Raw genomic sequence first — 55,091 nt, forward strand, 5'->3', positions numbered from 1 at the left:
GCGAAGACGGCACCCTCGGCGGCCCGGTGGCCAAGAACATCTCCGAAGAGGAGAAGGCCGGCCTGGCCGAGAAGGTCGGCGCCAAGCCCGGCGACGCGATCTTCTTCGCTGCCGACAAGCCGGCAGTCGCTCGCGCACTGCTCGGTGCCGCCCGCAACGAGATCGCCGAGCGCACCGGCCTCATCAAGGACGGCGACTGGTCGTTCGTGTGGATCGTCGACGCCCCGGTCTTCGAACCGGCCGAGGACGCCGTGGCTGCCGGTGACGTCGCTGTGGGCGAAGGCAAGTGGACGGCCGTCCACCACGCCTTCACCGCCCCGAAGCCCGAATACCTCGACACCTTCGACACTGATCCCGGCTCGGCTCTGGCCAGCGCCTACGACATCGTCTGCAACGGCAACGAGATCGGCGGCGGCTCGCTGCGCATCCACCGCCCCGAGGTCCAGCAGCGCGTCTTCGACGTCATGGGCATCACGCAGGAGGAAGCGCAGGAGAAGTTCGGCTTCCTGCTCGAAGCCCTGAGCTTCGGTGCGCCCCCGCACGGCGGCATCGCCTTCGGCTGGGACCGCATCGTCGCCCTGCTCGCCGGCACCGACTCGATCCGCGAAGTCATCGCCTTCCCCAAGACCGGCGGCGGCTACGACCCGCTCACCGACGCCCCGGCGCCGATCACCGCCGAACAGCGCGCCGAGGCCGGGGTCGACTACGACCCTGACGCCGAGGACGAATGAGCGACCTGTTCTCATCGGCCAACGAGGCGGCTGCAGGTGCCGACGAGGCACCGGCGGCCGCCTCTGGCACCGAGCCCGCAGAAACCGCCGCACCGCCGAACCCAGACGACCTGAGCGGTGTCAGCGCACTCGACCCGCTGGCGGTGCGGATGCGCCCGCGCAGCATCGACGAGATCGTCGGCCAGGAGCACCTCACCGCGCCCGGCTCACCGCTGCACCAGCTCGCCGAAGCCCGCACCGGCGCTCGCGCCGGGGCCACCTCGGTGATCCTGTGGGGCCCACCCGGAGTCGGCAAGACGACGATCGCCCACGTCATCTCGCACAGCCCCAACCGCAAGTTCGTCGAACTCTCAGCCATCACCGCAGGCGTCAAGGACGTCCGGCAGGTCATCGAGAACGCCCGCAACGACCGGGAGCTCTACCAGCGCACGACCGTGCTGTTCCTCGATGAGATCCATCGCTTCTCCAAAGCCCAGCAGGACGCCCTTCTGCCGGCCGTGGAGAACCGGCTCGTCGTGCTCATCGCCGCCACCACCGAGAACCCGTCGTTCTCCGTCATCGCCCCGCTCGTCTCCCGCTCGCTGGTCCTGACCCTCAAACCGCTGACCGACGAGGGGGTGGCCGCACTCATCGACCGGGCGCTGGAATCCCCGCGGGGGCTGGCCGGCACCTTCACCCTCGATGACGACGCCCGCGACTACATCGTCCAGGTCGCCTCCGGTGACGGCCGGCGGGCGCTGACCGTCCTCGAAGCCGCCGCCGCCAGCGCGCGGGCCACCTCCGGCAGCGACGAGACCACCGCCATCACCCGGGATCAGGCCGCGGAATCGGCCAACCAGGCCGTGGTCCGCTACGACCGGGCAGGCGACCAGCACTACGACGTCATCTCCGCGTTCATCAAGTCGATCCGCGGCTCAGACCCCGACGCCGCCCTGCACTACCTGGCCCGGATGATCGTCGCCGGTGAGGACCCCAGGTTCATCGCCCGGCGCATCGTCATCGCCGCCGCCGAGGACATCGGCATGGCCGACCCGCAGGCCCTGCCGCTGGCCGTGGCCGCCCAGACCGCCGTCGAGCGCATTGGCATGCCTGAGGGCCGCATCCCGCTGGCCGAAGCCGTCGTCTACCTCGCGTGCGCCCCGAAGTCGAACGCCTCCTACACCGCCATCGACGCCGCGATCGCCGACGTCAGAGCAGGCAAGGCAGGCGAGGTGCCCCTGCACCTGCGCGACGCCCACTACCCAGGTGCGAAAGCCCTCGGGCACGGCGCCGGCTATAAGTACGCCCACAGCTACCCGCACTCCGTCGCCGTCCAAGAGCACCTGCCCGAATCGCTGGCCGGCGCGCAATACTACACGCCGGCGGCCAACGGAGCGGAGAAGGGCATGGCCGAGCGTCTGGCAGCGATCGCCCGGCTGCGAGCTGGGAAGTGAGCCCGGCCCGCCGGCAGGCGGGCCGCCTCGGACACGGTGCATCCCATTTGCCCCGCCCGCCTGCCAGCCGGTAAGGTATTGCGGTGCTGTGCCTGGCCGAAATCGGCTGCAGGGCGGTCGATGGGCTCCGGTCTCGCGGAGCCGATCCTCTTTCCACACGCGGAAACAGCAGCCTCCCACGCTGACCGAGACACCCGCACGCGCGGGATCAGCCGAGGCAGAAGAAACACGAAAGGTTGGCATCCATGCCTGCACCCGCACGTTCGCGCCGCCAGGTCCGCCTCTCGCGGTCCCTGGGTCTGCCGCTGACTCCGAAGGCCGAGAAGTACTTCGAGCGCCGCCCGTACCCGCCCGGTGAGCACGGCCGCGCCCGCCGCCGCAACGACAGCGACTACTCGGTCCGCCTGAAGGAAAAGCAGCGTCTGCGCGCCCAGTACAACATCCGCGAAGCCCAGATGCTCAAGGTCTACAAGGAGGCCCGCCGCGAGCAGGGCCTGACCGGTGAGAACCTCGTCGAGCTCCTCGAGATGCGTCTCGACGCCCTCGTGCTGCGCGCCGGCTTCGCCCGCACCATCCAGCAGGCCCGCCAGTTCGTCGTCCACCGTCACATCATGGTCGACGGCCAGCGCGTCGATCGTCCGTCCTTCCGCGTCAAGGAAGGCCAGATGATCCACGTCCACCAGAAGTCCGCTGAGATGGAGCCCTTCCAGATCGCCGCTGCCGGTGGTCACCGCGACGTCCTGCCGGCCGTCCCGGGCTACCTCAAGGTCGACCTCGAAGCCCTGCAGGCGACGCTGCTGCGCCGCCCGAAGCGAGAAGAGGTTCCGATCACGTGTGACATCCAGCTCGTGGTCGAGTACTACTCACGCTGATCCACCGTCTGCGCAGACGCTGCGCAGCACCTCCTGCCCGGGTGTTCGCCACTGCGAATGCCCGGGCAGGTTTGTATGATGGCGCAGGAGGAACGCTCCGCGCCCGAGGCGCCGGCCACCGGCCGTCATCGCCTCCCGCCTGACCCCGCAACAGTTTCGAAAGGTTCGCATGAAGACTGCAGAGATCAAACGGCGCTGGCTCGAGTACTTCGCCGCCAACGGCCACACCGTCGTGCCGTCCGCGTCGGTGATCAGCAGCGACCCGACGATCCTGTTCAACATCGCCGGCATGGTGCAGTTCATTCCATACCTCTCCGGCCGCGAACCAGCCCCATACCCGCGGGCGACCAGCGTGCAGAAGTGCGTGCGCACCCAGGACATCGAAGAGGTCGGCAAGACCACCCGCCACGGCACGTTCTTCCAGATGAACGGCAACTTCTCCTTCGGCGACTACTTCAAGGACGACGCCATCCGCTTCGCCTGGGGACTGCTGACGAACTCAGAAGAGGACGGCGGCCTCGGCTTCGACCCCGACCGGCTGTGGGCGACCGTGCACGCCGATGACGCCGAGACCATCGACCTGTGGCTGGAGAACACCTCGATCCCGGCCGAGCGGATCCAGACCCGCGGCAACGAGGACAACTTCTGGCACACCGGCCAGCCCGGCCCCGGCGGCTACTGCTCGGAGATCTACTACGACCGCGGCCCGGCCTACGGCGTCGAAGGCGGACCGGTCGCCGACGAGGACCGCTACATCGAGATCTGGAACCTCGTGTTCATGGAGTTCGCACTCTCCGAGGTCCGTTCGAAGGTCGACTTCACCATCGAGAAGGAACTTCCGGCCAAGAACATCGACACCGGCATGGGCCTGGAGCGCGTGGCCTTCCTCAAGCAGGGCGTCGAGAACATGTACGAGATCGACGAGGTCTACCCTGTCATCGAGGCCGCCTCGAAGCTCTCGGGCCGAAAGTACGGTGACAGCGAAGAAGACGATGTCCGCATGCGCGTCGTCGCCGACCACGTCCGCTCCGCCCTCATCATCATCGGCGACGGCGTGCGCCCCTCGAACGAAGGCCGCGGCTACATCCTGCGCCGCCTGCTGCGCCGTGCGGTGCGTGCGATGCGCCTGCTCGGCGTCACCGAGCCGGTGCTGCCGACCCTGCTGCCGGTGTCGAAGGATGCGATGAAGGACTCCTACCCGGAGCTGGAGACCGACTTCGACCGGATCTCGCGCATCGCCTATGCCGAGGAGACCGCGTTCCTGCGCACCCTCGAATCCGGCACCCAGCTGCTCGGCCGCTCCGTCGACGCCGTCGGCGAAGGCGGCACCATCAGCGGCGACGTGGCCTTCGCCCTGCATGACACGCACGGCTTCCCGATCGACATGACCCTCGAGATGGCAGCCGAGCACGGCGTGTCCGTCGACGAGGAGGGCTTCGCCGCGCTCATGGCCGAACAGCGCCAGCGCGCCAAGGCCGATGCCAAGGCCCGCAAGGGCGGCATGCACACCGATCTGTCGGCGTACTCCGCGCTGCTCGAAGAGGGCTCGACCGAATTCATCGGCTACGACAACCTCACCGCTGACTCCCGCATCCGCGGCGTGGTGGCAGCAGGGGAGAGCGTCGAGGCCGCTGAGTCCGGAGACGAAGTCGACCTCGTCCTCGACGTCACCCCCTTCTACGCCGAATCGGGTGGTCAGAAGGCCGATATCGGCATCATCCGCGGTGACGGCTTCGTCGCCGAGGTCCTCGATGTCCAGAACCCGCTCAAGGGTCTGCCGGCCCACCGGGTGCGCATCGTCGAAGGCGCCCTGCACCCGGGATCTGAAGTGCACGCCGAAGTCGATGCCGGCCACCGCTTCCAGGCCGCCCAGGCCCACTCGGCCACCCACCTCATCCACGCCGCGCTGCGCGAGGTGCTCGGCTCGAACGCCGTGCAGGCCGGCTCGCTCAACCAGCCCGGCTACATGCGCTTCGACTACTCCTTCCCAGAAGCACCTTCTGCTGCCGCCCGCGCAGAGATTGAGGATGCGGCCAATATCGCGGTGCGCGACAACCTTGACGTGGCGTATGAGTACATGCCCTTCGAAGACGCCAAACGCTCCGGCGCTCTGGCCCTGTTCGGTGAGAAGTATCCGGACATCGTGCGCGTCGTCGACATCGGCGGCCCGTTCTCCCGTGAGCTGTGCGGCGGCACCCACGTGCTGCGCACCACCGAGGTCGGCCCGATCTCGGTCGTCTCCGAGGCATCCGTCGGCTCCGGCACCCGCCGCATCGAGGCGACTGTCGGCCTGAGCGCCTTCCGCGAACTGGCCAAGGAGCGCACGATCGTGCAGTCCCTGTCCGACATGCTCAAGGTGCCCGGCCCCGACGTCATCGACCGCGTCTCCGGACTGCTGGCCAAGATCAAGGAAGCTGAGCGGACCATCGCCAAGCTCAACCAGCAGCAGGTGCTCGCCGCTGCCGGCTCGGCTGTGCAGTCCGCCGAGCGGATCGGTGAGATCGTCTTCAGCGGCACCGAACTCGGCGAAGTCTCCTCCGGCGATGACGTGCGCTCCTTCGTCCAGGACGTGCGCAACCGCCTCGGCTCCGAAGCTGCCGTCGTCGCTGCGATCGGCAACGCCGGCGGCAAGCCCAGCGTCGTCGTCGGACTCAACGACGCCGCACGCGAGGCCGGATACAAGGCCGGCGACCTCGTCAAGACCGCCTGCCAGATCCTCGGCGGCGGAGGCGGCGGCCGGCCCGACCTCGCCCAGGGCGGAGGAACCGACATGAGCAAGGCGCCGGAGGCACTGGCCGCACTGCGCCGCGAACTCGGAGCCGCCTAGTGGCGTTCCGCCGCGGCCGCAGGCTCGCCCTCGACATCGGCTCGGTGCGCATCGGCGTGGCCCAGTGCGATCCCGACGGGATCCTCGCCACGCCGCTGACCACCGTGTACCGGCGCGACGGCGATGAGCGCGCGCTCACCGAGATGCATGCGCTCATCGCCGAGCACGAGCCGATCGAGATCATCACCGGACTGCCGACCTCACTCGACGGCCAGCAGCGCGCCTCAGCCGAGGCCGCCCGCTCCTTCGCACGGGTCCTTGCAGGTCAGACCGACATTCCGGTCCGCGAAGTCGATGAGCGATTCACCACAACCCAGGCACACGGCGTGTTACAGTCAGCTGGCAGAAGCTCGCGCCAGAGACGCGAGATCGTCGATTCTGTTGCAGCGGTGATGATCCTGCAGGCGGCGATCGATCAGGAGAAGCGTACCGGCCAGCCCGCCGGCAGCCCCATCGACACGACCGAGGAGCCCTGAGGTGAACCTGTCCGAGGAGTTCGACGCAACCGATGACGGTCTCTCCCGTCAGGAACTGCGCGCCAAACGCCGCCGGCAGATGATGCGCCGCAGGCGCACCGTCACTATCCTCACCGCCTGTGTCCTCGTTCTCGGCGTCGTCGGCGCCGTCGCCTTCTCCACCGCTACTGGAGTGGTCTCGGAGATCTTCGCCGAGAAAGGCGATTACGAAGGTGAGGGCACAGACGAGATCGTCATCACGGTCATGCCCGGCAGCTCCGCCCGCGAGGTCGCCAACCACCTCGTCGAACAGGACGTCATCATGTCCTCGAAGCCCTTCCTCGACGAGATCGAGAAGCGCGACGCCGTCATCCAGGCCGGGGACTTCACGATGCGCAAGCAGATGAGCTCCGCAGCCGCCGTCGAAGCGCTCATCAACCCGCTGGCCAACCAGCGCCTGGCCATCCCCGAGGGCTTCAGCATCAAGCAGATCAAGGGCCGGATGCTCGACTCCGGGATGGACGAGTCCTCGATCAACGAGGCGATCGACGACAAGAAGCCAGCCGACTACGGACTCGACATCGAGGCTCCCAACCTCGAAGGCTATCTGTACCCGGCGACCTATGAGATCAAGCCGAAGATGACCGCCGAGCAGATGGTCCAGGAAATGGTCGACAAGACCAAAGCGGAGATCGACGAGATCGGCATCCCTGCGGAGAAGGTCAATGAGGTCTTCACCCTGGCGAGCATCGTGCAGGTCGAAGCCCCCGGCAACCCCGAAGACCGGGCCAAGGTCGCCCGCGTGTTCCTCAACCGCATCGACAAAGACCAGGCGCTGCAGTCCGACGCGACCGTCAGCTACATCCACGGCGCGCGCTCCGACCTGACCACCACGCAGGAGGAGCGCGAATCCGACAACCCCTACAACACCTACAAGCACACCGGACTGCCGCCGGGACCGATCAACTCACCGAGTGCCGAAGCAGTCGAAGCCGCGCAGAACCCCGCCGACGGCAACTGGCTGTTCTTCGTCGCCGTCAACCCCGACACCGGTGAGACGAATTACGCCGAGACGTACGCCGACCACCAGAAGAACGTCGAAGAGTACCGCGTCTGGCTGCGCGAGCACCGCAAGAACAACCCCAGTGACGACGCCGAAGGCGAGGGCTGAGGTCGAACCCAGGCCAAGCACAGGCTGAGATGATGTTGTGAGGTGGGAGACCACCGCCAGGAGAGGAGAACCTGATGACCGGGATCACCGCCGCCGTGCTCGGCTCGCCGATCGCCCACAGCCTCTCACCGGTGCTCCACACCGCAGGCTACCGCGCACTCGGCATCGCCGAGGCGAGCAGCTACGGCCGCTTCGAAGTCACCGAAGACCAGCTCGCAGCCTTCCTCGCTGAACACCCGGAGCACACCGGATTCTCACTGACGATGCCGCTGAAGACCGAGCTCGTCGGCCTTGCCGCCGACCGCAGCTGGCACAGCGATGAGACCGCTGCCCAGACCGGTGCCGCCAACACCCTCATCCGGCATCCTGACGGGCAGCGGATCGCCAACACCGACGTCATCGGCATCGTCGAGGCGATCGCCGAATGCCAGCCCGCAGCCACCGACACCGCTGCGATCCTCGGCAGCGGGGCGACCGCCGCCTCGGCTGTGGCCGCACTCCACCGCCTCGGCGTCGCCGCACTCGACCTCTACGCGCGCAGGCCGGAACGAGCCAGGGGAGCAGCCGATCTCGCCTCCCGTCTCGGCATGCAGGCAGCCATCCACCCGCTGGCCGACTATCAGCCGGGTCAATGCCCGCTGACCGTCTCCACGCTGCCGGCCGGTGCGCTGAGTCCTGAGTCCTTCAGCTGGCCGGACAGCGTCGACGCGGCCACCGTGCTCCTCGACGTCGCCTATGCGGCAGGCGGCTACAGCGTCGGCGCCGACATCGCCGCCCACGGCGGACAGGCGATCGCCGGGGAGCGGATGCTCATCCACCAGGCCGTCGAACAGCAGCTGCTCTTCGCCGCAGCCGCCGGCTTCGACGCGCCACCCCAGACCTGGCGGCCGCGCCTGGCCGCTGCCATGACCGAAGCCCTGAGAACCGCGCATACCGCGAAAGGAGACCGCCGATGATCGAGCAGCTGTCGCTTGTCGCCAGCCTCACCATCACCGTGGGCGTTGCCCTGCTCACCAGCCTTCTCATCTGGCTGCGGTTCCCATGGATCATCAACGACGAGGCAGGCATCCGGCTGCTGCGCGGGGTCAACAGCATCAACCGGCCCGGCGGGCTCGTCACCTTCGTGCTCTCCAGCGTGGGCCTCGTCCTTTCCTGGCTGGCCGCTTTCATCGTGCCTGGAGCACTCTCACGCACCCTGGCAGACGTACCTCTCATGATCGCCTTCGCCATGGTCGCCGGCGCCACCGGCTGGCTGTTCTGGATCGACATCTCCATCCACCGGCTGCCCAACCGGATCGTCATGCCGATCACCGTGCTGTCCCTGGCGCTGTTCCTCATCTCGCTCATCATGGGCGTCGGGCAGGCCGACCGCAGCGACGACCACCTGTGGGCCGGTGCCGGCACCCCAGCGCTCAACGGCCTGATCGGGGCACTGGCCATGCTCATCTTCTTCGTCATCCTCAACGTCGCCGGCACCCTCATGCGCCGGTCGACGATGGGCATGGGCGACGTCAAGCTCTCAATCAGCGTCGGCCTGCTCACCACTGCCCTGAGCCCGAGCGGCCCCATCCTGGCGCTGCTGCTCATCAACGGCATCGCCGTCGTCCACGTGCTCATCCTGCTCGCCACCAAGCGCCGGCAGTGGGCATCGAAGATCGCCTTCGGACCCTACATGCTGATCGGAACGTGGACGACTGTCCTGGTCGGTGCGGCCTTTTTGTAGGATGGGTTGAATGTTGAGATGGCTGACAGCAGGCGAGTCACACGGAGAGGCACTTGTCGGGATCCTGGAGGGGATCCCGGCCCATGTCCCCGTCACTCGCGACGATATTTCCCAGGCATTGGCGCGGCGCCGGCTCGGCTACGGCCGCGGCGCCCGCATGAAGTTCGAAGCCGACGAGGTGCGCATCCTCGGTGGTGTCCGCCACGGCTCCACGCTGGGCTCACCGATCGCCATCGAAGTCGGCAACACCGAATGGCCCAAATGGGAAACCGTCATGAGCGCCGATCCGGTCGATCCCGAGGTGCTCGCCGACCAGGCACGCAACGCCCCGCTCTCACGCCCCCGCCCCGGTCACGCCGACCTGGTCGGCATGCAGAAGTACGGCTTCGACGAGGCGCGCCCGATCCTCGAACGCGCCTCTGCTCGCGAGACCGCCATGCGCGTCGCGCTCGGCGCCGTCGCTGCCCGCATGCTCGCCGAACTCGGCATCACCGTGCTCTCCCACACCGTGGCCATCGGCCCGGTCACCGGCTCCGGTGAGGAAGCTCTGCCGACCATCGACGACGTGCCGGCTCTCGATGCCGACCCGCTGCGCTGCTTCGATGCAGAGCTGTCCGCGCGCATGGTCGCCGAGGTCGAGGACGCCAAGAAGTCCGGCGACACCCTCGGCGGAGTCGTCGAAGTCATCGTCGACGGCGTGCCTCCAGGACTCGGCTCCCACGTCCACTGGGACCGCAGGCTCGACTCCCGGCTGGCCGGAGCCCTCATGGGCATCCAGGCGATCAAGGGTGTCGAAGTCGGCGACGGCTTCCGCACAGCTGCCCGTCGCGGCTCGGCGGCACATGATGAGATCGAGAGGGCGGAGAGCCGCATCACCCGCCGCAGCAACCGCGCCGGCGGCACTGAAGGAGGCATGTCGACCGGTGAGAGCCTGCGCGTGCGTGCGGCGATGAAGCCCATCGCCACCGTCCCACGCGCCCTGGACACCATCGACGTCACCACCGGTGAGGCCGCCCGGGCCCACCACCAGCGCTCTGACGTCTGCGCCGTGCCAGCTGCCGGTGTCGTCGCCGAGGCGATGGTCGCCCTGGTCGTGGCCGAGGCCGTCTGCGAGAAGTTCGGAGGGGACTCCCTGGCCGAGGTCAAGCGCAACCTCGACTCCTACCTCGCCGCAATCCCGGATACGCTGCGCTCACACTCGTGAACGCGCCGGACCTGCCCGTCCCGCGCCCGGCTCCGCCGCTCGACCCGGTGCCGGCGGCCACTGCCCGGATCGTGCTCATCGGACCGCCAGCGGCAGGCAAGTCGACGATCGGCCGGCTGCTCGGCGACCGCCTTGGGATCCCATTCACCGACACCGACGCGATGATCGTCTCCGCCCACGGGCCGATCGCTGAGATCTTCCGCACTCGCGGGGAAGCCCGCTTCCGGGAGATCGAACGCGAGGTCGTCCGCCGTGTCCTGCGCCGGCTGCTCGATCGGCCCGGCGTCGTCTCACTCGGCGGCGGCGCGATCCTCAACTCCGGAACCCGCGCCCAGCTGAAGCACCCAGTGATCAAGGTCATGAGCATCGAGATCGACGAGGAGACCGCCTCTGCCCGGCTGCACGGCTCCCACCGGCCGTTGCTGGCCGACGAGGACCCGGTCGAACGCTGGAAGGCCCTGGCCGAGGAGCGCCGGCCGCTCTACGAGTCCGTGGCCACCGCGACCGTCTCGGCGTCCAACGACCCGCCCTCGACGGTCGTCAACCGTGTCGTCGACGTGCTCACCGGCCTGCAGCGGGCAGAGAACTACGCGAAGTTCGCCGCCGAGGGCGAGGCCCAAGCAGCACACGCCGATGGCGGGTACGCTGAGGACGGCCAGCGCACAGACGCAGACGACACAGAAGGAAGTGATGAGGCGTGAGCTCCACGCGCATCGACGTCACCGGCGGCGGGAACTACAGCGTCCACGTCGGCTCAGGACTGCTCGGCACCCTGCCCGAGCTGCTCGGCTCACGCGTGAGCAAAGTGCTCGTCATCCATCCGCGGGCACTGCGCACCACCGGTGAACTCGTCCGCGAGGACCTCGGCGCTGCCGGGTTCGAAGCGATGTCAGCGGAGATCCCCGATGCCGAGGAGGCCAAGCACATCCAGGTCGCCAGCTTCTGCTGGCAGGTCCTCGGACAGGCCGACTTCACCCGCTCGGACGCGATCGTTGCCGTCGGCGGGGGAGCGGTGACCGACCTCGCCGGCTTCGTCGCCGCCACCTGGCTGCGCGGCATCCGCTTCGTGACCATCCCGACCACGGTGCTCGGCATGGTCGATGCCGCGATCGGCGGCAAGACCGGCATCAACACCGCCGAGGGCAAGAACCTCGTCGGCGCCTTCCACGCCCCAGCCGGTGTCCTCGCCGATACCGACACGCTGGCCACTCTGCCGGAGAACGAGCTGTTCACCGGCCTGGCTGAGGCGGTCAAATGCGGCTTCATCGCCGACCCGGCGATCCTTGAGATCATCGAATCGACACCTCGGGAGCAGCTGGCAGACCACACCTCGCCGCAGCTGCGTGAGATCATCGAACGCTCCATCCAGGTCAAAGCCGACGTCGTCTCCGATGACTTCAAGGAATCCGGCCGCCGCGAGTTCCTCAACTACGGTCACACCCTCGGGCACGCGATCGAACGCACCGAACGCTACCAGTGGCGCCACGGAGCGGCCGTAGCCGTCGGCATGATGTTCGCCGCCGAACTCTCGGCGATGACCCGCAACCTCGACGCTGCGATCGTCGACAGGCACCGCAGCGTGCTCGAGCACCTCGGCCTGCCGACCGGCTACCGCGGCGACAAATGGCCGCAGCTGCTGGAGACGATGCGCCGGGACAAGAAGGCCCGCGGAAGCCTCATGCGCTTCATCGTCCTCGACGACCTGGCCAGCCCCGGCGTCCTCGAAGCCGCCGACACCAGCCTGCTCTACACCGCCTACCAGGCGATCGGCACCGAATCGCCGGTCACCCGGCTGAGCTGACCTGACAGGCCGAAAGGCCTTGCTACACTTGACCCCTGGTGCGCCGCGAACGGCGCCGCCGTCATCGACTGCGAAGGATTTGCATTGGCAACGACCAACGACTTGAAGAACGGCATGGTCCTCAAGATCGAGAACCAGCTGTGGCAGGTGCTTGAGTTCCTCCACGTCAAGCCCGGCAAGGGGCCGGCTTTCGTGCGCACGAAGCTCAAGAACGTCACCTCCGGCAAGATCATCGACAAGACGTTCAACGCCGGCACCAAGGTCGAGACCGCCAACGTCGACCGCCGCGACATGGAATACCTCTACAACGACGGCACCGACTACGTCTTCATGGACCTGGAGGACTACGACCAGGTCTCCCTCGCCCCCGAACTCGTCGGCGACTCCGCGAACTTCATGCTCGAGAACCAGAAGGTCCAGGTGGCCTTCCACGATGGTGCAGCCCTATACATCGAGCTGCCGCCGAGCGTCGAGCTGGCCATCACCCACACCGAACCCGGACTGCAGGGCGACCGCTCGACCGGCGGTTCGAAGCCGGCAACCGTCGAGACCGGATACGAGATCCAGGTGCCGCTGTTCCTCGAAGAGGGCACCAAGGTCAAGGTCGACACCCGCTCGGGCGAATACCTCGGCCGCGTCAAGGAGTGAGCTCCCGGTCCCGCGCGCGCAAGCGCGCCCTCGAACTGCTCTTCGAGTCTGAGCAGCGCCGCCTGCCGGCACCCGAGCTCATCCGCATGCGCTCGGGCGATCCGGACTACCCGATGAAACCCTACGCCGTTGAGATCGTCACCGGCGTCGTCGATCACCGTGATGAGATCGACGGACTCATCGAGGAGTTCGTCACCGACTGGCCAGTCTCCCGCATGCCTGCTGTCGACCGGGCGCTGCTGCGCATGGGCATCTGGGAGATCATGCACAACGACGACATCGACGATCCCGTTGCGATCTCCGAAGCCGTCGCGCTCAGTCGTGTGTACTCCCGTGACGAATCCCCGGCCTTCATCAACGCCGTGCTCGACGCGGTCAGCCGCAAACGGCGGACCGGTGAGGCACAGCCGGCTGTGGCTGCCCCCAAGGCAACCGCTTCCAACGTGCCGAGCGGGTCGACGCTCACGCTTGTCGACGACGCATCCGCTGCTCAAGGCTCCAGCGACGACTCGCCCGAGGCAGACGACTCCGATCCGTCTGCCTGACAGCGCAAGCGCGATCTGCAACAACGACGAAGCCCCGGTCACCGACAGCTCGGTGACCGGGGCTTCACGTTGCGCTTCTGAGCGCTTCAGCCTTCCTGGCGGACGGAGCTGAGCCAGTCGGTGAGCACTTCGGTGGTGTGGATCGGTTTCTCCTGCACCACCCAGTGACCCGCCTCGATGATGCGCTCCGTCAGCTGCGGGATCGCCTCGCGCATCGGCTCTGCCATCGTCGAACCGAGAGTGTCGCAGACCTGGTCGTAGCGGGCGTGGACGAACAGTGCCGGCTGAGTGATCCGCCCACCGCCGGGCAGGCTCTCGGTGAACGCGGCATTCGCTTCGACGTTGCGGTACCACGCGTTGGGGTAGGCGAAACCGGTGCGTGAGAGCGAGGCGACAAGCGCGTCGTAGTCCTCGGCAGTCAGCACCCGGCCATCGCGCTCCCGGAACGGCACGCCATCAGGGAACCATCCGCCTCGGGACCGGACCGTGGCCTGCAGGGCAGGCTTCGACATCTGCTCCGGGTTCCCTCGGCGCATGATCGTGGCGATGAAGCCGGGCACATCGGCATCGAACTCCGCCGCGAGCTTCTCCGGCATCTGCTGGTGAGCGACCATGTAGTCCCACTGGCCGTAAGGGAAGGTGTCCTCCGGGTACATCGACCGGTTGACATGCGCGGTCATCGATGCACCGGCCGGCAGGTGCGGCACGCACATCCCAGCCACCGCCCTGCACATCTCCGGATACGCGGCAGCGAAGGACCAGGCGACCGGGGCACCGTAATCGTGGCCGACGACGATCGCCTCGGCGTGCTCACCGGGCTTGAGCGCGCTGATGAGTCCGCGCACATCGGCCACCGCATTCTCGATCGCATACGCCGCGGTTTCGGCATAGACCGTCGAGGCGCCGTAGCCGCGCATATCCGGGGCGACGGCGAAATAGCCCTCGGCGGCGATCATCGGCAGCAGTGCTGCGTAGGAGCGTCCGAGCTCCGGCCAGCCGTGCAGGAACACGATGAGCGGATCGGCCTGGCTGCCTGCGTGCAGATAGCCGCAGGTGTGCTCGCCATCGGCGGTGGGGTAGGTCGCGGTGGCGAACGACACCTCGGCAGGCAGGCCAGCGGTGTGTACGTCGAGGTCGAGGGCGGGCAGCTGTGCGTGTGATGATGCGGAACTCACGCGGTTCTCCTCACGAAGGGCGTATGCGCCCGGCGCAGTGGGGCCGGGCTCGGGGCGCTCGAGTGCATCGCGCATTGGTGAGAGTCTAATCACAGCTTGCCGGGCGCACCACCCAGGCGGTGTCCGGTGCCGGCCGAGGGGGTACACTCGTGTGCAGACGACACTCCTTTAACCACCGTCCCGTGAGGCGGAGAAGGGGGACCGCACATGCGTGTTCGCACTGTACTGAACGCCGACGAGATATCCCGCGCCAACACGCGGATTGCCCATGAGATCCTCGAGCGCAACAAAGGCGCCGGCGACCTCATCATCCTCGGCATTCCCACCCGCGGCGTCCCGCTGGCACAGCGGCTGACCGCCAAGATCGCCGACATCGAACGCGGCGTCGATCCCGCCCAGATCTGCGGCAGCCTCGACATCACGATGTACCGCGACGACCTGCGCCACGGCAAGCTGCGCGCACCCGAACCCACCCACATCCCGCCCGGCGGCATCGACGGGCGCACCGTCGTGCTCGTCGACGATGTGCTGTTCTCCGGGCGCACCATCCGCGCAGCTCTCGATGCGATCGCCGACATCGGACGCCCGGCGGCCGTCCGGCTGGCCGTGCTCGTCGACCGCGGCCACCGCTGCCTGCCGATCCGCGCCGACCACGTCGGCAAGAACCTCCCGACCGCCGTCGACGAGCGCGTCTTCGTCGGCCTCGAAGAGATCGACGGTGAGGACACCGTCACGATCTCCTGGCCCGAGACCGCCGAGGCGGAGGGAGACCCGGCATGAAGCACCTCCTGTCGACCGCAGACCTCAGCCGGGAGGACGCCATCGGCCTCCTCGACGTCGCCGAGGAGATGACCCAGGTCAGCACCCACTCGGTGAAGAAGCTGCCGGTGTTGCGCGGCCACACCGTCGTCAACCTCTTCTTCGAGGACTCCACCCGCACCCGCATCTCCTTCGAAGCCGCCGCCAAGCGACTCTCAGCCGACGTCATCAACTTCTCCGCCAAGGGCTCGAGCGTGTCAAAGGGCGAGAGTCTGCAGGACACCGCCCAGACGCTCGGCGCGATGGGCGCAGACGCCGTCGTCGTCCGCCACAACGGCTCCGGCACCCCCTACCGGCTGGCCACCACCGGCTGGATTGACGCCGGGGTCGTCAACGCCGGCGACGGCACGCACGAGCACCCCACCCAGGCGCTGCTCGACTCCTTCACCCTGCGGCGCACGCTCACCGGATCGCCGGCCTCGGGACCGGGAGGCAGCGCCCGCGGCACCGACCTGGCCGGCACCACCGTCGCCGTCGTCGGCGACATCCTCCACTCCCGGGTCGCGCGCTCGAACGTCCACCTGCTCACCACCCTCGGCGCCCGGGTCGTGCTCATCGCCCCGCCGACCCTGCTGCCGTGGGGTGTCGACACCTGGCCGGCCGAGGTGTTCTACGACTTCGACAACGCCCTCGACGCCTATGACTTCGACGCCGTCATGATGCTGCGCGTGCAGTTCGAGCGGATGCACCAGTCGTTCTTCCCCAACACCCGCGAGTACAGCCGGCTGTGGGGCCTGACCGCCACCCGCTACAACCGACTGCCCGAGCACACGGCGATCATGCATCCGGGCCCGATGAACCGCGGCTTCGAGATCTGCGCCCAGGCGGCCGACTCTCCGCGCGCGGTCATCCTCAACCAGGTGGAAAACGGCGTGGCCGTGCGCATGGCCGTGCTCTACAGTCTGCTCACCGGTAAGGAAGGTGCCCTATGACATCGCTGCTCATCCGCGATGCGAACATCCTCGGCCAGGAGGTCGGCGACATCGCGATCTCAGACGGCCGCTTCGTCGACCCGGCCTCGCTCACCAGCCCTGAGGAGGTCATCGAGGCCACCGGGCTCATCGCTCTGCCCGGGCTCGTCGACCTGCACACCCACCTGCGCGAACCCGGCCGCGAAGACGCCGAGACCGTGCTCACCGGCTCCCAGTCAGCCGCCCGCGGCGGCTTCACCGCCGTGCACGCGATGGCCAACACCGCACCGGTGGCCGACACCGCCGGCGTCGTCGAGCAGGTCTACCACCTCGGCCGCGAAGCCGGCTACACCGAGGTCGTTCCGATCGGCGCGGTCACCGTCGGGCAGAAGGGTACCCAGCTGGCCGAACTCGGAGCGATGGCACGCTCGGCTGCCGGGGTGACGATCTTCTCCGACGACGGGCTGTGCGTGTTCGATCCGCTCATCATGCGCCGCGCCCTGGAGTACGTCAAGACCTTCGGCGGAGTCATCGCCCAGCACTCCCAGGAGCCCCGGCTGACCGAAGACGCCCAGATGAACGAAGGCGTCGTGTCTGCCGAACTCGGCCTGCCCGGCTGGCCGGCGGTGGCCGAGGAGGCGATCATCGCCCGCGACATCCTGCTCGCCGAGCACGTCGGCTCCCGCCTGCACATCTGCCACCTGTCGACCAAGGGCGCGGTCGACCTCGTGCGCTGGGCGAAGTCCCGCGGCGTGCAGGTCACCGCCGAGGTCACCCCGCACCACCTCATGCTCACCGATGAGCTCGTCCGCAGCTTCGACCCCGTCTACAAGGTCAACCCGCCGCTGCGCACCCAGGCCGATGTCGACGCCGTGCGCGCCGGCCTGGCCGACGGCACCATCGACATCATCGGCACCGACCACGCCCCGCACCCGTCCGAGCACAAGTGCTGCGAATGGACCGCTGCGGCGATGGGCATGGTCGGCATGGAGTCAGCGCTGCCGATCGTCGTCGAGGCGATGGCCGACTACGACTTCGGATGGGCCGATATCGCCCGCGTCATGTCGACCACACCGGCACGGATCTCCGGCCTGCGCGAACAGGGCAGCCTGGAGATCGGCACCGGTGCCAACCTCGTGCTCGTCGACCCGGAGGCCGCAGACCGGATCACCCCAGATGCCCACGCGACGATGGGACGCAACAACCCATTCGCCGGGATCGAGGTGTCCTCCCGGATCGTCCACACGATTCTCTACGGCCACCGCGTCGTCACCGACTCCCAGCTGTCCGACCCGCACCCGATCACGAGAGGCGGCACATGGATCGCCTGATCCCGACCCTCATCGTCGCAGCCGTCATCGTCGTGCTCTTCGCTCTCATGTGGCTGGGCTGGCGGTCCCGGAAGCATCGGCAGTCCGGCATCCCTGCTCCTGAGGCGCCGGCAGCCGACCTTAAGCTCAGCTCACCTCCGGTCGCGGGCACCTATGTGGCGACCACCCTGGCCGCCGAACCGCTCGAACGCGTCGCCGTCCACCACCTCGGCGTGCGCACCACCGCCTCACTGGGCATCAGCGGCACCGGCATCGTCCTCGACCGCGACGGCGTGCCCGACATGCTCATCCCCACCGCCGACCTTGAAGCCGTGCGCACCGACTCGGGGATGATCGGCAAATTCGTCGAACGCGACGGGCTCATCATCATCACCTGGCGGCTCGGCGACACCCTCGTCGACACCGGCTTCCGCCCCCGGCACGCAGCCGACCGCACACCGACACTGAATTCCATCCGCCAGCTCCTCGGGGAGGACTCATGACCCTGCACCAGCGCCCACCTGCCGTTCTCGTCCTCGACGACGGCCGCACACTGACCGGCCGCGCCTACGGCGCTGAGGGCTCGACCACCGGCGAGGCCGTGTTCGTCACCTCGATGACCGGCTACCAGGAGACCCTGACCGACCCGTCGTACCGGCGCCAGATCGTCATCCAGACGATGCCGCACATCGGCAACACCGGCGTCAACGACGAAGACGACGAATCCCGCGACATCTGGGTCGCCGGCTACGTCGTCCGCGACGCCGCCCGCCGCCGGTCGAACTGGCGGGCCACCGGCGACCTCGAAGCCCGGCTGGCCGACCGCGGCATCGTCGGCATCACCGACATCGACACCCGCGCACTCACCCGCCACCTGCGGGACAAAGGCGCGATGCGCGCCGGGATCTTCTCCGGTCCCGAGGCGCAGCGCCCGAACGCAGAGCTGCTCGCCGAGGTGCGCGCTGCCGAACCGATGGCAGGGGCGAACCTGAGCGCAGAAGTCACCTGCGAGCAGCCGTACACGATCCCGGCTGAAGGGGAGAAGAAGCACAGCGTCGTCGCCTACGACCTCGGCATCAAGACGACAACTCTCGACCAGTTCGCCGCCCGCGGCATCGAGACGACCGTCGTGCCGGCCGACTTCACCTTCGAACAGCTCACCGAGCTGGACCCCGACGGCGTGTTCTTCTCCAACGGCCCCGGCGACCCGGCGAGCGTGACGAACGCCGTCGACGTGCTCGCCCGCGTGCTGGAGGCCAAGATCCCGTTCTTCGGCATCTGCTTCGGCAACCAGCTGCTCGGCCGGGCACTGGGTTTCGAGACCTACAAGTTGCCCTTCGGCCACCGCGGCTCGAACCAGCCGGTCCTCGACACCGCCAACGGACGGGTCCACATCACCACCCAGAATCACGGCTTCGCCGTCGACGCCCCGCTGCGCGAGGTCGTCACCGCGCCTGCCGGTGAGCACCTCGGCCGAGTGGAGGTCAGCTACCTCGGACTCAACGACGACGTCGTCGAAGGCCTGCGCTGCCTCGACCTGCCGGCGTTCTCCGTTCAGTTCCACCCCGAATCCGCTGCCGGGCCGCACGACGCCCGCGACCTGTTCGACCGGTTCATCGAACTGCTCGACGGCGCCGCCACCGTCACCCCGAGCATCGAGACCAGCGAAGGAGACAACGCACATGCCTAAGAGGGACGATCTCTCCTCAGTCCTCGTCATCGGCTCCGGGCCGATCGTCATCGGCCAGGCCTGCGAGTTCGACTACTCCGGCACCCAGGCCTGCCGCGTCCTCAAACGCGAGGGCATGCGGGTCATCCTCGTCAACTCCAACCCGGCGACGATCATGACCGACCCGGAGCTCGCCGACGCCACCTACGTCGAGCCGATCGACCCGGCCGTCATCAAGACGATCATCGCCAAGGAACGCCCCGACGCGCTGCTGCCGACTCTCGGTGGGCAGACCGCGCTCAACGCCGCGATCAACCTGCATGAGGCAGGTGTGCTCGAGAAGTACGGCGTCGAGCTCATCGGCGCTGATGTCGAGGCGATCCAGCGCGGTGAGGACCGCCAGCAGTTCAAACAGGTCGTCGAACGCTGCGGTGCCGAGGTCGCCCGCTCGGCGATCTGCCACTCGATGGAGGAATGCCTCGCCGCCGCCGAGGAGCTCGGCTACCCGATGGTCGTCCGCCCCTCGTTCACGATGGGCGGGCTCGGCTCCGGCATGGCCTTCAACGAAGCCGATCTGCGCCGCATCGCCGGCGACGGACTCGTCGACTCCCTGACCCATGAGGTGCTGCTTGAGGAGAGCATCCTCGGCTGGAAGGAGTACGAACTCGAGCTCATGCGCGACAAGAACGACAATGTCGTCGTCGTGTGCTCGATCGAGAACGTCGACCCCGTGGGCGTGCACACCGGCGACTCCATCACCGTCGCCCCGTCGCTGACGCTCACCGACGTCGAATACCAGGAGATGCGCGACATCGGCATCGCCGTCATCCGCGAAGTCGGCGTCGACACCGGCGGCTGCAACATCCAGTTCGCCATCGACCCCGATGACGGGCGCATCGTCGTCATCGAGATGAACCCGCGCGTCTCCCGCTCCTCAGCACTGGCGTCGAAGGCCACCGGCTTCCCGATCGCCAAGATCGCCGCGAAGCTGGCGATCGGCTACACCCTCGATGAGATCCCCAACGACATCACCGAGGTGACCCCGGCCGCCTTCGAACCGGCACTCGACTACATCGTCGTCAAGGTCCCGCGGTTCGCCTTCGAGAAGTTCCCGGCCGCCGACCCGACGCTGACGACGACCATGAAGTCCGTCGGCGAGGCGATGGCCCTGGGCCGGAACTTCACCACCGCCCTGCAGAAGGCGATGCGCTCGATCGAGCAGAAGAACTCCTCGTTCTCGTGGAACGACCCGCTCGACATCTCCACCGATGCCGCGCGCGCCCAGGTCATCCGCGACCTCGGCCATGCCACCACCGAGCGCCTCTACACCGTGCAGCGGGCACTGGCCGCCGGCATGAGCGTCGAGGAGGTCCACGAGGCCTGCGACATCGACCCCTGGTTCCTCGACCAGATCCAGCTCATCAATGATGTCGCCGAGGAGATTGCCGCCGCTGAGAGCCTCGACGTCGAAACGCTGCGCCTGGCGAAGAACCATGGCTTCTCCGACGCCCAGATCGGCCAGCTGCGCCACCTCGACGAAGGCGTCGTCACCGCCGTGCGCCAGGCACTCGGGCTGCGCCCGGTGTTCAAGACCGTCGACACGTGCGCTGGCGAGTTCGAGGCGAAGACCCCGTACCACTACTCCAGCTACGACGACGAGACCGAGGTGTCCCCGCGCGAACGCGAGGCCGTCATCATCCTCGGCTCCGGTCCCAACCGGATCGGCCAGGGCATCGAATTCGACTACTCGTGCGTGCACGCCACCATGGCACTGGCCGAGGGCGGCTACGAGACGATCATGGTCAACTGCAACCCCGAGACCGTCTCAACCGACTACGACACCGCCGACCGGCTGTACTTCGAACCGTTGACGTTCGAAGACGTCATGGAGATCTACCATGCTGAGAAGCAGGCCGGGCCTGTCGCCGGCGTCGTGTGCACCCTCGGCGGGCAGACTCCGCTCGGCTTGGCCGACCAGCTCAAGGCCGCCGGCGTGCCGGTGCTTGGCACCCAGCCGGAGGCCATCGACCTGGCCGAGGACCGCGGCGAGTTCGGCCAGGTGCTCGCCGAAGCCGGGCTGCGCGCGCCCAAGCACGGGACCGCCACGACCTACGATGAGGCCCAGTCGATCGCCGAGGACATCGGCTACCCGGTGCTCGTGCGCCCCAGCTACGTGCTCGGCGGCCGCGGCATGCAGATCGTCTACGACACCGAACAGCTGATGAACTACATGGCAACGGCCACCGAGGTCTCGATCGACCGGCCGGTGCTCGTCGACCGGTTCCTCGAAGACGCCGTCGAGATCGACGTCGACGCCCTCTACGACGGCAACGAGACCTACATCGGCGGGATCATGGAGCACATCGAGGAGGCCGGCATCCACTCCGGTGACTCCGCCTCGGTGCTGCCGGCCCTGACCCTGGGGGAGAACGTCATCGAGCAGGTCCGCAACGCCACCGCCGCGATCGCCCGCGGCACGAACGTGCGCGGCCTCATCAACATCCAGTTCGCCGTCGCCGCTGACGTCCTCTACGTCATCGAGGCAAACCCGCGCGCCTCCCGCACGGTGCCGTTCGTCTCGAAGGCCACCGCGGTGCCGCTGGCCAAGGCCGCCGCGCTCATCGCCGTCGGCAAGTCGATCAGAGAGCTGCGCGGCAGCATCCTCGCCGCCGAACACGACGGCTCGACCCTGCCGGATGACCACCCGGTCGCCGTCAAGGAGGCGGTGCTGCCCTTCCGCCGGTTCCGCACCGTCGACGGCAAGGTCGTCGACTCGATCCTCGGTCCTGAGATGCGCTCGACCGGCGAGGTGATGGGCATCGACACCGCCTTCCCCGTCGCCTTCGCCAAAGCCGAGCTCGCAGCCGGAGCCGCCCTTCCCACCTCGGGCACGGTGTTCGTCTCGGTTGCCGATCGCGACAAGCGCTCCTCGGTGCTGGCGGTCAAGCAGCTCGTCGACATAGGCTTCGACGTCGTCGCCACCGCCGGGACCGCGGCGATGCTCGACCGCTACGGCATCACCAGCACCCGGATCGCGAAGTACTACGAGGCCGCCGAAGGTGAGCGCACGATCCTCGATGACATCACCGAAGGCCGCATCGACCTTGTTATCAATGTGCCGGCCGGCCGGCAGGAGCGTGCTGACGGCTACGAGATCCGCGCAGCCGCCGTCGCCTCGTCGATCCCGCTGGTGACCACGGTCGCCGAATTCACCGCCGCGGTCACCGCGATCGAAGGCCAGCGGGCAGCGGCCTTCGATGTGCGCTCCCTGCAGGACTGGGCATGAGCCAACACGACACGGGCGCCCAGCCCGAGCGCGACTACGGACGCGACTGGCCGCAGGCCAACCGGACCCGGCTGTGCGTCGGCATCGACCCACACGCCGGGCTGCTGGCCGACTGGTCGCTGCCGGATTCGGCAGCCGGGGTGCGCGACTTCGGGCTGCGCGTCGTCGAGGCGGCGGCAGGGGAGTGCGGGACGGTCAAACCGCAGGCGGCGTTCTTCGAACGCCACGGCTCCCGCGGCCTCGCCGCCCTCGAAGACGTCCTCGGTGCTGCCCACGATGCCGGGCTGTCGACGATCCTCGACATCAAACGTGGAGACATCGGCTCGACAATGGCAGGCTACGCCGAGGCCTACATGAACCCGGCCTCCCCGCTGTACGCCCACGCCGTGACCCTCTCGCCGTACCTGGGCTTCGGCTCACTCGAACCGGCCTTCGAGTGCGCACGCACCTACGGCACCGGCGCCTTCGTCCTCGCACTGACCTCGAATCCAGATGGGGCCAGCGTCCAGCATGCGCGCACCTCCGGCGGCCCATCGGTCGCCGCCGAGGTGATCGCAGGCGTCCGGGACGTCAACGCACAGCTCGGTGCCCCACGCCTCGGCGTCGTCATCGGCGCGACCACCGGCACTGCCGCCCGCGACCTCGGCATCGACCTGACTGCAGGCGACTACCCGATCCTGGCACCGGGCTACGGCGCTCAGGGCGGGGGAGTCGAGGATCTGCACTCCGTGTTCGGAGCAGCGTTCGCAGACGGCCGTGTCATTGTGAATGCCGGACGCACGATCCTCTCAGCAGGGCCGGCGATTCCGGCGCTTCAGGAGCGCATCCGGGAAACGACCCGTGCGCTCACCGGTGCAGACGGTCTACACTGATACAAATCTGCTGATGCGGACTGGACCACTAAGGAGTAGACGTGGCTCTCCAACCCCTGACACCCGAACAGCGTTCTGCAGCACTCGACAAAGCGTTCAAGGCCAGGCAGGCTCGGGCAGATGCCAAGGCCGCACTGAAGTGCGGTGAGAAATCCCTGTCGACAGTCCTGAAGGAAGCAGCAGACGACGAAGCACTGAGCAAGATGAAGGTCCATGACCTGCTGCGCTCCATGCCCGGCGTCGGAAAACGCCGCGCCTCCGTGCTCATGGAGCAGATCGGCATCGCCGAATCCCGGCGACTCAAAGGCCTCGGTGTGCACCAGAAGGCCGCACTCCTGGAGAGATTCGAAACCGCGTGACACAACGACTGACTGTTCTGGCAGGACCGACCGCCGTCGGCAAAGGCACCGTCGGCGCACACATCCGCAGAAACTTCCCACAGATCTGGTTCTCCGTATCCGCCACCACGCGCCCACCGCGTGAGGGCGAACGCGACGGCGTCGACTACTACTTCGTGACCGAAGAGGAATTCGATCGGATGATCGACGACGGTGAACTCCTCGAATACGCAACCGTGCACGGCCGGTACCGCTACGGCACGCCCGCGAAACCGGTGCGCGAAGCGCTCGAAGCCGGTTCGCATCCGCTGCTGGAGATCGACCTGCAGGGCGCCCGCCAGGTCAAGGAGACGATGCCCGAGGCGAGGTTCGTGTTCCTCGGCCCACCGAGTTGGGATGAGCTCGTCCGCCGGCTCATCGGCCGCGGCACCGAATCCGAAGAGGAACAGGCCCGCCGGCTGGAGACTGCGAAGGAAGAACTCGCCGCTGAGACCGAGTTCGACCACACCGTCATCAACCACGACATTTCAGAAGCCGCCGAGGAACTAGTAACATTGATGGGGTTGTCAATCGACAACACCCCCGACAACTGATGGAGTTTGAGTGTCCGCTGAACCGAAAGGTATCACCAATCCGCCGATCGACGACCTGCTGGCGGTGACGGATTCGAAGTACGAACTCGTCATCGAATCGGCTCGCCGCGCCCGGCAGATCAATGCCTACTACGCGCAGCTCCAGGAAGGCCTGCTCGAGAACGTCGGCCCGCTGGTGACCCCGGAGCCGAACGAGAAGCCGCTGTCGATCGCCCTGCGCGAGGTCAATGAGGGCAAGATCCTCATCCGCGAGCCGCGTGAAGAGGACTTCGCCGCGCCGGTCATCGAGGACTTCGAGACCGCTGAAGCCGACATCGACCTGAGCTTCGACACCCCCACCGAGCAGTGAACATCGTCGTAGGGGTCAGCGGCGGCATCGCGGCCTACAAGGCCTGTCATGTCGTCCGCGCCCTGCGAGAACTCGGGCACACCGTCAAGGTCGTGCCCACTGCCTCGGCGCTCACCTTCGTCGGCGCTGCCACCTGGGAGGCCCTGAGCGGCCAGCCGGTGCAGACGAGCGTGTTCGAACGCATCGACGAAGTCGAGCACATCCGCATCGGCCAGCACGCCGATCTCGTGCTCATCGCCCCGGCGACTGCCGACCTCATCGCCCGGCTGCGCGCCGGAAGCGCCGATGACCTGCTGACCGCCACCGTCATCTCCACCACCGCACCGGTGGTGCTCGCACCTGCGATGCACACCGAGATGTGGCTCAATCCCGCCACCGTGGACAACGTCGCAGTGCTGCGCAAACGCGGCATCCATGTCATCGAACCGGCCAGCGGCCGGCTCACCGGAGCCGACTCCGGTCCCGGACGGCTGCCCGAACCCGAGGACATCGTCACCGCAGCCCTCGACGTCCACCGGACCCGCACTTCGGGAACGGAGACCGAGGCGGCACTTGCCGGCCGGCGCGTGCTCATCACCGCCGGCGGCACCCGCGAGCCGCTCGACCCGGTGCGCTTCCTCGGCAACCGGTCCTCAGGCAAACAGGGCATCGCCCTGGCCCGCGCCGCAGCAGCACTCGGTGCCGATGTCACCCTCATCGCCGCCAACGTCGACGATCGGCTGCTGGAGAACCTCAGCGACCGGATCACCGTCACCGGCATCGAGACGACCGCCGAGCTGCAGGACGCCGCCCAAGCCGCCCAGCCCGATGCCGACATCATCATCATGTGCGCTGCCGTTGCTGACTACCGGCCGGCTGAGACCGCCGCGCACAAGATGAAGAAATCCGGGGACTCCGGACTGACGATCGAACTCGTGCAGAACCCCGACATCCTCGCCGGTCTCGTCGACACCCGCGCCGAGGGTCAGACGATCATCGGATTCGCCGCCGAGACCGGCTCCCCGGACGCCAGTGCCGAACAGCTCGCCCAGCAGAAGCTGCTGCGCAAGGGCTGCGACATGCTCGTGCTCAACGACGTCTCCGCCGGCCAGGCCTTCGACCGCGATGACAACAGCCTCGTCGTCTACGAACGCATTGATGCTGACGCCTCCGAGGGTGGAACCGCTGGTGAGAGTGCCGGTGTGCGCGAGGTGCTGCGCACGGCCGGGTCGAAGGAGAATGTGTCGCAGGAAGTCATGGCCGCTGTCGCTGTCCGTGCGAATCGATAGGATGGCCGGGTGAGCACACAACATCTTCGCCAATTCACCTCAGAGTCCGTCACCGAAGGACACCCCGACAAGATCTGCGACCAGATCAGCGACGGCGTCCTCGACGAACTGCTGAGCCAGGACCCCAACGCCCGCGTCGCCGTCGAGACGATGGTCACCACCGGCCTCGTCCACGTCGCCGGTGAAGTCTCGACAGACGGCTACGCCGATGTCGCCGGCATCGCTCGAAGAATCATCACCGGCATCGGCTACGACTCCTCCGAAAAGGGCTTCGACGGCCACTCCTGCGGCGTGTCCGTCTCGATCGGCGCGCAGTCGCAGAACATCGCCGATGCTGTCACCACCTCCCTTGAACACCGCACCGGCGGCGAGGTCGAAGATGCCGACTCGCTGCTCGGCGCCGGCGACCAGGGGCTCATGTTCGGCTACGCCGATGATTCCACCGACGTGCTCATGCCCCTGCCGATCCACCTGGCGCACCGGCTGAGCGAACAGCTGAGCCGGGTGCGCAAGTCCGGCGGGCTGGACTACCTGCGGCCCGACGGCAAGACCCAGGTGACGATCGGCTACGACGGCGACACCGCCTGCACCGTCGAGGCACTTGTCGTCTCCACCCAGCACGATGCCGCGATCGGCCAGCACCAGCTCGAAGCCGACGTCAAGCGCGAGGTCATCGAACCGGTGCTCGCCGACTTCAGCCTCGACACCGCCGCCACGAAGTTCTACATCAACCCCGCCGGCCCGTTCGTCGTCGGCGGCCCGATGGGCGACGCCGGACTGACCGGCCGCAAGATCATCGTCGACACCTACGGCGGCTTCGCCCGCCACGGCGGCGGAGCGTTCTCCGGCAAGGACCCCTCGAAGGTCGACCGCTCCGGTGCCTATGCGATGCGCTGGGTGGCCAAGAACGTCGTCGCCGCCGGCCTGGCCCGCCGCTGCGAAGTGCAGGTCGCCTACGCGATCGGCTCCGCCCGCCCGGTCGGCCTCTACGTCGAGACCTTCGGCACCGAAACCGTCGACCCGGCCCGCATCGAAGCGGCCATCCGCGAGGTCTTCGACCTGCGCCCGTCGATGATCATCAAGAGCCTCGACCTCAAGCGCCCGATCTACACCGAGACCGCCACCCACGGTCACTTCGGGCGCACCGTTGAGAACTTCACGTGGGAGCGCACGGATCGCGCCGAGGACCTGCGCCGCCTGTGCTCCTGACCCGGTCAGGGGAGCAGACACATGAGCCAGCAGCCGCGGCTCATCGCCGACGACGGCGATGACGACGGCCTCGACACCGGCATCAGGGTGCGCGGCGGCAAGACGCCTGCCGCGCACCTTCCGGTCGCCGAGGTGCTGGTCGAAACCCAGCTGCCGCACCTGGCCCGCCCTTTCGATTACGCCGTCACCGAAAGCCTCGCCGCTGACGCACAGCCCGGAGTGCGCGTGCGGGTCCGCTTCGCCGGACGGCTCATCTCCGGATTCGTCGTCGCCCGCAAGGACAGCACCGAACACGTCGGCGAACTCACCGCCATCGAACGCGTCGTCTCCGACCTCGTCGTCCTCACCCCCGGGCTGCGGGCCCTGTGCGAGGAGATCGCCTCCCGCTATGCCGGCACCCTGCCCGATGTCCTGCGCCTGGCGATCCCGCCCCGGCACGCGACGGCTGAGAAGCGCGCCCGTGCAGCAGAACCCGAACCCTTGGGCGAAGTCGAACGGCAGCAGATCTGCGATGAGATCAGCGCCCACACCGATGAGCCAGCGGACTTCACCGACTACCTCACCGCCCTCGACACCTGGATCGGCGATACACCGTCCGAGGCCACCGACACCGGACGCCCATCTGCCGGCCCGCGCGCAGCCATGGCGCTGCTGCCAGGAAGCATGCCGGGCACCGGCTGGATCCACTACGGACTGCGCGCAGCCGCCCGCGTGCTGCGCACCGGCCGATCGGTGCTGTGGCTCGTACCCGATCACCGCGAACTCTCAGCCCTCGAAGCCGCCCTCGGCGACCTCAAGCCGCTGGCCATCCGCCTATCAGCCGACCAGGGCCAGTCCGCCCGCTGGTCAGCCTGGGTGCGCGCCCTGCACGGGGCAGGCCGGCTCATCATCGGCACCCGCGCCGCCGCCTTCGCCCCGACATCCGACATCGGCCTCGTCATCTGCCTCGACGACGGCGACGAGAACTACCTCGACCAGCACGCCCCCTACCCGCACGCCCGCCAGGTGCTGCTCACCCGCATCCAGCAGACCGGCAGTGCAGCCCTGTTCCTTGACTACAACCGCACCGTCGAGATCCAGCGGCTCGTGCGCATCGGCTGGTTCGGTGAGATCACCTATCCGGGACCGGTTCATCGCCAACAGGCCCCGATCTGCCAGCTGCCACCCGACGACCTGCCGCCGCACCAGCATCAGCGGCTGCCCGAACTCGGCTTCCGCCTCACCCAGGCAGCGATCGGGCGGACGACGGAATCCCCGGCCATCGGACCTGTCCTCGTGCAGGTCCCGCGTGCCGGCTACCTGCCGGTCGTGGCCTGTGCTGGCTGCCGCAGCGTCATCGAATGCCCGCAGTGCGCCGGCAAACTTGAAGCCGCCTCCCAGACCGGTCCGTTCGCCTGCCGCGCTTGCGGCTTCCGCGCTGAGACCTTCACCTGCCCGCAGTGCTCCAGCAACGCCATCCGGTCGGTCGTCGCCGGCATCGAGCGCACCTTTGAAGAACTCGGCCGCGCCTTCCCCGGCACCAAGGTCATCCGCTCGGGCGGCAGCCACATCATCGACCGGGTCCCAGACGAACCGAGCATCATCGTCGCCACCACAGGCGCCGAACCGTATGCAGACAACGGCTACGCCCTGGCCCTGCTGCTCGATTCGCTGTGGCCAGGCCCCGGTCTGCAGGCCACCGACCGCGCCATTGCTCGCCGCATGCGGGCCGCCTGTCTGGTGCGCGGCTGGCAGCACGGCGGGCGCATCCTGCTCATGGACGACGACCCCTCGATTCGGCAGGTCATCTCCGACTTCGCACCCGTCGCCTGGGCCGATGAGCAGTACCAGGCGCGCAGCGAGTTGCGCTTCCCGCCGGCCGTGCGCACCATCGGCCTGCGCGGCGACCGGTCCGCCGTCGCCGAGGTGGTCGCTGCGGCCTCCGAGGTAGGGGAGGTGTGGGACATCTATGCCCACGACGAGCCGTATGAGCGCATCATCGGCACGACGATCGCCTCCGGTCCTGCTGTCACCCGGCGCATCGCCGCCGAGGTCGCCGCCCGGTCCATGCGGCATGAGGAGTCCGTCTTCGCCCGGGTCGACGATCCCGACGTGCTCTGAACCGGCCGGCCCGGTCGTTAGACTGGCGGGGTGAGAATCGTCTTCGCAGGAACCCCCGCCGTCGCCGTGCCCGCTCTCGAGGCGCTGCTTGAATCCGACCATGAGGTCATCGCCGTGCTCACCCGCCCCGATGCCCCGGTCGGCCGCAAGCGCGTGCTGACCCCGAGCCCGGTGAAGGAGCGCGCCCTAGCCACCGGCATCCCGGTGCTCGAGGCCGCCCGGCTGCGCGGGGAGATCCTCGACGAACTCGAAGCCCTCGGCCCCGATGCCGTCGCCGTCGTCGCCTTCGGTGCGATCGCCGGACCTCGTGCCCTGTCGATCAGTGAGCACGGCTGGTACAACCTGCACTTCTCCCTGCTGCCCCAGTGGCGCGGGGCAGCACCGGTCCAGCGGGCGCTCATGGCCGGACAGACGACCTCAGGAGTCACTGTCTTCCGCATCGACACCGGCATGGACACCGGACCGGTCCTCACCCAGCAGGAACTCGACCTGCCCTCGGCACCGGCCGGAGAGGTCCTCGACTCCTACGCCCGCACCGGGGCGGAGCTGCTCGTCACCGCCTTCGATCAGCTCGCAGACGGCAGCGCCGAACTCACCCCACAGCACGGTGAGACCAGCCACGCTGAGAAGATCACCCCCGACGAAGCCGAACTGCCCTTCACCGCCACCACCGCCGAACTCGTCGCCCGCGCCAACGGCGTCACCCCAGCACCGGGCCCATGGGCGCTCATGGACGGCAAGCGCACCAAGCTCTCCGGCATCACCGCCGCCGATGACCTCAGCAGCGCCGCCTGGCAGCAGCCCGGCCGGCTCGCAGCCGCCGCTGACGGCACTGTGCTCATCGGCACCAGCGACGGCGCCGTCGCTGTCGAACGCATCCAGCCCTTCGGCAAGGCGATGATGGACGCCGCCGACTTCCTGCGCGGCCGCGGCCAGGCCGCCTTCGACATCAGCGAGGAGCCCGGCGATGCGTGAGCCCAGCGGAGACCGCAAACCCGCCCCCGGCAAACCCGGCCCCGGCGTCAAACGCCGCCGTGCCAGCCACGGCCGCACCCGCGTCAACCCCGGTAGGCGCATCGCCTTCGACGTTCTCATCGCCGTCGACGATGACGACGCCTACGCCAACCTGCTGCTGCCCCCACGGCTCAGCCGTGCCGGGCTGAGCACCGCCGACGCCGGGCTGGCAACCGAACTGACCTACGGCACCCTGCGCGGCCGCGGTCTTTACGATGCGATCATCGCCCACGCCGCCGGCCGGCCGGTCAGCAAGCTCGACACGCCCGCCCGCAATGCCCTGCGGCTGGGTGCCCACCAGCTGCTCGACATGAACACCGCCGCCCACGCCGCCGTCAACGAAGCCGTCGGTCTCATGCGGGCGACTAAGCACATGAAGGCCGCAGGCTTCGTCAACGCCGTCATGCGCCGCATCAGCGAACGCACCCGCATCGAGTGGCTCGACCTCGTCACCAGAGGCGCCAGCGACGACGAGCAGATCGGGCTGACCTACGCGCACCCGGCCTGGATCGTCACTGCACTGCGCCGATCGCTCACCGCCCACGGGCGCGATGCCGGCGAACTCACCGCACTGCTCGCAGCCGACAATGTGCCCGCCCGCGTGTGCCTGACAGCCCTGCCCGGCCTGGCCGACCGGGAGGCGATCGCCGCCGACTGCGGAAAGCCCACCGCGCTGTCCCCGCTCGGCGTCGAACTGTCCTCCGGAGACCCCTACACACTTCCTGAGGTGCAGGCAGGACAGGCCCGCGTCCAGGACGAAGGCTCCCAGCTCGTAGTCCTCGGCCTGACCGCAGCCTGCGCACCTGACGGCCCGGTCCTCGACCTGTGCGCCGGGCCCGGCGGCAAGACTGCCATCCTGGCAGCAGACGCCGCTGCCACCGGAACACCAGTCGTCGCCTGCGACGTCTCCGCACACCGCGCCGAACTCGTCCGCGACTCCGTACGCGCCATCGACGCAGACGTCACCGTCCTCAACACCGACGGCCGCAGCCTGGCAGACGAGCACCTCGGCCGCTACACCCGCGTGCTCGCCGACGTTCCCTGCACCGGCCTCGGCGCGCTGCGCCGCCGACCCGAAGCCCGCTGGCGGCGCAAACCTGAGGACGTCGAGGCACTGCAGCCCATCCAGCGCGAACTGCTGACCCGGGCGATCGAGCTCACCGCACCCGGGGGAGTCGTGGCCTACACCACCTGCTCGCCCCACCACGGGGAGACGATCAACATCGTCACCGAGGTGCTCACCGCCTCGGGCACGGACGTCGAGGTGCTTGACGCGCCGGCGATCCTCGCAGACGTCACCGGCCAGGAGGCCGCCCAGTTCGCCTCGGCGCCGATCGGCACCGGGCAGGCCGTGCAGCTGTGGCCGCACGTGCACGGCACTGACGGGATGTTCCTGGCACTGCTGCGCCGCACCGGCTGAAGCGCTGAGGCTCTATGCTGGGAGGGTGAGCATTCGCATTCATCCCAGCATCCTGTCCTGTGACTTCTCCCGCCTGTCCGAGGAACTCGACGCGATCTCAGCAGCCGATATGGCCCACGTCGACGTCATGGACAACCACTTCGTTCCCAACCTCACCTTCGGCCCGCCGGTCGTCGAGCGGATCCGTGAGGTCTCGCCGATCCCCATCGACGCACATCTCATGATCGAGCAGGCCGACTGGCACGCCCAGGTCTACGCGGAGATGGGCTGCGCATCGGTCAGCTTCCACGCCGAAGCCTCCGCGGCCCCTGTCCGGCTGGCCCGCGAGATCCGCGCACTCGGGGCGAAGGCCTCGCTGGCGATCCGCCCGGCCACTCCGATCGAGCCCTACATCGACCTGCTGGCCGAGTTCGACCAGATCCTCATCATGACCGTCGAACCCGGATTCGGCGGCCAGTCATTCCTCGACGTGTGCCTGCCGAAGGTGGCCCGCACCCGCCAGGCGATCGAAGACGCCGGTCTCGAAGTACAGCTGCAGGTCGACGGGGGAGTCTCAGCCACGACTGTGGCCCGCGCTGTGGCCGCCGGAGCGAATGTGCTCGTGGCAGGCTCCGCCGTATACAGCGCTGAAAACCGCAGCGCAGCGATCGAAGAGCTGCGCGAACTCGCCCTCGACGCCCTGCGCTGAACAGGCATGCGCGGCAAGACAGAAGTTGCCGCGCATGTGAGCCAGAGCCTATAGTGCCACCAGGAGTACGTGCTCCGGGGTCGGTGAAAGTCCGAGCCGGCGGTGACAGTCCGCGACCCCCGTTCCGACGGGGCTGAACTGGTGGGATTCCAGTACCGACGGTGAAAGTCCGGATGGGAGGAAGCACGTCTGCGTCCGCGCAGCTGATGGCGATATGTGCCTGAGCCTACGCGGCGCCACCGCGCTATTCACGCGTCGCAACCCCCGGAGCCTTGAGCGAAAGGTTTCGGAAAGTGGATATCATCTCGTGGCTCAACGCCCCGGTCTTCGAACTCATGGGCAAGCCCGTTCCCTGGTCCGATGTCATCGGCAACATCTGCGCACTGGCAACGGTGTTCCTGGCGCTGCGGCGCAACATCTTCTCCTGGCCAGTGCAGATCACCGGCTCGATCTTCCTGTTCTCGGCCAGCATCTCGGCAGGCCTCGGCGGCAACGCTGCCCGCCAGGTCGTCATCGTCGCCGCTGCGATCTGGGGATGGAGCCAGTGGAAGCGCTCCCAGGAGGAGACCGGTGAGATCCGCGTGCGCTGGGCGACCTGGCCCGAACGACTACTGCTCATCGCCGCCCTGGCCGCAGGCACTGCCGGTTTCGGCTGGATCCTGGCGTGGGGCGACTGGTCGTGGAACCCATACCCGGACGCCTACATCTTCATCGGCTCACTCGTGGCGATGTACGCCCAAGGCCGGGCGATCGTCGAGTTCTGGTTCGTGTGGCTGGCCGTCGACCTCGTCGGGATTCCACTGGCCATCATGGGCGGCCTGCTGTTCTCCGGCATCGTGTACTTCGTCTTCCTCATCATGGTCATCGTCGGCATCGTCGACTGGGCGAGGAAGTCCAAGCAGACGATCGCATCACCGAGCGAACCCGCACAGACGATCGCCGGGCACTGCGCCGACGGCTGAGGGTCTTCGAACGTCGTGCTGACGTCGACCCCGATCATGTACGTCCGCCCTCGGCATTGCCCTCAACCATCCGGTCTGTGCGCCATCCCGCACGGGGCAGGCTCCCGAGCTCACGGCAGGAGGTTTCGGTGGCCTGGAGCTGTGATCCTCCCCTTACTTCCTCCTGATCGCAGTTTCATACGTCCTCGTCTGGATGCGCCGGGCGCCGGCCGCAGCCTCTGGAGCCGCTGCTTCCAGCTCCTGCGCTGGGACTTCGCCTCTCTGCTCTGTAGGGCGGCGCCTGAGACTCTCTGCAGACTGGTGCCGGTGGTGTATTACCCTGGCCGTGTGAAGACCTTCGAAGAACTGTTCGCAGAACTGACCGAAAAAGCAGCCACCCGTCCCGCTGGTTCGTCCACCGTGGCCGAGCTGGACGCCGGAGTCCATGCGATCGGCAAGAAGGTCGTCGAAGAGGCCGCCGAGGTGTGGATGGCCGCCGAGTACGAATCCGATGTCGAACTCGCAGGTGAGATCGCTCAGGCGATCTACCACCTGCAGGTGATGATGATCGCCCGCGGGATCAGCCTCGACGACGTCTATCGCGAACTGTGAGCCGAAAGGAAGCTGTGAGCCGAGAAATCACCGATACCGGCCGCATCCCGGCGGTCCGGGCCGACGGCATGCTGCGCGTGGCTGTGCCTAACAAGGGCTCGCTGTCCGAATCAGCGACGACGATGCTGCGCGAAGCCGGCTACCAGGTGCGCACGACCTCCAAGCGACTCGTCCACCGCGACGTCGACGCCGGCATCGAGTTCTTCTACCTGCGCCCGCGCGATATCGCCGTCTATGTCGGCCGCGGGCTCATCGACCTCGGCATCACCGGCCGCGATCTGCTGCTGGAATCCGGTGCCGAAGCCGAGGAGCTGCTGCCGCTGGGCTTCGCCCGCTCCCGTTTCCACTACGCCGGAGCCGAAGGCGCTTTCCACGAGATCGACGAACTCGAGGGCCTCACCATCGCCACCAGCTATCCGACGCTGGTCGAACGCGACCTCAGGCAGCGCGGACTCGAAGCCCGGGTCATCAAACTCGACGGGGCCGTGGAGGTCTCGATCGAACTCGGTGTCGCCGACGTCATCGCCGATGTGGTCGAAACCGGCACCACGCTGCGGATGGCCGGGCTGCAGACCTTCGGCGAACCGGTCCTGCACTCCGAAGCCGTGGTCATCTCCAACCGGAAGTCGAACCCGGGCACCCGAAAGTTTCTGCGCCGGCTCGAAAGCGTCATGGTCGCCCGCGACTACGTCCTCGTCGACTACGACATCGCCGCCGAGCATCTCGCCGAGGCGACTGCGCTGACCCCCGGCTTCGAAAGCCCGACCGTCTCCGCCCTGCACGACAGCGACTGGTACGCCGTGCGCACCATGGTCGCCGCCCGCGACGTGCACAAGACCATGGACCAGCTCTACGAAGTCGGCGCACGCGCCATCCTGGTGACGAACATTGGCGCCTGCCGCATTTGAGACACGGCCATTCAGGCCCTATTTCACGAGGATCCTCACCGTGTTCCTCGCGATCACGATCGTCGTGTCCTTCACGCTGCTGAGCTGGGGGCTGACTCAGTTGCACTGGACCGGCTGGAAGACCCGCGACATCATCTGGATGAATGCTCTGGGCGTGATCTTCGGAGCCGTCGTCTGGCGCGTCGGGGCGATCGCGGCATTTGTCACCGACGAAGCACTCATCGTGCGCAACATCTTCAGCACGACGAGGGTCGAATGGACGCGCATCCTCTCCATCAGCTTCCACCCGCGGGGTGGTGACTCGTGGGTCACCCTCGACCTGTCCGACGGTTCGACCCTGTCGGTGATGGCGATCCAGTCCGCAGACGGAGACCGGGCGCGCTACGCCTGCGAGCGGTTGCGTAGACTCGTGGACACATACAGCTCACCCGATGTGCCGGACAACTGAACCGGTCTGACACCACCCGTGCAGACACGCGTCCGCGAGACGACAGCGCAGCGGCACCGGCACCTCGGGCACACTGAGACCAGCCGCCGGGCACGGCTGCCAGCGGCCGAACGACGAAGGAGAACCGCCTGACGATGAGCAGCACATCCGAGACCACCACCCGCCCCGGACCGCTGTCCGGCTACACCGTCGTCGACCTCTCCCGCGCACTGGCCGGACCGCACGCCGGGCAGATGCTCGGCGACCTCGGCGCCCGCGTCATCAAGGTCGAGAACCCCGCCTCCGGCGACGACTCCCGCTCCTGGGGCCCGCCCTTCGTCGGCCCTGAGGACGACCCGCAGGCCACCTACTTCTTCTCCTGCAACCGCAACAAGGAATCCATCGCCCTCAACCTCAAGGACGACGGCGACAAGGAGGTCCTCGCCCAGCTCATCGAACGCGCCGACGTGCTCGTCGAGAACTTCCGCGGCGGCGTGCTCACCCGCCTCGGGTTCTCCACCGAACGCTGCATGGAGCTCAACCCGCGCCTCGTGATCCTCTCGATCACCGGCTTCGGCCACGACGGCCCCGAAGCCTCCCGCGCCGGCTACGACCAGATCGCCCAGGGTGAGGCCGGCCTCATGTCGCTGACCGGCTCCGGCCCCGATGACATGCAGAAGGTCGGCGTGCCGATCGCCGACCTGCTCTCCGGCATCTACGGCTCCTACGGCGTGCTCGCCGCCCTGCTCGAACGCGAGCGCACCGGCCGCGGCAAGGTCGTGCGCACTTCGCTCATCGCCGGCATGGTCGGCGTCCACGCCTTCCAGGGCACCCGCGCCACGGTCGCCGGGGAGAACCCCGCACCCGGCGGCAACCACCACCCGTCGCTGTCGCCCTACGGCCTGTTCCACTGCAAGGGCGGGGCCGTGCAGATCTCGGTGGGCAACCAGAACCTGTGGCACAAACTCTGCGCCGCCTTCGACATCGACCCCGAAACCCAGGGCATGGCGACCAACGCCGAGCGCGTCGCCAACCGCCCGGCAGTCATCAGCGTCATCGAGGAGCGCTTCCGCGACTACACCGCCGAAGAGCTGCTCGAGAAGCTCGCCGCCGCCGGCATCCCATCGGGCATCGTGCGCTCCCTGCAGGAGGTCTACCAGTGGGAGCAGGCCCTGTCGCAGGGACTGAAGATCTCCGTTGAGCACCCGGTGCTCGGTGAGATCGACCTGCCCGGCCCGCCGCTGCGGTTCTTCGACGCCGATACCGAAGGCGAGACCGAATCGACCCCGCGCGAGCACCTCGCCCCGCCGCTGCTCAACGAGCACGGCGACGCGATCCGCCGCTGGCTCGAGGAGACGCCATGAGCTCGCGGCTGAGCGCCCGGGAGCTCATCGACCTCGTCGTCGACGACGGCACCTTCGTCTCCTGGGACGAAGAGCCGATCGAACCTGCTGATGGGATCTCCGAGACCTACGCCGCCGAACTCGCCCAGGCTGCCCAGAAGTCCGGTGTCGACGAGGCCGTCATCACCGGTGAGGGCCGCATCTACGGCCGCCGCGTCGCGGTCGTGGCCTGCGAGTTCCGGTTCCTCGCCGGATCGATCGGCCTCGCTGCAGCCGAACGGCTGTGCCGGGCGATCGAACGCGCCACCGCCGAAGGCCTCCCACTGCTGGCCGGACCGGCATCCGGCGGCACCCGCATGCAGGAGGGCACCGTCGCATTCCTCACGATGGTCAAGCTCGCCGCTGCTGTGAAGGTCCACCGCAAGGCCGGACTGCCCTACCTCGTCTACCTGCGCCACCCGACTACCGGAGGCGTGTTCGCCTCCTGGGGATCACTGGGCCACTTCACCGTCGCCGACCGCGGCAGCCTCATCGGCTTCCTCGGCCCGCGCGTGTACGAGCAGCTCTACGGCGAGAAGTTCCCCGACAGCATCCAGACCGGTGAGAACCTCTACCGCAACGGGCTCATCGACGCCGTCCTCTCACCTGAGCGGATCGCCTCGACGGTCAACATGGTCCTGAATGTGCTCATGGGTGCCCGCGAAGTCCCGGGACCGGTGCCGGATCCGCGCACGGAACCCGACCCGATGCCGGTCAACACCCACGCCTGGGACATCATCACCGCCTCGCGCCGGCCCGAACGCCCCGGCGTGCGCGAACTGCTGCGCCACGGCGCCACCGACGTGCTGCCGCTCAACGGCACCGGCCAGGGTGAGAAGGACCCCGGCCTGCTGCTGGCCGCCGCCCGTTTCGGCACCGCACCGTGCATCGTGCTCGGCCAGGACCGTAGCCGGCAGGCCGCGGGCGAACCGATGGGACCAGCCGCCCTGCGTGAAGCCCGCCGCGGCATGGCCCTGGCAGCCGAGCTGCACATCCCGCTCGTCACGATCATCGACACCCCGGGTGCCGCGCTGTCGAAGAGCGCTGAGGAAGGCGGGCTGGCCGGAGAGATCGCCCGCTGCCTGGCCGACCTGGCCACCCTCGACGCACCGACCGTCTCCCTCATCATGGGCGAGGGGACCGGCGGCGGGGCATTGGCACTCGTCCCAGCTGACCGGGTGCTCTCAGCCGAGAACGGCTGGCTGTCACCGCTGCCGCCCGAAGGCGCCTCGGCGATCGTCTACCGCGACACCGACCATGCCCCGGAGATGGCGCAGAAGCAGGGCGTGCAGGCCGAGATGCTGCTCAAGCACGGCATCGTCGACCGGGTCATCGCCGAGCAGCCAGATGCCGCCGACGAACCCGAGGCGTTCGTCACCCGGGTGGCGAAGACCCTGGAGTACGAGATCATCTCGCTGATGCGCGAGCCGGCCTACCGCCGCGAGCACCGGCGCATCGAACGCTACCGCAGCCTCGGACTGTGAGAGGAGCCCCGCGAACATGACCCTTGCCGTGCGCGTCATCCCGTGCCTTGACGTCGACGCCGGCCGCGTCGTCAAAGGGGTGCGGTTCGAAAACCTGCGCGATGCCGGTGATCCGATCGAACTCGCCCGCCGCTACAGCGAACTCGGCGCTGACGAAGTCACCTTCCTCGACGTCACCGCCTCCAGCAGCGACCGGGAGACCACCTACGACATGGTCTCCCAGTGCGCGGAGACGGTGTTCATCCCGCTGACCGTCGGCGGGGGAGTGCGCAGCACCGACGACGTCGACCGGCTGCTGCGGGCCGGCGCCGACAAGGTCGGCGTCAACACCGCAGCCGTCGCCCGGCCCGAACTCATCACCGAGATCGCCGAACGCTTCGGCAGCCAGGTCCTCGTCCTCTCCCTCGACGCCCGCCGGGTCCCAGCAGACCAGCCGGCCATCGCCTCGGGATTCGAGGTCACTACCCATGGCGGCCGCCGCGGAACCGGCATCGACGCCATCGAATGGATCCGCGAGGCAGCCGAACGCGGGGCAGGGGAGATCCTGCTCAACAGCGTCGACGCCGACGGCACACATGAGGGCTTCGACCTTGAACTCATCCGCGCCGCCCGCGCAGCCGTCGACGTCCCGCTCATCGCCTCCGGAGGCGCCGGCAAGCTCGAGCATTTCGCCCCGGCCGTCCACGCCGGAGCCGATGCCGTGCTCGCCGCCTCGGTCTTCCACTTCGGCACCTTCACGATCGCCGAGGTGAAGGAAGCCCTCGCAGCCGACGGGATCACCGTCCGATGACCGGCGTCCCGGACTCCAGCCTCGACCCGGCGATCGCCGAACGCCTCAAACGCGGCAGCGGCGGGCTGCTGCCGGTCGTCGTGCAGGAGGCGACGAGCCGCGAGGTGCTCATGCTCGCGTGGATGGACGACGAGGCACTGGCCCGCACCCTGCGCACCGGCAAGGCGACCTACTGGTCGCGATCCCGCCAGGAGTACTGGGTCAAGGGCGAGACCTCCGGTCACACGCAGAAGGTCCGCTCGGTCGCCCTCGACTGCGACGCCGACACCATCCTGCTCATCGTCGACCAGGTCGGGCCGGCGTGCCATACTCAGACAGCCACCTGCTTCACCGGAAGGGAGCTCGATGCACATCTCGCCGACACGTGAGGAGTTCCGCGCCAGTGCGGAACACCATCGGCTCGTGCCTGTCTTCACCCGCGTGCTCGCCGACGCCGAGACGCCGCTGAGCCTGTACCGCAAGCTCGCCGCCGGCCGCAGCGGAGCGTTCCTCTTCGAATCGGCCAGCCAGGGCCAGTGGGACCGCTACTCCTTCATCGGCCGCGACCCGGTGGCCACCCTGACCGAGCAGGACGGCGAGCTGCTGTGGCTCGGCACCGCCCCGGCCGGAGCGCCCACCAGCGGAGACGTGCTCACCGGCCTGCACGAGACGATGCGGCTGCTGTCCATCGAACGCCCCCACGCCGGCCTGCCGCCGATGATCTCCTCCTTCGTCGGCTACCTCGGCTGGCACTTCGTGCGCCGCACCGAACGCCTCGGACCCGGCCCAGAACCCGTCGACGCGGTCCCCGAACTCAGCCTTTCGATCCCCGGCGACGTCGCCATCTACGACCACTACACCTCTGAGGTGACCCTGGTCGCCAACGTCGTCAACGTCAACGGACTCGACAGCGGCGTCGACGACGCCTATGACGCCGGCTGCCAGCGCCTCGAGGCGATGCTGACCGAGCTCGCCACACCGCTGGAGTCCGACGTCGCCTGGTACGACCGCGCCGAACCGCAGGTCTCCTCGCGCACCGACCGCGACGACTACCTGCAGATGATCGAACGGGCCAAGGGCAACATCGTCGACGGCGACGTCTTCCAGGTGGTCCTCTCCCAGCGCTTCGAAGCCGAGTGCACGGCCGACCCGCTCGATGTCTACCGGCTGCTGCGCACCTTCAACCCGAGCCCGTACATGTACCTGCTCGACGTGCCAACCCCCGACGGGACCCCGATGGCGATCGTCGGTTCCTCACCCGAGGCGCTGGTCACCGTCACCGACGGGAAGGTCGAGACGCATCCGATCGCCGGCTCTCGGCCGCGCGGTGCCACCGCCGAGGAGGACCGCCAGCTGGCAGCCGAGCTGCTGGCCGACGAGAAGGAGCGCGCCGAGCACCTCATGCTCGTCGACCTGGCCCGCAACGACCTCTCCAAGGTCTGCCGGCCCGGCAGCGTCGATGTCGTGAACTTCATGGAGATCGAGCGCTACAGCCACATCATGCACATCGGCTCGACCGTCGTCGGCACCTGCGATGACGATGTCGACGGCATCGATGTGCTCTCGGCGGTGTTTCCCGCCGGCACGCTGTCCGGGGCGCCGAAGCCGCGCGCCCTCCAGCTCATCGACGACTACGAGACCGTCGCCCGCGGAGTCTACGGCGGAGCAGTTGGGTACCTGTCCTTCACCGGCGACCTCAACGTCGCCATCGCGATTCGCACCGGCGTCATCCGCAACGGGCGCATCTCCGTCAGTGCCGGTGCCGGAGTCGTCGCGGACTCCGTGCCCGCCTCGGAAGATCAGGAATCGCGCAACAAGGCCGCCGCAGTGCTGCGTGCAGCAGCCGCCGCGCAGACGCTGACCCGCCCGAACGGGAGCGCAGCAGAGGTCCGGCCATGACCCGATCTCGTGCCGTCATCGCGCTGCTCGCCGCAGCCGCCGTGCTGTGGATCGTCGGCTCCCAGCCATGGTTCCAGCCCGCAGAGACCGCAGAACTCGCAGGCGTGAGCGCAGGGTCGGTCGCGGCTCCAGAGAACTCTCCGGTGCTGTTCGCCTGCGCGGGCATCGTCGCTGTCAGCGGCTTGCTGCTCACCATGCTCAAGCGCATCGGCCGCTGGATCGTCACCGCCTGTGCGGCACTGGCCGGGCTCGGCTTCGCCGGGGTGGCCCTGAGCGCGACGCTCAGCAGCGCGGCGACGACGAACCTGCCGGCCATCGGCATCATCGCCGGGCTGCTCGCCGCAGCAGTCGCCGTGTGGGTGCTGCTGCGTTCGGGCAGCTGGCAGACGACCGCGCGCTTCGAAGCCGACACCTCCGAAGCGGAAGCTGAAGACGAGCACGGTGACCTCGACCCGGCCCGTACCTGGGATGCGATCTCCCGAGGCGAGGATCCGAGCTGAGACCTTTGCCACATCGATGACGATCAGATGTCGGTTCGCGGGTCGGTTTCTGGCCCGCCGCATCGTCGTGAGAGAATGACCGCATACCGCGTGAGAACGAAGGAGAACCATGCCGAAGACCATTTCCCGCAACGGGGCATACGACCTCGACCGCTCGAGCATCGACTACGACACAGTCAAGGATCCGGGCCACGGGAACACCGTTGCCGCCTGGACCGGAGTCTTCATCATCCTCGTCGGCTTCATCGTCGGGTGCATCGGCGTCGTCGCCGAGACCCCGATGCTGCTCTGGGTCGGCCTCATCATCTGCGTCCTCGGTCCGATCGTCGGGCTTGTGCTGCGTGCGGCCGGCAGGGGCGGGAAGAAGACCAAGGCGAAGGCGTGAGCGTTCTCGCCGACATCGTCAGCGGGGTGAAGGCAGACCTGGCAGAACGCCGGGCTGCCTGCCCACTGGCAGACATCGCCTCACGCGCCGCGGATGCACCCGCGGCGCTTCAGTTCCTGCCGCGTGCGGCCGACGACTTCAGCATCATCGCTGAGGTCAAGCGCTCCTCGCCGTCTGCCGGAGCCCTGGCCGACATCGCCGACCCCGCCGGGCTCGCGAGCTCCTATGCCGCAGGCGGCGCGGCTGCGATCAGCGTGCTGACCGAGCAGCGCCGCTTCAACGGCTGCTTGGACGACCTCGACGCCGTCCGTGCTGCCGTGGATATTCCCGTGCTGCGCAAGGACTTCATGGTCGACGAATACCAGTTCCACGAAGCCCGCGCCCATGGCGCCGATATCGTGCTGCTCATCGTGGCCGCGCTCAGCCCCGCCCAGCTGCAGGAGTTCAGCGAACTGTCCGCCAGCCTCGGGATGGCAGCGCTCGTCGAGACCCACACTGCTGAGGAGATCGAGATCGCTGCCGGCATCGAACCGGCCCTCCTCGGCATCAACACCCGCAATCTCAAAGACCTCAGCGTCGACCTCAACCGCTTCGCGCCATTGGCCGAGCTCTGCCCGCCCGATACCGTACTCGTCGGCGAATCCGGTGTCAGCGAGGCCGGTGATGTCGCCGCCTATGCTGCGCAGGGTGCCGATCTCGCACTTGTCGGCCAAGCGCTCGTCACCGGCGGGAAGCCGCGCGAGAACGTCACCGAGTTCACCGAGGCCGGGCGGAAGGCGAAAGCCGAGCGCCGAGCCCCCTGACACCGCCTCGTCTTTGCGTCTCGTTGGGAAAGGACCACATGGACTACGAACTCTTCTCCCCGCAGCACAGCGAACTGCCGCAGGGTCCCTACTTCGGCGACTTCGGCGGCCGGTTCGTGCCCGAAGCGCTCATCGGCGCGCTCGAAGAGATCGGCGAAGCCTTCGCCAAAGCGATCGTCGACCCGGAGTTCGTCGCTGAGCTCCAACGCCTCCACGCCGAATACACCGGCCGGCCGAGCCTGCTGACCGAGGCTCCGCGGTTCTCCGAACACGCCGGCGGGGCGCGCATCTTCCTCAAGCGCGAGGACCTCAACCACACCGGCAGCCACAAGATCAACAACGTCCTCGGACAGGCGCTGCTGACCAAGCGGATGGGCAAGACCCGCGTCATCGCCGAGACCGGTGCCGGCCAGCACGGCGTGGCCTCCGCCACCGCCGCAGCACTGCTTGGGCTCGACTGCACCATCTACATGGGAGCCGAGGACTGCGCCCGCCAGGCACTCAACGTCGCCCGCATGCGCCTGCTCGGCGCCGAGGTGGTTCCCGTCGAAGCCGGGACCCGCACACTCAAGGACGCGATCAACGAGACCTTCCGCGATTGGGTCGCCTCTGTGGAGACCACCCATTACCTCTTCGGCACCGTCGCCGGCCCCCACCCGTTCCCCTTCCTCGTGCGCGAACTCCAGCGCATCATCGGCGTCGAGGCCCGCGGCCAGATCCAAGAGCAGACCGGCCGGTTGCCCGATGCCATCACCGCATGTGTGGGCGGCGGCTCGAACGCGATCGGCATCTTCCATGCCTTCATCGGCGACGAGGACGTCCGGCTCATCGGCTGCGAGGCAGCCGGGTCCGGCATCGCCTCCGGCCAGCACGCAGCCCCGCTCAACGACGGCCGCGTTGGTGTGCTGCACGGTTCGAAGTCGGTCATCATGCAGGACGAGGACGGCCAGACTCTGCCGTCGCATTCCATCTCAGCCGGACTCGACTACCCCGGTGTCGGCCCCGAGCACGCCTGGCTGCAGTCGACCGGCCGCGGTGAGTACCGCCCGGTCACCGACGACGAGGCGATGGCCGCCTTCCGTCTGCTGTGCCGCACCGAGGGCATCATCCCAGCGATCGAGAGCTCGCATGCCCTGGCCGCTGCACTCCAGGTCGGCCGCGAGCTCGGTGAAGGCGCGATCATCATCGCCAACCTCTCCGGCCGCGGAGACAAGGACGTCGACACAGCAGGGAAGTACTTCGGCTACCTCGACGCCCAAGCCGAAGAAGCTGAGACCGCAGAACCCGTCGGCGCGCAGGATCCGGCTGAAGCCGAGGATGCCGCCGACGCAGGACACGCCGAGAGGAGCCGTTCGTGAGCACCGCTGAGGTGCTGCGCGACTGCGCAGCAGACCACCGTGCCGCCTTCATCGCCTATCTGCCGGTCGGCTACCCGGACGTGCCCGGCTCGCTCGACGCAATGCGCGCCGTCGTCGCCGGCGGTGCTGACATCGTCGAAGTCGGCATCCCGTACTCCGACCCGGGGATGGACGGCCCGACCATCCAGGCCGCCTCGGTGCAGGCGCTGCGCGGCGGCGTACGCACCCGCGACGCCTTCACCGCCGTCGAGGCCGTCGCCGCGGCCGGAGCCACCCCGGTGGTGATGTCGTACTGGAACCTTGTCTACCAGTACGGAGTCGAGGCCTTCGCCCGCGACCTCGCCAACGCCGGGGGAGCAGGCATCATCACCGCCGACCTCACCCCGGATGAGGCCGGGGACTGGATGACGGCGAGCGAAGCTCACGGCCTCGACCGGATCTTCCTCGTCGCTCCGTCGTCGAGTCCCGAGCGCCTCGCCTACGTCGCAGCCCATGCCTCCGGTTTCGTCTACGCCGCCTCGACGATGGGCGTCACCGGCACCCGCGCGCAGGTCGGTGCCTCGGCCGAGAAGCTCGTCGCCGACACCCGTGCGGCCGGCGCCGAGCGCGTCTGCGTCGGACTCGGCGTATCCAACCGGCAGCAGGCGGCAGAGGTCGCCGCGTACGCTGACGGCGTGATCGTCGGTTCTGCGCTCGTCACCGCCCTGACCGACGGCGGGCCAGCCGCCGTCGAAGCCCGAGCCACCGAGTTCGCCCAGGGAGTGCGCGACCATGCCTGAACCGGTCACCGGTGCCGCTGCGCTCACCCCGCTGAGCACGGCGATCCCCTCACCGAGCTGGTCCGGATTCGAGGTCGGGCCCTTCACCATCCACGCCTACGCGCTGTGCATCCTGGCCGGCATCGTCGCCGCCCTCATGCTCGCCCAGTACCGCTGGAAGCGCCGCGGCGGCAGCGAAGACGACCTGTGGAACATCGCCGTCTGGACGATCCCAGCCGGCATCATCGGCGGGCGGCTGTACTACGTGCTCACCGTGCCCGGCCCGTACTTCGGGCCCAACGGCAACCCGCTCGACGCGTTCAAGATCTGGCAGGGCGGCCTCGGCATCGGCGGTGCGGTCGCCCTTGGTGCGCTGACCGTGTTCCTCGTCTGCCGTCACTACGGCATCCGCTTCACCTCGTTCATCGATGCTGCGGCCCCTGGGCTCATCCTCGCCCAGGCCTTCGGCCGCTGGGGCAACTGGTTCAACCAGGAGCTCTTCGGACGCCCGACGACCCTGCCCTGGGGCCTGGAGATCGACAAGGTCCTCAACGGCGCACCGAACCCCAACTGGCCTGATGCCGCGCTGCCGGCCGACACCCTGTTCCACCCGACCTTCCTGTACGAGTCGCTGTGGAACTTCGCCGGCTGCCTGCTGCTCATCTGGGCGGCTAAGCGCTTCCGGCTTGGTCACGGCCAGGTCTTCTACGCCTACATCTGCTACTACACGATCGGCCGCCTCTGGATCGAGTCGCTGCGCATCGACCACTCCGAGTACTTCCTCGGCGTGCGCATCAACATGTGGTTCTACATCGTCGTCCTCTTCATCGGCCTGGCCCTGTTCACCTTCTCCCGGATGCGCCACCGCGAACCGGCACCGGAGGTCTACACCGAACGCTGCCTGGCACGGATGGCAGCCGAACGGGCAGACGGAAAGAACTCCAACGATGCCAACGACCGCCGAGGCGGCGGTGACGGCGGCACCGGCGGGCCCACCGCCTCGGGAACGGCAGGCGGCAGCAGTGCCGCCAGCACCGGCCGCTCGGGCACCGGCGACCGACGCGATGACGACGGCGGCAACGCGCTGACCAACCGCAGCTTCGGGTTCTTCGGTGCGGTCACCTCGGCGATCTCGATCGTCCCGCAGGTGCGCCGCAGCCCGCGCGAGGACGGGTCCGCTAGCACCGACTGACCGGCCTTTGTGTCCACCTGCGGGTCAGAGCGCAGAAATTTGGACAGGATTGAAGGCAGGTGCGCAGACCCGACTAGTGTGGTGGACATGAGGCATGCAAAGATCGTCGCCACTCTTGGCCCCGCCCAGCAGAGCTACGAAGACATCCGCTCGCTGATCGAAGAAGGCGTCAACGTCTTCCGATTCAACCTCAGCCACGGCACCCACGACCAGCATGAAGAGAAGTACCGGTGGGTCCGCAAGGCCGGCCGCGACACCGGTGAGCCGGTCAGCGTGCTCATCGACCTGCAGGGCCCCAAGATCAGGGTCGGCACCTTCGCCGACGGACTCAAGCCCGAACTGAGCAAGGGCGACACATTCACCATCACCACCCGTGACATCGAAGGCACCGCGACCGAGGTGGGCACCACCTATGCCGGTCTCGCCCGTGACGTCGAGGTCGGGGATCCGCTGCTCATCGACGACGGCCGGATCCGGCTGCGCGCCACCGATGTCACCGACACCGACGTCACCTGCGAAGTCGAGGTGCCCGGCCGGATCTCCGACCACAAGGGCATCAACCTCCCCGGAGTGCCGGTGTCCGTGCCAGCGATGAGCGACAAGGACATCGAGGACCTGCGCTGGGGACTGCGCCTGGGCGCGGACTGGGTCGCACTGTCGTTCGTGCGTACACCCAAGGACGCGGAGACGGTGCGCGAGATCATGCGCGAAGAGCGCATCCTCGTCCCGCTCATCGCAAAGCTGGAGAAGCCCCAGGCCGTCGAGGCGCTCGAGAGCATCGTCGATGCCTTCGACGGCATGATGGTCGCCCGCGGCGACCTCGGCGTCGAACTGCCGCTGGAGCAGGTGCCGATCGTGCAGAAACGCACCGTCGAACTGTGCCGCCGCAACGCCAAGCCCGTCATCGTCGCCACCCAGATGCTCGAATCGATGATCGAGGAGCCGCGGCCCACCCGCGCTGAGGCCAGCGACTGCGCCAACGCCGTACTCGACGGTGCTGATGCGCTCATGCTCTCGGGTGAGACCTCGGTCGGTGCGCACTGGCTGGAGGCTGTGCGCACGATGGCCCGGATCATCGAGTCGACCGAAGAGCACGGCCTTGACCGGATCGCCCCGCTCGGCACCGAACCGCACACGCAGGGCGGCGCCGTCACCGCTGCCGCGGTGCGGATCGCCGAACAGCTCGACATCGACACCCTGTGCACCTTCAGCCAGTCAGGCGACTCGGTGCGCCGCATGTCGCGGCTGCGCGTACAGCAGTCGATCCTCGCGTTCACCCCGGACGTGCGCGTGTACCACCAGCTGGCTCTGACATGGGGTGTGCGAGCATTCCTCGTCAACCAGGTCCGCCACACCGATCAGATGGCCCGCCAGGTCGATCACGTGCTGCGCTCGCGCGGACTGGCCGAGGACGGCGAGAAATGCATCATCGTCGCCGGCTCGCCTCCCGGGATCGTCGGGTCGACGAATGCGCTGCGGATCCACACCGTGGGTAACGCGATCACCGGCAAGGCCGCCGCCTACCGCGACGACTCGGATACCGGACCGGTCAACGAGGTCTACGGCGAGATCACCGAACCGCAGGAATACGAACAGAACACCGACTGATCCCTTCTGCTCACCTGGATGACAACACTTACTGCCGCTCCGTTTTCGGAGCGGCAGTCAGTGCTTTGAGGGGTCCGTCAGCGTTCGGTCTCGCGTTCGCGCGGGCGGACGAAGAAATTCAGCACGAGCGACACGATCGCGATGATGATCGAGGCGAGCACCGCCGTCCAGAGGAAGCTGTCGATCTCCAGGCGGATCGGCGTGAACTGCGAGACCCAGGACGTCAGCGACACCATGGCGGCATTGATGACGATGGTGAACAGACCCAGGGTCAGGCAGGTGATCGGCAAGGCGATGAGCTCGATGAGGGGTCGGATGATCGCGTTGACGAGCCCGAAGATCAGGCCGATGACGAGGTAGGAGACGACCGCCGAGGCGGTGGGGCCCAAGCCGGTGAGGACGGTGTCGGCGCTGGTGATGGCCATGCCGGGCAGAAGTGCGGCCGCCGCCCAGATGGCGACGGCGTTGACGATGACGCGGAGCAGGAAAGTCATGTCTGCAGTCTTCCAGCACGTGCTGGGAAACCCGTGAATTCCACAAGAGTGCCGGATGTGGTGTCGTGCGTCAGGACATAGTTGACACCAATTGCGTATGGAACGCCTCGATGATCGTTGACAGGTGAGTCGATACATCGTTGACACTTCTACGGGAGTGATAGTTGACAGGTGAGTCGGGACATCGTTGACATGACTCCGGTCCAGAGCCAGTATGCCGGATCCGCACTGGTTGCAGCCGTGAATGCGTCGCAGACGATTCCGTCTTCGCCTGGTGCGCGTTCGCTCCTTCGGGTCTGACAGGACACGGTGGAGCGCCCAGCTGCTGGAGTTCAGATTCCTACGGAAGCTCGCGACGCGAGGTGAACCCTCAGACGACCGTCCCGGCCGCTCAATCACGAAGGCCCGGAATCAAAAAGATTCCGCGCCTTCTGTCGCCGATGTCAAGACTCATCTGTCAACGATGTCCCGACTCAGGACAAGAGTGCCGGATGTGGGACTCGAACCCACACACCTCTCGATACCGCATTTTGAGTGCGGCGCGTCTACCAATTCCGCCAATCCGGCAACGAAGAACATCCTAGACCAGCTGGGCGCCCACCCGCACCTCCAGATGAACACCGGCCCGCGCTGTCAAAACGCGCAGCGGCGTGACTAAGATGAAACCGTGGCTACTAATGAAGAAGCACCCAAGACAGAGAACGGCGTCGTTCGGCGTGTCGTCGTCGCCGAAGACGAGGCCGTCATCCGGCTCGACATCGTCGAGATGCTGCGCGAGGTCGGATACGACGTCGTCGGCGAGGCAGCCGACGGCGAGTCGGCGATCCGGCTGGCTGAGGAGCTGCGCCCGGATCTGGTCGTCATGGACATCAAGATGCCCGTCCTCGACGGGATATCCGCGGCTGAGCGGATCGCCAAGGCTCGCATCGCCCCGGTCGTGCTGCTGACGGCGTTCAGCCAGAAGGAGCTCGTCGAACGGGCCCGCGACGCCGGAGCGATGGCCTACGTTGTCAAGCCGTTCACCTCCAATGACCTCGTCCCGGCCCTGGAGATCGCGCTGTCCCGCCACGCCGAGATCGCCGCACTCGAATCCGAGATCGCCGATATGACCGACCGGTTCGAGACCCGCAAGCTCGTCGAACGCGCCAAGAGTCTGCTCATCTCGAACATGGGCCTAAGCGAACCCGAGGCGTTCCGGTGGATCCAGAAAACCTCGATGGACCGCCGCCTGACGATGCGCGAGGTCGCCGAGACCGTCCTCGAGCAGATCGGCAGCAAGAAGTAACCCACACACTCTCATCGGCCCCTGTCGCACAGCTGCGGCAGGGGCCGACGCGTATCCGGTCTCAGCTGCGGCCGGAGAGCACCATGTTCGTGATCCGCACGATCGAGAGCAGCCGGCCCTCATCATCGGTCATGCGCACCTCATGGTTGATCATCGTGCGACCGTGATGATTCAAAGTCGCCGTGGCATGCACATGCCCGTCCTTGGCCGCCCGCACATGCGTGGCGTTGAGGTCCACGCCGACGACCGGACGCCCGGAGATAAAGTACGAGTGCAGCGAGGCCAGCGACTCGGCGATGACGACATGCGCCCCGCCGTGGAAGAGCCCGAACGGCTGCGTGTTGCCGGCCACCGGGATCGAGGCGGTCGCACGGTCGTAGGCGACGTCCTCGACTTCGATGCCGACGCGTTCGAGAAGCGTACCGGCACTGCGCTGCCGGTTTCCGGCCACCAGCTGGGCCCGCACCTCGGGCGGGGTGTCCTTCGTCAGGGGGAGAAGTTGGTCTTCGGTCATGGCACGACTCTACGGGATGCCTCTCGTCTGCTTCGCGCGCTAGGCTTGCAGGGTGAGCGAACAGAGCCAGAAACTCCTTCTCATCGACGGACACTCCCTTGCCTACCGTGCGTTCTACGCGCTGCCGGTGGAGAACTTCTCGACGACCACCGGGCAGTCGACGAACGCCGTATTCGGCTTCGTGTCCATGCTGCTCAACGTCTGCCGCGACGAGGCGCCAAGTCACATCGCGGTGGCCTTCGACCTCGGCCGCGAGACCTTCCGGCTCGCCGAGTACAGCGAGTACAAGGCCGGCCGTGCGAAGACCCCGGACGAGTTCCACGGCCAGGTCGAGATCATCAAGGACGTGCTGGCGGCGATGAACATCGCGGTCGTGACGAAGGAGAACTACGAAGCCGACGACGTGCTCGCCACGCTCGCCCAGCAGGGGGAGCATGCCGGCATCGACACGTACGTCATCACCGGTGACAAGGACTCCTTCCAGCTCGCCCGCGACGGCGTCACGATCCTCTACCCCAAGCGCGGGGTCTCCGACCTCAGCCGCATGACTCCTGCCGCGATCGAGGAGAAGTACGGCGTCACACCCGCCAACTACCGCGGGCTGGCCGCTCTCGTCGGAGAGAAGGCCGACAACCTGCCCGGCGTGCCCGGCGTCGGTGATAAGACCGCAGCGAAATGGCTGGTCAAGTACGGCGACCTGCCTGCCGTCATCGACAACGCCGAGGACATCGGCGGCAAGGTCGGCGGCAACCTGCGCGAGCACCTCGACAACGTCGAACGCAACTACCGGCTGAATAAGCTCATCGACGACCTCGAGCTGCCCGTCGCCATCGACGACGTCGCCTGGACCGGCGTCGACCGTCCGGCCGTGAGCGAACTGTTCGACCAGCTGGAGTTCCGGCAGCTCGGCGCCCGCCTCGACGCCCTCGTCGGCCAGGATGAGACCCCCGCCGAGGCGCCGGCGAGCTCCCTGCCCGAGGCAGCGGTCGCCGACAGTGACGCTCTCGTGGAATGGCTGCAGGGCACCGACGCCGAGGCGCTCGTCGCCGTAGCGACGAACGGCACCTATGAGCTCGGCTCCGGCAGCGTCGACGTCATCGGCTTGGCCACCGAGGACAGTGCCATCGCGTTCGACCTTACGACCCTCGACCCGGTTGCCGTCGAAGCGCTCTCAGAGTTTCTGACCTCGCACCTGAGCCTGGCCTTCCACGGCGCGAAGACCCAGCTCAAAGCACTGGCCGATGCCGGCTACCACGATGTGCGCCTGGCCATCGACACCGAGATCGCCGGCTACCTCCTCGAACCCGGTGCCCGCTCCTACGACCTCGCCGACCTTGCCGGCACGCACTGCGGGATCTCCCTGGCCGAACCCTCCGATGAGGGGCAGCTCGCCCTCGACCTCGACGACGGCAATGAACGGCTCACCGCCTTCGGACAGGCCGCTGCCGCGATCGCCCGGCTCGCACCGGTGCTCACCGCAGAGATTGACTCTGCCGGCATGGCAGGGGTGCTGCGTGAGATCGAGGTGCCGCTCGTGCAGGTGCTTGCCGATATGGAGCACACCGGCATCGCCATCGACCGCAGCGAGCTCTCCGCCCTCATCGACGAATTCACCCGGCAGGCCGAGACCTGCGCGCAGCAGGCGTACGAGGCGATCGGCCACGAGGTCAACCTCAACTCGCCCAAGCAGCTGCAGGTGGTGCTGTTCGAAGAGCTCGACCTGCCCAAGACCCGCAAGACCCGCACCGGCTACACAACGAACGCCGAGGCACTGGCCGACCTCTACATCAAGAGCGAGCACCCGTTCCTCGAACACCTGCTCGCCCACCGCGACGTCATCAAGCTCAAGCAGACCGTCGCCGGGCTCGAGCGGATGGTCGCCGACGACGGCCGGATCCACACCGTCTACCAGCAGACGATCGCCGCCACCGGCCGGCTGTCCTCGACGGATCCGAACCTGCAGAACATCCCGGTGCGCACCGAGGCCGGCCGGCGGATCCGGCATGTCTTCGTCTCCGAAGCCGATGCCGGCTACACAGACCTCATCTCCGCGGACTACTCGCAGATCGAGATGCGGATCATGGCCCACCTGTCCGGTGATGAGAGCCTCATCGCTGCGTTCAACGCCGGTGAGGATCTGCACTCCTACGTCGGTTCGAAGGTCTTCAACGTCGGCGTCGACGAGGTCAGCGCGGAGATGCGCGCGATGGTCAAGGCGATGTCCTACGGACTCGTCTACGGACTGTCGGCCTTCGGGCTCTCACGCCAGCTGCGGATCTCCGTCGAAGAGGCCCGCGGGCTCATGGAGGGCTACTTCGAGCGCTTCGGCGCGGTCAAGGACTACCTCGATGAGATCGTCGCCGAGGCCCGCGGCCGCGGCTACACCGAGACGATGTACGGCCGTCGCCGCTACCTGCCAGAACTCGGCAGCTCGAACCGGCAGATTCGCGAGATGGCCGAGCGCGCCGCCCTCAACGCCCCGATCCAGGGCTCGGCTGCCGACATCATGAAGATCGCAATGCTCAACCTGCGCGATGCCTTCGCCGCCTCCGACCTCAAAAGCCGGATGCTGCTCCAGGTCCACGACGAGATCATCGTCGAACTCGCCGACGGAGAGCGCGAAGCCGTCAGCGAGGTGCTGCGCACGACGATGGGGCAGGCAGCTGAGCTGTCAGTCCCGCTCGACGTCAACCTCGGTGTCGGCCGGTCCTGGCAGGACGCCGCCCACTGAGCCACCGCCTCGGCGTCGGGCCAGCAGCCAGCGGGATCAGCCGCCCAGGCGGGTCGAGAAGATCGCAGTGCCGGGCATGAGCGCGCCGCGCAGCGGCGACCAACCGCCCCAGGCGGTGTCATTGTGCTCGGGCCATTCGGGCTCGGTCACGCCGGTGAGCTGGAAGCCGGCATCGACGAGCAGGGTGACCCAGTCACCGAAGGTGCGATGGTGCTCGGCGTAGACCGGCTCGCCGGAACCGTCGACCTCGACATAAGGGGTGCGGTCGAAATACGAGTACTCGACCGTCAGTCCGGTCTCACCGGGCACGTCAGGGAACATCCAGCGCACCGGATGGGTGACGGAGAAGACCCAGCGGCCGCCGGGACGCAGCACGCGCGCGACCTCGGCAAGGACCACCTCTGCGTCCTTGACGAAGGGCAGTGCGCCATAGGAGGAGAAGGCGATGTCGAAGCTGTTCGAGGCGAAAGGCAGCTGCCGGGCATCAGCCTGCAGGAATGTCGGGGGCACGGCGGCCTCTGAGAGCGGATGCTCCTTCTGCAGCCGTGACGCCTGCTCGAGCATGCCCGAGGACAGATCGACGCCGGTGGTGATCGCACCCTGCTCAGCCAGCCACCGAGAGCACTGCCCGGCACCGCAGCCGACCTCGAGCACCTGACGGCGGGCGACATCGCCGAGCAGCTGGATGTCGGATTCGTGAATTCCCTCCGGACACCAGACGAACTCAGCGGCACCGAGGAAGCTGCCGTGTTCGGCGAGGTACTCCTCAGCCGAATGGTCCCAATAGCTGCGATTCGCCCGGACTGACGCCTCTTCGTCGATGGCGAGATAGCCGCCGCTGATGGTCTCGGGGGAGTACTCGCTGTCCGTCATGGGAAGGCTCCAGTGGTGTGGGAGGTGAAATCTGCTCGCGCGTGTGCGTCATCCGCATTGATGATGCTAACATTGGCTAGCGTATGCGCTGCGCGCGTGTGGGTGCGGTTCTCGTGGCGAGAACAGCCGCTGTCGGAAATCTTCTGTATTCCCGATCTCACTCATCGTGACACATTCACTGCAGCCGTGCACTCCACAAAGTCCATCAGTCCATCTAGACACTGGCGCCCGCGCCGGTGAAAAGTCCATTACGGAGTCTCAACCTTTATGACCACCACCACGCCGGGAACGGCGACCAACGAGCAGATCGCCGTCAACGACATCGGATCTGCAGACGATTTCCTCGCGGCAGTCGACGAGACCATCAAGTACTTCAACGACGGAGACATCGTTGAAGGCACCGTCGTCAAGGTCGACCGCGACGAAGTTCTGGTCGACATCGGATACAAGACGGAAGGTGTCATCCTTTCGCGCGAACTGTCGATCAAGCACGATGTCGACCCTGCTGAGGTCGTCGAGGTCGGAGACGAGATCGAAGCCCTGGTCCTCACCAAGGAGGACAAGGACGGACGCCTGATGCTGTCGAAGAAGCGCGCGCAGTACGAGCGCGCGTGGGGCGACATCGAGAAGATCAAGGAAGACGAAGGCGTCGTCACCGGCACCGTCATCGAGGTTGTCAAGGGCGGCCTCATCGTCGACATCGGACTGCGCGGCTTCCTGCCGGCTTCGCTTGTCGAGATGCGTCGCGTCCGCGACCTGTCGCCGTACATCGGCCAGCAGGTCGAGGCCAAGATCATCGAACTGGACAAGAACCGCAACAACGTCGTGCTCTCGCGCCGCGCCTGGCTCGAAGAGACCCAGTCGGCTGTCCGCCACGACTTCCTGCAGACCCTGCAGAAGGGCCAGGTCCGTCCGGGCGTCGTGTCCTCGATCGTCAACTTCGGCGCCTTCGTCGATCTCGGCGGTGTCGACGGACTCGTCCACGTCTCCGAACTGTCCTGGAAGCACATCGACCACCCGAGCGAGGTCGTCGCTGTCGGTGACGAGGTCACCGTCGAGGTGCTCGACGTCGACATGGACCGCGAGCGCGTGTCCCTGTCGCTCAAGGCCACCCAGGAAGATCCGTGGCAGCACTTCGCCCGCACCCACGTCATCGGACAGATCGTGCCGGGCAAGGTCACCAAGCTCGTTCCGTTCGGTGCATTCGTGCGCGTCGAAGACGGCATCGAGGGACTCGTCCACATCTCCGAGCTCGCCGTGCGCCACATCGACCTGCCCGAGCAGGTCGTCTCGGTCGACGAGACCATCTACGTCAAGGTCATCGACATCGACCTGGAGCGCCGCCGCATCTCGCTGTCGCTCAAGCAGGCCAACGAGGGCGTCGACCCGGATGCCACCGAGTTCCACGACCCGGCTCTGTACGGCATGCTCCAGGAGTACGACGAGGACGGCAACTACAAGTACCCCGAGGGCTTCGATCCCGAGACCCAGGAATGGCTCGAGGGCTACGAGGCTCAGCGCGAAGAGTGGGAGCAGCAGTACGCCGCTGCCCAGGCTCGCTGGGAAGAGCACAAGAAGCAGGTCGCCAAGGCGATCGCTGCCGACGCCGAGGCCGGTGGCTCCGAAGCCGCCGACGTCCCGTCGCAGGCTTCCTACAGCTCCGACGAGCCGGCCGACGCCGGTACGCTGGCCAGCGATGAGGCTCTCGCCGCACTGCGCGAGAAGCTCGCAGGCAAC

Annotated in this window: 52 protein-coding genes, 1 tRNA gene and 1 riboswitch (1 of these 54 only partly in view); of the genes, 48 read left to right on the plus strand and 5 right to left on the minus strand. The window is 67.6% G+C overall.

Annotation, left to right across the window (positions count from 1 at the left end; translation table 11 throughout):
- The 13 genes from aspS to nusB all read left to right on the plus strand — a co-directional run.
- Positions 1–731, plus strand: partial view of an aspartate--tRNA ligase gene (gene aspS / locus M3C25_RS00915; protein ID WP_170274216.1) — the 3' end only. The gene continues 1,048 nt to the left of window position 1, outside the view; only the last 731 of its 1,779 coding nucleotides appear in the window; its start codon lies beyond the left edge, outside the window; it ends in the stop codon at positions 729–731.
- Complete coding sequence (locus tag M3C25_RS00920; RefSeq protein ID WP_259854586.1) at positions 728–2,164, plus strand: replication-associated recombination protein A; 1,437 nt, start codon at positions 728–730, stop codon at positions 2,162–2,164. Before aspS ends, M3C25_RS00920 begins: the two co-directional genes overlap by 4 nt.
- Before the next feature lie 245 nt (positions 2,165–2,409).
- Positions 2,410–3,036 (plus strand): 30S ribosomal protein S4, encoded by a 627-nt coding sequence (gene rpsD / locus M3C25_RS00925; RefSeq protein ID WP_102160322.1) that lies wholly within the window; start codon positions 2,410–2,412, stop codon positions 3,034–3,036.
- 169 nt (positions 3,037–3,205) lie between these two features.
- A complete protein-coding gene (gene alaS, locus M3C25_RS00930; RefSeq protein ID WP_259854587.1) occupies positions 3,206–5,863 on the plus strand; it encodes an alanine--tRNA ligase in 2,658 nt (885 codons plus the stop codon).
- Positions 5,863–6,339: a Holliday junction resolvase RuvX gene (gene ruvX, locus M3C25_RS00935; protein ID WP_102160319.1), complete on the plus strand. Its 477-nt coding sequence runs from the start codon at positions 5,863–5,865 to the stop codon at positions 6,337–6,339. The genes alaS and ruvX overlap by 1 nt, the downstream gene beginning before the upstream one ends.
- A 1-nt stretch (position 6,340) precedes the next feature.
- On the plus strand, positions 6,341–7,489 hold the full coding sequence (gene mltG / locus M3C25_RS00940; RefSeq protein WP_259854588.1) for an endolytic transglycosylase MltG: 1,149 nt from the start codon (positions 6,341–6,343) through the stop codon (positions 7,487–7,489).
- A 74-nt stretch (positions 7,490–7,563) separates the two neighbouring features.
- A complete protein-coding gene (locus M3C25_RS00945; protein WP_259854589.1) occupies positions 7,564–8,445 on the plus strand; it encodes a shikimate dehydrogenase family protein in 882 nt (293 codons plus the stop codon).
- Positions 8,442–9,212 carry an A24 family peptidase gene (locus M3C25_RS00950; RefSeq protein ID WP_259833601.1) on the plus strand — a complete coding sequence of 257 codons (771 nt, stop codon included), beginning with the start codon at positions 8,442–8,444 and terminating at the stop codon, positions 9,210–9,212. The genes M3C25_RS00945 and M3C25_RS00950 overlap by 4 nt, the downstream gene beginning before the upstream one ends.
- A 10-nt stretch (positions 9,213–9,222) precedes the next feature.
- Positions 9,223–10,416, plus strand: coding sequence for a chorismate synthase (gene aroC, locus M3C25_RS00955; protein WP_259854590.1), 1,194 nt, complete (start codon positions 9,223–9,225; stop codon positions 10,414–10,416).
- Positions 10,413–11,117, plus strand: a complete 705-nt coding sequence (locus M3C25_RS00960; protein ID WP_259854592.1) for a shikimate kinase — start codon at positions 10,413–10,415, stop codon at positions 11,115–11,117. The genes aroC and M3C25_RS00960 overlap by 4 nt, the downstream gene beginning before the upstream one ends.
- Positions 11,114–12,217 (plus strand): 3-dehydroquinate synthase, encoded by a 1,104-nt coding sequence (gene aroB / locus M3C25_RS00965; RefSeq protein ID WP_259854594.1) that lies wholly within the window; start codon positions 11,114–11,116, stop codon positions 12,215–12,217. The genes M3C25_RS00960 and aroB overlap by 4 nt, the downstream gene beginning before the upstream one ends.
- Positions 12,218–12,301: 84 nt before the next feature.
- Positions 12,302–12,865: an elongation factor P gene (efp, locus tag M3C25_RS00970; RefSeq protein WP_102160310.1), complete on the plus strand. Its 564-nt coding sequence runs from the start codon at positions 12,302–12,304 to the stop codon at positions 12,863–12,865.
- Positions 12,862–13,410: a transcription antitermination factor NusB gene (gene nusB / locus M3C25_RS00975; RefSeq protein ID WP_259854595.1), complete on the plus strand. Its 549-nt coding sequence runs from the start codon at positions 12,862–12,864 to the stop codon at positions 13,408–13,410. Before efp ends, nusB begins: the two co-directional genes overlap by 4 nt.
- An 86-nt stretch (positions 13,411–13,496) precedes the next feature.
- On the opposite strand, the gene M3C25_RS00980 is transcribed toward nusB, so the two are convergent.
- A complete protein-coding gene (locus M3C25_RS00980; RefSeq protein WP_259854596.1) occupies positions 13,497–14,585 on the minus strand; it encodes an alpha/beta fold hydrolase in 1,089 nt (362 codons plus the stop codon).
- 207 nt (positions 14,586–14,792) lie between these two features.
- On the opposite strand from M3C25_RS00980, the gene pyrR reads away from it, so the two are divergent.
- The 32 genes from pyrR (at position 14,793) to pyk (ending at position 47,457) form a co-directional block, all read left to right on the plus strand.
- Positions 14,793–15,365 carry a bifunctional pyr operon transcriptional regulator/uracil phosphoribosyltransferase PyrR gene (gene pyrR / locus M3C25_RS00985; protein WP_259833614.1) on the plus strand — a complete coding sequence of 191 codons (573 nt, stop codon included), beginning with the start codon at positions 14,793–14,795 and terminating at the stop codon, positions 15,363–15,365.
- Positions 15,362–16,336, plus strand: coding sequence for an aspartate carbamoyltransferase catalytic subunit (locus M3C25_RS00990; RefSeq protein WP_170274203.1), 975 nt, complete (start codon positions 15,362–15,364; stop codon positions 16,334–16,336). Before pyrR ends, M3C25_RS00990 begins: the two co-directional genes overlap by 4 nt.
- Positions 16,333–17,646 (plus strand): dihydroorotase, encoded by a 1,314-nt coding sequence (locus M3C25_RS00995; protein WP_259854599.1) that lies wholly within the window; start codon positions 16,333–16,335, stop codon positions 17,644–17,646. Before M3C25_RS00990 ends, M3C25_RS00995 begins: the two co-directional genes overlap by 4 nt.
- Entirely contained in the window at positions 17,634–18,128 is a 495-nt protein-coding gene (locus tag M3C25_RS01000) for a PH-like domain-containing protein (protein ID WP_259844971.1), read from the plus strand. Before M3C25_RS00995 ends, M3C25_RS01000 begins: the two co-directional genes overlap by 13 nt.
- Positions 18,125–19,315 carry a glutamine-hydrolyzing carbamoyl-phosphate synthase small subunit gene (gene carA, locus M3C25_RS01005; protein WP_259854601.1) on the plus strand — a complete coding sequence of 397 codons (1,191 nt, stop codon included), beginning with the start codon at positions 18,125–18,127 and terminating at the stop codon, positions 19,313–19,315. The genes M3C25_RS01000 and carA overlap by 4 nt, the downstream gene beginning before the upstream one ends.
- A complete protein-coding gene (carB, locus tag M3C25_RS01010; RefSeq protein WP_259854603.1) occupies positions 19,308–22,580 on the plus strand; it encodes a carbamoyl-phosphate synthase large subunit in 3,273 nt (1,090 codons plus the stop codon). Before carA ends, carB begins: the two co-directional genes overlap by 8 nt.
- Positions 22,577–23,452: an orotidine-5'-phosphate decarboxylase gene (gene pyrF, locus M3C25_RS01015; protein ID WP_259854605.1), complete on the plus strand. Its 876-nt coding sequence runs from the start codon at positions 22,577–22,579 to the stop codon at positions 23,450–23,452. Before carB ends, pyrF begins: the two co-directional genes overlap by 4 nt.
- Positions 23,453–23,493: 41 nt before the next feature.
- On the plus strand, positions 23,494–23,811 hold the full coding sequence (mihF, locus tag M3C25_RS01020; RefSeq protein ID WP_165882836.1) for an integration host factor, actinobacterial type: 318 nt from the start codon (positions 23,494–23,496) through the stop codon (positions 23,809–23,811).
- Positions 23,808–24,383 (plus strand): guanylate kinase, encoded by a 576-nt coding sequence (gene gmk / locus M3C25_RS01025; RefSeq protein WP_165882837.1) that lies wholly within the window; start codon positions 23,808–23,810, stop codon positions 24,381–24,383. The genes mihF and gmk overlap by 4 nt, the downstream gene beginning before the upstream one ends.
- Positions 24,384–24,393: 10 nt before the next feature.
- Complete coding sequence (gene rpoZ / locus M3C25_RS01030; protein ID WP_170274197.1) at positions 24,394–24,732, plus strand: DNA-directed RNA polymerase subunit omega; 339 nt, start codon at positions 24,394–24,396, stop codon at positions 24,730–24,732.
- A complete protein-coding gene (gene coaBC / locus M3C25_RS01035) occupies positions 24,729–26,000 on the plus strand; it encodes a bifunctional phosphopantothenoylcysteine decarboxylase/phosphopantothenate--cysteine ligase CoaBC (RefSeq protein WP_259854606.1) in 1,272 nt (423 codons plus the stop codon). The genes rpoZ and coaBC overlap by 4 nt, the downstream gene beginning before the upstream one ends.
- Positions 26,001–26,009: 9 nt before the next feature.
- The gene (metK, locus tag M3C25_RS01040; protein WP_259854608.1) at positions 26,010–27,209 is read left to right on the plus strand and encodes a methionine adenosyltransferase; all 1,200 of its coding nucleotides are present in this window, start codon (positions 26,010–26,012) and stop codon (positions 27,207–27,209) included.
- Between the two features lie 21 nt (positions 27,210–27,230).
- Positions 27,231–29,309 carry a primosomal protein N' family DNA-binding protein gene (locus M3C25_RS01045; RefSeq protein WP_259854610.1) on the plus strand — a complete coding sequence of 693 codons (2,079 nt, stop codon included), beginning with the start codon at positions 27,231–27,233 and terminating at the stop codon, positions 29,307–29,309.
- A gap of 30 nt (positions 29,310–29,339) precedes the next feature.
- Positions 29,340–30,284: a methionyl-tRNA formyltransferase gene (gene fmt / locus M3C25_RS01050; RefSeq protein WP_259854611.1), complete on the plus strand. Its 945-nt coding sequence runs from the start codon at positions 29,340–29,342 to the stop codon at positions 30,282–30,284.
- Positions 30,277–31,743, plus strand: a complete 1,467-nt coding sequence (locus M3C25_RS01055) for an RsmB/NOP family class I SAM-dependent RNA methyltransferase (protein WP_259854612.1) — start codon at positions 30,277–30,279, stop codon at positions 31,741–31,743. Before fmt ends, M3C25_RS01055 begins: the two co-directional genes overlap by 8 nt.
- Positions 31,744–31,768: 25 nt before the next feature.
- Complete coding sequence (gene rpe, locus M3C25_RS01060; RefSeq protein ID WP_259854613.1) at positions 31,769–32,431, plus strand: ribulose-phosphate 3-epimerase; 663 nt, start codon at positions 31,769–31,771, stop codon at positions 32,429–32,431.
- Positions 32,432–32,496: 65 nt separating this feature from the next.
- Positions 32,497–32,622: riboswitch (FMN riboswitch) on the plus strand.
- 102 nt (positions 32,623–32,724) lie between these two features.
- Entirely contained in the window at positions 32,725–33,393 is a 669-nt protein-coding gene (locus M3C25_RS01065; RefSeq protein WP_102160278.1) for a nicotinamide mononucleotide transporter family protein, read from the plus strand.
- 327 nt (positions 33,394–33,720) lie between these two features.
- Positions 33,721–33,984: a phosphoribosyl-ATP diphosphatase gene (locus M3C25_RS01070; protein ID WP_180964675.1), complete on the plus strand. Its 264-nt coding sequence runs from the start codon at positions 33,721–33,723 to the stop codon at positions 33,982–33,984.
- A gap of 68 nt (positions 33,985–34,052) precedes the next feature.
- Entirely contained in the window at positions 34,053–34,892 is an 840-nt protein-coding gene (gene hisG / locus M3C25_RS01075) for an ATP phosphoribosyltransferase (RefSeq protein WP_102160729.1), read from the plus strand.
- Positions 34,893–34,932: 40 nt separating this feature from the next.
- Positions 34,933–35,340: a PH domain-containing protein gene (locus M3C25_RS01080; protein WP_259854615.1), complete on the plus strand. Its 408-nt coding sequence runs from the start codon at positions 34,933–34,935 to the stop codon at positions 35,338–35,340.
- A gap of 134 nt (positions 35,341–35,474) precedes the next feature.
- Positions 35,475–36,683 carry a CaiB/BaiF CoA transferase family protein gene (locus M3C25_RS01085; RefSeq protein WP_259833651.1) on the plus strand — a complete coding sequence of 403 codons (1,209 nt, stop codon included), beginning with the start codon at positions 35,475–35,477 and terminating at the stop codon, positions 36,681–36,683.
- The gene (locus tag M3C25_RS01090) at positions 36,680–38,185 is read left to right on the plus strand and encodes a carboxyl transferase domain-containing protein (RefSeq protein WP_259854616.1); all 1,506 of its coding nucleotides are present in this window, start codon (positions 36,680–36,682) and stop codon (positions 38,183–38,185) included. Before M3C25_RS01085 ends, M3C25_RS01090 begins: the two co-directional genes overlap by 4 nt.
- Positions 38,186–38,201: 16 nt before the next feature.
- A complete protein-coding gene (gene hisF, locus M3C25_RS01095) occupies positions 38,202–38,975 on the plus strand; it encodes an imidazole glycerol phosphate synthase subunit HisF (protein WP_259854617.1) in 774 nt (257 codons plus the stop codon).
- Positions 38,972–39,343: a phosphoribosyl-AMP cyclohydrolase gene (gene hisI, locus M3C25_RS01100; protein WP_165882854.1), complete on the plus strand. Its 372-nt coding sequence runs from the start codon at positions 38,972–38,974 to the stop codon at positions 39,341–39,343. The genes hisF and hisI overlap by 4 nt, the downstream gene beginning before the upstream one ends.
- On the plus strand, positions 39,321–40,853 hold the full coding sequence (locus M3C25_RS01105; protein WP_259854618.1) for an anthranilate synthase component I: 1,533 nt from the start codon (positions 39,321–39,323) through the stop codon (positions 40,851–40,853). The genes hisI and M3C25_RS01105 overlap by 23 nt, the downstream gene beginning before the upstream one ends.
- Positions 40,850–41,353, plus strand: a complete 504-nt coding sequence (locus tag M3C25_RS01110) for a Trp biosynthesis-associated membrane protein (protein WP_259854619.1) — start codon at positions 40,850–40,852, stop codon at positions 41,351–41,353. Before M3C25_RS01105 ends, M3C25_RS01110 begins: the two co-directional genes overlap by 4 nt.
- 109 nt (positions 41,354–41,462) lie before the next feature.
- The gene (locus M3C25_RS01115; protein ID WP_170274186.1) at positions 41,463–41,738 is read left to right on the plus strand and encodes an HGxxPAAW family protein; all 276 of its coding nucleotides are present in this window, start codon (positions 41,463–41,465) and stop codon (positions 41,736–41,738) included.
- Positions 41,735–42,541 carry an indole-3-glycerol phosphate synthase TrpC gene (trpC, locus tag M3C25_RS01120; protein ID WP_259854620.1) on the plus strand — a complete coding sequence of 269 codons (807 nt, stop codon included), beginning with the start codon at positions 41,735–41,737 and terminating at the stop codon, positions 42,539–42,541. The genes M3C25_RS01115 and trpC overlap by 4 nt, the downstream gene beginning before the upstream one ends.
- 38 nt (positions 42,542–42,579) lie before the next feature.
- Entirely contained in the window at positions 42,580–43,899 is a 1,320-nt protein-coding gene (trpB, locus tag M3C25_RS01125) for a tryptophan synthase subunit beta (protein WP_259854623.1), read from the plus strand.
- Positions 43,896–44,678 carry a tryptophan synthase subunit alpha gene (trpA, locus tag M3C25_RS01130; protein ID WP_259795610.1) on the plus strand — a complete coding sequence of 261 codons (783 nt, stop codon included), beginning with the start codon at positions 43,896–43,898 and terminating at the stop codon, positions 44,676–44,678. The genes trpB and trpA overlap by 4 nt, the downstream gene beginning before the upstream one ends.
- Positions 44,671–45,849 (plus strand): prolipoprotein diacylglyceryl transferase, encoded by a 1,179-nt coding sequence (gene lgt, locus M3C25_RS01135; RefSeq protein WP_259795627.1) that lies wholly within the window; start codon positions 44,671–44,673, stop codon positions 45,847–45,849. The genes trpA and lgt overlap by 8 nt, the downstream gene beginning before the upstream one ends.
- Positions 45,850–45,936: 87 nt before the next feature.
- On the plus strand, positions 45,937–47,457 hold the full coding sequence (gene pyk / locus M3C25_RS01140) for a pyruvate kinase (protein WP_259854624.1): 1,521 nt from the start codon (positions 45,937–45,939) through the stop codon (positions 47,455–47,457).
- 77 nt (positions 47,458–47,534) lie between these two features.
- Here the strand turns inward: pyk and M3C25_RS01145 are convergent, their stop codons facing one another.
- Positions 47,535–47,951 (minus strand): phage holin family protein, encoded by a 417-nt coding sequence (locus tag M3C25_RS01145; RefSeq protein WP_170274180.1) that lies wholly within the window; start codon positions 47,949–47,951, stop codon positions 47,535–47,537.
- Between the two features lie 485 nt (positions 47,952–48,436).
- A tRNA-Leu gene (locus tag M3C25_RS01150) sits at positions 48,437–48,518 on the minus strand.
- A 100-nt stretch (positions 48,519–48,618) separates the two neighbouring features.
- Here M3C25_RS01150 and M3C25_RS01155 point away from each other — a divergent pair.
- Positions 48,619–49,236 carry an ANTAR domain-containing response regulator gene (locus tag M3C25_RS01155; protein WP_102160253.1) on the plus strand — a complete coding sequence of 206 codons (618 nt, stop codon included), beginning with the start codon at positions 48,619–48,621 and terminating at the stop codon, positions 49,234–49,236.
- Between the two features lie 61 nt (positions 49,237–49,297).
- Here M3C25_RS01155 and M3C25_RS01160 read toward each other — a convergent pair whose 3' ends face one another.
- Positions 49,298–49,750 carry a PaaI family thioesterase gene (locus tag M3C25_RS01160; protein ID WP_259833688.1) on the minus strand — a complete coding sequence of 151 codons (453 nt, stop codon included), beginning with the start codon at positions 49,748–49,750 and terminating at the stop codon, positions 49,298–49,300.
- 52 nt (positions 49,751–49,802) lie between these two features.
- On the opposite strand from M3C25_RS01160, the gene polA reads away from it, so the two are divergent.
- A complete protein-coding gene (gene polA / locus M3C25_RS01165; RefSeq protein ID WP_259854626.1) occupies positions 49,803–52,481 on the plus strand; it encodes a DNA polymerase I in 2,679 nt (892 codons plus the stop codon).
- Between the two features lie 36 nt (positions 52,482–52,517).
- On the opposite strand, the gene M3C25_RS01170 is transcribed toward polA, so the two are convergent.
- On the minus strand, positions 52,518–53,354 hold the full coding sequence (locus M3C25_RS01170; RefSeq protein ID WP_165882882.1) for a class I SAM-dependent methyltransferase: 837 nt from the start codon (positions 53,352–53,354) through the stop codon (positions 52,518–52,520).
- 267 nt (positions 53,355–53,621) lie between these two features.
- Here M3C25_RS01170 and rpsA point away from each other — a divergent pair.
- Positions 53,622–55,091, plus strand: a 1,470-nt coding sequence (gene rpsA / locus M3C25_RS01175) for a 30S ribosomal protein S1 (RefSeq protein ID WP_165882883.1), incomplete at its 3' end; no start/stop codon positions are given.

The sequence above is a fragment of the Brevibacterium luteolum genome (assembly GCF_025147615.1).
Taxonomy (GTDB): domain Bacteria; phylum Actinomycetota; class Actinomycetes; order Actinomycetales; family Brevibacteriaceae; genus Brevibacterium; species Brevibacterium luteolum.

Excerpts from the sequence above, each read along its gene's own strand:
- M3C25_RS00920 (WP_259854586.1), top strand. The coding sequence starts at position 728 with ATGAGCGACCTGTTCTCATCGGCCAACGAGGCGGCTGCAGGTGCCGAC.
- rpsD (WP_102160322.1), top strand. The coding sequence starts at position 2,410 with ATGCCTGCACCCGCACGTTCGCGCCGCCAGGTCCGCCTCTCGCGGTCC.
- alaS (WP_259854587.1), top strand. The coding sequence starts at position 3,206 with ATGAAGACTGCAGAGATCAAACGGCGCTGGCTCGAGTACTTCGCCGCC.
- M3C25_RS00945 (WP_259854589.1), top strand. The coding sequence starts at position 7,564 with ATGACCGGGATCACCGCCGCCGTGCTCGGCTCGCCGATCGCCCACAGC.
- M3C25_RS00950 (WP_259833601.1), top strand. The coding sequence starts at position 8,442 with ATGATCGAGCAGCTGTCGCTTGTCGCCAGCCTCACCATCACCGTGGGC.
- aroC (WP_259854590.1), top strand. The coding sequence starts at position 9,223 with ATGTTGAGATGGCTGACAGCAGGCGAGTCACACGGAGAGGCACTTGTC.
- pyrR (WP_259833614.1), top strand. The coding sequence starts at position 14,793 with ATGCGTGTTCGCACTGTACTGAACGCCGACGAGATATCCCGCGCCAAC.
- M3C25_RS00990 (WP_170274203.1), top strand. The coding sequence starts at position 15,362 with ATGAAGCACCTCCTGTCGACCGCAGACCTCAGCCGGGAGGACGCCATC.
- M3C25_RS00995 (WP_259854599.1), top strand. The coding sequence starts at position 16,333 with ATGACATCGCTGCTCATCCGCGATGCGAACATCCTCGGCCAGGAGGTC.
- M3C25_RS01000 (WP_259844971.1), top strand. The coding sequence starts at position 17,634 with ATGGATCGCCTGATCCCGACCCTCATCGTCGCAGCCGTCATCGTCGTG.
- carA (WP_259854601.1), top strand. The coding sequence starts at position 18,125 with ATGACCCTGCACCAGCGCCCACCTGCCGTTCTCGTCCTCGACGACGGC.
- carB (WP_259854603.1), top strand. The coding sequence starts at position 19,308 with ATGCCTAAGAGGGACGATCTCTCCTCAGTCCTCGTCATCGGCTCCGGG.
- pyrF (WP_259854605.1), top strand. The coding sequence starts at position 22,577 with ATGAGCCAACACGACACGGGCGCCCAGCCCGAGCGCGACTACGGACGC.
- M3C25_RS01045 (WP_259854610.1), top strand. The coding sequence starts at position 27,231 with ATGAGCCAGCAGCCGCGGCTCATCGCCGACGACGGCGATGACGACGGC.
- M3C25_RS01055 (WP_259854612.1), top strand. The coding sequence starts at position 30,277 with ATGCGTGAGCCCAGCGGAGACCGCAAACCCGCCCCCGGCAAACCCGGC.
- hisG (WP_102160729.1), top strand. The coding sequence starts at position 34,053 with ATGCTGCGCGTGGCTGTGCCTAACAAGGGCTCGCTGTCCGAATCAGCG.
- M3C25_RS01085 (WP_259833651.1), top strand. The coding sequence starts at position 35,475 with ATGAGCAGCACATCCGAGACCACCACCCGCCCCGGACCGCTGTCCGGC.
- M3C25_RS01090 (WP_259854616.1), top strand. The coding sequence starts at position 36,680 with ATGAGCTCGCGGCTGAGCGCCCGGGAGCTCATCGACCTCGTCGTCGAC.
- hisF (WP_259854617.1), top strand. The coding sequence starts at position 38,202 with ATGACCCTTGCCGTGCGCGTCATCCCGTGCCTTGACGTCGACGCCGGC.
- hisI (WP_165882854.1), top strand. The coding sequence starts at position 38,972 with ATGACCGGCGTCCCGGACTCCAGCCTCGACCCGGCGATCGCCGAACGC.
- M3C25_RS01105 (WP_259854618.1), top strand. The coding sequence starts at position 39,321 with ATGCACATCTCGCCGACACGTGAGGAGTTCCGCGCCAGTGCGGAACAC.
- M3C25_RS01110 (WP_259854619.1), top strand. The coding sequence starts at position 40,850 with ATGACCCGATCTCGTGCCGTCATCGCGCTGCTCGCCGCAGCCGCCGTG.
- M3C25_RS01115 (WP_170274186.1), top strand. The coding sequence starts at position 41,463 with ATGCCGAAGACCATTTCCCGCAACGGGGCATACGACCTCGACCGCTCG.
- trpB (WP_259854623.1), top strand. The coding sequence starts at position 42,580 with ATGGACTACGAACTCTTCTCCCCGCAGCACAGCGAACTGCCGCAGGGT.
- lgt (WP_259795627.1), top strand. The coding sequence starts at position 44,671 with ATGCCTGAACCGGTCACCGGTGCCGCTGCGCTCACCCCGCTGAGCACG.
- pyk (WP_259854624.1), top strand. The coding sequence starts at position 45,937 with ATGAGGCATGCAAAGATCGTCGCCACTCTTGGCCCCGCCCAGCAGAGC.
- M3C25_RS01145 (WP_170274180.1), bottom strand. The coding sequence starts at position 47,951 with ATGACTTTCCTGCTCCGCGTCATCGTCAACGCCGTCGCCATCTGGGCG.
- M3C25_RS01160 (WP_259833688.1), bottom strand. The coding sequence starts at position 49,750 with ATGACCGAAGACCAACTTCTCCCCCTGACGAAGGACACCCCGCCCGAG.
- M3C25_RS01170 (WP_165882882.1), bottom strand. The coding sequence starts at position 53,354 with ATGACGGACAGCGAGTACTCCCCCGAGACCATCAGCGGCGGCTATCTC.